Source organism: Bradyrhizobium semiaridum, from assembly GCF_020329505.1.
Classification (GTDB): Bacteria; Pseudomonadota; Alphaproteobacteria; order Rhizobiales; family Xanthobacteraceae; genus Bradyrhizobium; species Bradyrhizobium semiaridum.
In genome coordinates, this window is record NZ_JAGKJJ010000008.1 from 1 (window position 1) to 56,510 (window position 56,510).

Annotated in this window: 54 protein-coding genes (1 of these 54 running past the window's edge); 39 read left to right on the top strand and 15 right to left on the bottom strand. The window is 65.4% G+C overall.

Annotated features, from left to right (window positions below; all coding sequences use genetic code 11):
* The 11 genes from J6500_RS12195 to J6500_RS12245 form a co-directional block, all read left to right on the top strand.
* Positions 1 to 609, top strand: a 609-nt coding sequence (locus tag J6500_RS12195) for a PfkB family carbohydrate kinase (protein ID WP_225712947.1), incomplete at its 5' end; no start/stop codon positions are given.
* Between the two features lie 9 nt (positions 610 to 618).
* Positions 619 to 1,269 carry a bifunctional 4-hydroxy-2-oxoglutarate aldolase/2-dehydro-3-deoxy-phosphogluconate aldolase gene (gene eda / locus J6500_RS12200; RefSeq protein WP_225712948.1) on the top strand — a complete coding sequence of 217 codons (651 nt, stop codon included), beginning with the start codon at positions 619 to 621 and terminating at the stop codon, positions 1,267 to 1,269.
* Positions 1,270 to 1,314: 45 nt separating this feature from the next.
* Positions 1,315 to 2,484 carry an acetyl-CoA acetyltransferase gene (locus J6500_RS12205; RefSeq protein WP_225712949.1) on the top strand — a complete coding sequence of 390 codons (1,170 nt, stop codon included), beginning with the start codon at positions 1,315 to 1,317 and terminating at the stop codon, positions 2,482 to 2,484.
* A gap of 1 nt (position 2,485) precedes the next feature.
* Positions 2,486 to 4,018, top strand: a complete 1,533-nt coding sequence (locus J6500_RS12210; protein ID WP_225712950.1) for a class I adenylate-forming enzyme family protein — start codon at positions 2,486 to 2,488, stop codon at positions 4,016 to 4,018.
* A 57-nt stretch (positions 4,019 to 4,075) separates the two neighbouring features.
* Positions 4,076 to 4,279, top strand: coding sequence for a hypothetical protein (locus J6500_RS12215; RefSeq protein WP_225712951.1), 204 nt, complete (start codon positions 4,076 to 4,078; stop codon positions 4,277 to 4,279).
* Between the two features lie 243 nt (positions 4,280 to 4,522).
* Positions 4,523 to 5,725, top strand: coding sequence for a CaiB/BaiF CoA transferase family protein (locus J6500_RS12220; RefSeq protein ID WP_225712952.1), 1,203 nt, complete (start codon positions 4,523 to 4,525; stop codon positions 5,723 to 5,725).
* Positions 5,726 to 5,736: 11 nt separating this feature from the next.
* The gene (locus tag J6500_RS12225; RefSeq protein WP_225712953.1) at positions 5,737 to 6,903 is read left to right on the top strand and encodes an acyl-CoA dehydrogenase family protein; all 1,167 of its coding nucleotides are present in this window, start codon (positions 5,737 to 5,739) and stop codon (positions 6,901 to 6,903) included.
* Positions 6,904 to 7,045: 142 nt separating this feature from the next.
* Entirely contained in the window at positions 7,046 to 8,182 is a 1,137-nt protein-coding gene (locus J6500_RS12230) for a thiolase family protein (RefSeq protein ID WP_225712954.1), read from the top strand.
* Complete coding sequence (locus tag J6500_RS12235; RefSeq protein WP_225712955.1) at positions 8,179 to 8,538, top strand: Zn-ribbon domain-containing OB-fold protein; 360 nt, start codon at positions 8,179 to 8,181, stop codon at positions 8,536 to 8,538. Before J6500_RS12230 ends, J6500_RS12235 begins: the two co-directional genes overlap by 4 nt.
* Before the next feature lie 488 nt (positions 8,539 to 9,026).
* A complete protein-coding gene (locus J6500_RS12240; protein WP_225712956.1) occupies positions 9,027 to 9,554 on the top strand; it encodes a carboxymuconolactone decarboxylase family protein in 528 nt (175 codons plus the stop codon).
* Positions 9,555 to 9,585: 31 nt separating this feature from the next.
* On the top strand, positions 9,586 to 10,299 hold the full coding sequence (locus J6500_RS12245; protein WP_225712957.1) for a class I SAM-dependent methyltransferase: 714 nt from the start codon (positions 9,586 to 9,588) through the stop codon (positions 10,297 to 10,299).
* A gap of 151 nt (positions 10,300 to 10,450) precedes the next feature.
* Here J6500_RS12245 and glsA read toward each other — a convergent pair whose 3' ends face one another.
* The 3 genes from glsA to J6500_RS12260 all read right to left on the bottom strand — a co-directional run bounded on the left by glsA (position 10,451) and on the right by J6500_RS12260 (position 14,511).
* On the bottom strand, positions 10,451 to 12,310 hold the full coding sequence (gene glsA / locus J6500_RS12250) for a glutaminase A (protein WP_225712958.1): 1,860 nt from the start codon (positions 12,308 to 12,310) through the stop codon (positions 10,451 to 10,453).
* A gap of 73 nt (positions 12,311 to 12,383) precedes the next feature.
* On the bottom strand, positions 12,384 to 13,253 hold the full coding sequence (locus J6500_RS12255) for a right-handed parallel beta-helix repeat-containing protein (protein ID WP_225712959.1): 870 nt from the start codon (positions 13,251 to 13,253) through the stop codon (positions 12,384 to 12,386).
* Positions 13,254 to 13,305: 52 nt separating this feature from the next.
* Complete coding sequence (locus tag J6500_RS12260) at positions 13,306 to 14,511, bottom strand: right-handed parallel beta-helix repeat-containing protein (protein ID WP_225712960.1); 1,206 nt, start codon at positions 14,509 to 14,511, stop codon at positions 13,306 to 13,308.
* 354 nt (positions 14,512 to 14,865) lie between these two features.
* Between J6500_RS12260 and J6500_RS12265 the strand changes: the two genes are divergently transcribed.
* Positions 14,866 to 15,114, top strand: coding sequence for a hypothetical protein (locus tag J6500_RS12265; protein WP_225712961.1), 249 nt, complete (start codon positions 14,866 to 14,868; stop codon positions 15,112 to 15,114).
* Here J6500_RS12265 and J6500_RS12270 read toward each other — a convergent pair.
* The 6 genes from J6500_RS12270 to J6500_RS12295 form a co-directional block, all read right to left on the bottom strand.
* On the bottom strand, positions 15,101 to 16,012 hold the full coding sequence (locus J6500_RS12270; RefSeq protein ID WP_225712962.1) for a right-handed parallel beta-helix repeat-containing protein: 912 nt from the start codon (positions 16,010 to 16,012) through the stop codon (positions 15,101 to 15,103). The two genes, J6500_RS12265 and J6500_RS12270, sit on opposite strands and share 14 nt — an antisense overlap.
* A gap of 8 nt (positions 16,013 to 16,020) precedes the next feature.
* Entirely contained in the window at positions 16,021 to 16,902 is an 882-nt protein-coding gene (locus J6500_RS12275; protein ID WP_225712963.1) for a right-handed parallel beta-helix repeat-containing protein, read from the bottom strand.
* A 75-nt stretch (positions 16,903 to 16,977) separates the two neighbouring features.
* A complete protein-coding gene (locus tag J6500_RS12280) occupies positions 16,978 to 17,550 on the bottom strand; it encodes a general secretion pathway protein GspN (protein WP_225712964.1) in 573 nt (190 codons plus the stop codon).
* 139 nt (positions 17,551 to 17,689) lie between these two features.
* Positions 17,690 to 19,747, bottom strand: a complete 2,058-nt coding sequence (locus J6500_RS12285; RefSeq protein ID WP_225712965.1) for a TRAP transporter permease — start codon at positions 19,745 to 19,747, stop codon at positions 17,690 to 17,692.
* Between the two features lie 47 nt (positions 19,748 to 19,794).
* Complete coding sequence (locus tag J6500_RS12290; protein ID WP_225712966.1) at positions 19,795 to 20,958, bottom strand: TAXI family TRAP transporter solute-binding subunit; 1,164 nt, start codon at positions 20,956 to 20,958, stop codon at positions 19,795 to 19,797.
* A gap of 154 nt (positions 20,959 to 21,112) precedes the next feature.
* A complete protein-coding gene (locus J6500_RS12295; protein WP_225712967.1) occupies positions 21,113 to 21,334 on the bottom strand; it encodes an acyl-CoA carboxylase biotin carboxyl carrier protein subunit in 222 nt (73 codons plus the stop codon).
* A gap of 130 nt (positions 21,335 to 21,464) precedes the next feature.
* On the opposite strand from J6500_RS12295, the gene J6500_RS12300 reads away from it, so the two are divergent.
* Complete coding sequence (locus J6500_RS12300) at positions 21,465 to 22,439, top strand: IclR family transcriptional regulator (RefSeq protein WP_225712968.1); 975 nt, start codon at positions 21,465 to 21,467, stop codon at positions 22,437 to 22,439.
* The gene (locus tag J6500_RS12305; protein WP_225712969.1) at positions 22,369 to 23,928 is read left to right on the top strand and encodes an acyl-CoA carboxylase subunit beta; all 1,560 of its coding nucleotides are present in this window, start codon (positions 22,369 to 22,371) and stop codon (positions 23,926 to 23,928) included. The genes J6500_RS12300 and J6500_RS12305 overlap by 71 nt, the downstream gene beginning before the upstream one ends.
* 126 nt (positions 23,929 to 24,054) lie before the next feature.
* On the opposite strand, the gene J6500_RS12310 is transcribed toward J6500_RS12305, so the two are convergent.
* Entirely contained in the window at positions 24,055 to 25,218 is a 1,164-nt protein-coding gene (locus J6500_RS12310; RefSeq protein ID WP_225712970.1) for a patatin-like phospholipase family protein, read from the bottom strand.
* A 220-nt stretch (positions 25,219 to 25,438) separates the two neighbouring features.
* On the opposite strand from J6500_RS12310, the gene J6500_RS12315 reads away from it, so the two are divergent.
* The 3 genes from J6500_RS12315 (at position 25,439) to J6500_RS12325 (ending at position 28,715) form a co-directional block, all read left to right on the top strand.
* Positions 25,439 to 26,221, top strand: coding sequence for an acetoacetate decarboxylase (locus J6500_RS12315; protein ID WP_225712971.1), 783 nt, complete (start codon positions 25,439 to 25,441; stop codon positions 26,219 to 26,221).
* 166 nt (positions 26,222 to 26,387) lie between these two features.
* The gene (locus J6500_RS12320; RefSeq protein ID WP_225712972.1) at positions 26,388 to 27,410 is read left to right on the top strand and encodes a transporter; all 1,023 of its coding nucleotides are present in this window, start codon (positions 26,388 to 26,390) and stop codon (positions 27,408 to 27,410) included.
* 84 nt (positions 27,411 to 27,494) lie between these two features.
* On the top strand, positions 27,495 to 28,715 hold the full coding sequence (locus tag J6500_RS12325) for a carbohydrate porin (RefSeq protein ID WP_225712973.1): 1,221 nt from the start codon (positions 27,495 to 27,497) through the stop codon (positions 28,713 to 28,715).
* On the opposite strand, the gene J6500_RS12330 is transcribed toward J6500_RS12325, so the two are convergent.
* Together J6500_RS12330 and J6500_RS12335 are read right to left on the bottom strand one after the other, a co-directional pair.
* On the bottom strand, positions 28,673 to 29,902 hold the full coding sequence (locus J6500_RS12330) for an MFS transporter (RefSeq protein WP_225712974.1): 1,230 nt from the start codon (positions 29,900 to 29,902) through the stop codon (positions 28,673 to 28,675). The two genes, J6500_RS12325 and J6500_RS12330, sit on opposite strands and share 43 nt — an antisense overlap.
* Positions 29,903 to 30,229: 327 nt before the next feature.
* Positions 30,230 to 31,426: an acetyl-CoA C-acyltransferase gene (locus tag J6500_RS12335; protein ID WP_225712975.1), complete on the bottom strand. Its 1,197-nt coding sequence runs from the start codon at positions 31,424 to 31,426 to the stop codon at positions 30,230 to 30,232.
* A 159-nt stretch (positions 31,427 to 31,585) separates the two neighbouring features.
* Between J6500_RS12335 and J6500_RS12340 the strand changes: the two genes are divergently transcribed.
* From J6500_RS12340 to J6500_RS12395, 12 genes are all read left to right on the top strand, one after another.
* Positions 31,586 to 32,098 (top strand): MFS transporter, encoded by a 513-nt coding sequence (locus J6500_RS12340; RefSeq protein WP_225712976.1) that lies wholly within the window; start codon positions 31,586 to 31,588, stop codon positions 32,096 to 32,098.
* A gap of 282 nt (positions 32,099 to 32,380) precedes the next feature.
* Entirely contained in the window at positions 32,381 to 33,685 is a 1,305-nt protein-coding gene (locus J6500_RS12345; protein WP_225712977.1) for an MFS transporter, read from the top strand.
* A 54-nt stretch (positions 33,686 to 33,739) separates the two neighbouring features.
* Positions 33,740 to 34,522 carry a maleate cis-trans isomerase family protein gene (locus tag J6500_RS12350; protein ID WP_225712978.1) on the top strand — a complete coding sequence of 261 codons (783 nt, stop codon included), beginning with the start codon at positions 33,740 to 33,742 and terminating at the stop codon, positions 34,520 to 34,522.
* Entirely contained in the window at positions 34,515 to 35,306 is a 792-nt protein-coding gene (locus J6500_RS12355) for a GntR family transcriptional regulator (RefSeq protein ID WP_225712979.1), read from the top strand. Before J6500_RS12350 ends, J6500_RS12355 begins: the two co-directional genes overlap by 8 nt.
* Before the next feature lie 2 nt (positions 35,307 to 35,308).
* Positions 35,309 to 36,073 (top strand): aspartate/glutamate racemase family protein, encoded by a 765-nt coding sequence (locus J6500_RS12360; protein WP_225712980.1) that lies wholly within the window; start codon positions 35,309 to 35,311, stop codon positions 36,071 to 36,073.
* Complete coding sequence (gene hydA, locus J6500_RS12365; RefSeq protein ID WP_225712981.1) at positions 36,073 to 37,485, top strand: dihydropyrimidinase; 1,413 nt, start codon at positions 36,073 to 36,075, stop codon at positions 37,483 to 37,485. The genes J6500_RS12360 and hydA overlap by 1 nt, the downstream gene beginning before the upstream one ends.
* Before the next feature lie 29 nt (positions 37,486 to 37,514).
* Positions 37,515 to 38,399, top strand: a complete 885-nt coding sequence (locus J6500_RS12370; RefSeq protein WP_225712982.1) for an alpha/beta fold hydrolase — start codon at positions 37,515 to 37,517, stop codon at positions 38,397 to 38,399.
* Positions 38,400 to 38,727: 328 nt separating this feature from the next.
* The gene (locus J6500_RS12375; protein ID WP_225712983.1) at positions 38,728 to 40,452 is read left to right on the top strand and encodes a phospholipase C; all 1,725 of its coding nucleotides are present in this window, start codon (positions 38,728 to 38,730) and stop codon (positions 40,450 to 40,452) included.
* Positions 40,453 to 40,470: 18 nt separating this feature from the next.
* The gene (locus tag J6500_RS12380) at positions 40,471 to 41,814 is read left to right on the top strand and encodes a cytochrome-c peroxidase (RefSeq protein WP_225712984.1); all 1,344 of its coding nucleotides are present in this window, start codon (positions 40,471 to 40,473) and stop codon (positions 41,812 to 41,814) included.
* Positions 41,815 to 41,876: 62 nt separating this feature from the next.
* Complete coding sequence (locus J6500_RS12385) at positions 41,877 to 42,662, top strand: aldo/keto reductase (protein ID WP_225712985.1); 786 nt, start codon at positions 41,877 to 41,879, stop codon at positions 42,660 to 42,662.
* Between the two features lie 160 nt (positions 42,663 to 42,822).
* On the top strand, positions 42,823 to 43,710 hold the full coding sequence (gene tolA / locus J6500_RS12390; protein WP_512699708.1) for a cell envelope integrity protein TolA: 888 nt from the start codon (positions 42,823 to 42,825) through the stop codon (positions 43,708 to 43,710).
* A 313-nt stretch (positions 43,711 to 44,023) separates the two neighbouring features.
* The gene (locus tag J6500_RS12395; RefSeq protein WP_225712987.1) at positions 44,024 to 44,203 is read left to right on the top strand and encodes a hypothetical protein; all 180 of its coding nucleotides are present in this window, start codon (positions 44,024 to 44,026) and stop codon (positions 44,201 to 44,203) included.
* A 251-nt stretch (positions 44,204 to 44,454) separates the two neighbouring features.
* Here the strand turns inward: J6500_RS12395 and J6500_RS12400 are convergent, their stop codons facing one another.
* Positions 44,455 to 45,132 (bottom strand): DUF599 domain-containing protein, encoded by a 678-nt coding sequence (locus J6500_RS12400; RefSeq protein WP_225712988.1) that lies wholly within the window; start codon positions 45,130 to 45,132, stop codon positions 44,455 to 44,457.
* A 116-nt stretch (positions 45,133 to 45,248) separates the two neighbouring features.
* Here J6500_RS12400 and J6500_RS12405 point away from each other — a divergent pair, with 116 nt between their 5' ends.
* The 5 genes from J6500_RS12405 to J6500_RS12425 all read left to right on the top strand — a co-directional run bounded on the left by J6500_RS12405 (position 45,249) and on the right by J6500_RS12425 (position 48,462).
* A complete protein-coding gene (locus tag J6500_RS12405) occupies positions 45,249 to 45,905 on the top strand; it encodes a glutathione S-transferase family protein (protein ID WP_225712989.1) in 657 nt (218 codons plus the stop codon).
* 112 nt (positions 45,906 to 46,017) lie between these two features.
* Positions 46,018 to 46,386 (top strand): YidB family protein, encoded by a 369-nt coding sequence (locus J6500_RS12410; protein ID WP_225713098.1) that lies wholly within the window; start codon positions 46,018 to 46,020, stop codon positions 46,384 to 46,386.
* Positions 46,387 to 46,602: 216 nt separating this feature from the next.
* On the top strand, positions 46,603 to 46,806 hold the full coding sequence (locus tag J6500_RS12415; protein ID WP_225713099.1) for a hypothetical protein: 204 nt from the start codon (positions 46,603 to 46,605) through the stop codon (positions 46,804 to 46,806).
* A gap of 148 nt (positions 46,807 to 46,954) precedes the next feature.
* A complete protein-coding gene (locus tag J6500_RS12420; RefSeq protein WP_225712990.1) occupies positions 46,955 to 47,917 on the top strand; it encodes a hypothetical protein in 963 nt (320 codons plus the stop codon).
* 104 nt (positions 47,918 to 48,021) lie between these two features.
* Positions 48,022 to 48,462 (top strand): DUF1489 family protein, encoded by a 441-nt coding sequence (locus tag J6500_RS12425; RefSeq protein ID WP_225712991.1) that lies wholly within the window; start codon positions 48,022 to 48,024, stop codon positions 48,460 to 48,462.
* A gap of 189 nt (positions 48,463 to 48,651) precedes the next feature.
* Here the strand turns inward: J6500_RS12425 and panC are convergent, their stop codons facing one another.
* Positions 48,652 to 49,503, bottom strand: a complete 852-nt coding sequence (gene panC / locus J6500_RS12430; RefSeq protein ID WP_225712992.1) for a pantoate--beta-alanine ligase — start codon at positions 49,501 to 49,503, stop codon at positions 48,652 to 48,654.
* Positions 49,504 to 49,786: 283 nt separating this feature from the next.
* Here panC and J6500_RS12435 point away from each other — a divergent pair, with 283 nt between their 5' ends.
* The 4 genes from J6500_RS12435 (at position 49,787) to J6500_RS12450 (ending at position 53,678) form a co-directional block, all read left to right on the top strand.
* Entirely contained in the window at positions 49,787 to 50,710 is a 924-nt protein-coding gene (locus J6500_RS12435; protein WP_225712993.1) for a division plane positioning ATPase MipZ, read from the top strand.
* Positions 50,711 to 51,074: 364 nt separating this feature from the next.
* A complete protein-coding gene (locus tag J6500_RS12440; RefSeq protein ID WP_225712994.1) occupies positions 51,075 to 52,025 on the top strand; it encodes an alpha/beta fold hydrolase in 951 nt (316 codons plus the stop codon).
* A gap of 107 nt (positions 52,026 to 52,132) precedes the next feature.
* Positions 52,133 to 52,885 carry a VWA domain-containing protein gene (locus J6500_RS12445; RefSeq protein ID WP_225712995.1) on the top strand — a complete coding sequence of 251 codons (753 nt, stop codon included), beginning with the start codon at positions 52,133 to 52,135 and terminating at the stop codon, positions 52,883 to 52,885.
* Positions 52,886 to 52,955: 70 nt separating this feature from the next.
* The gene (locus tag J6500_RS12450) at positions 52,956 to 53,678 is read left to right on the top strand and encodes a DnaJ domain-containing protein (protein ID WP_225712996.1); all 723 of its coding nucleotides are present in this window, start codon (positions 52,956 to 52,958) and stop codon (positions 53,676 to 53,678) included.
* A gap of 432 nt (positions 53,679 to 54,110) precedes the next feature.
* Here J6500_RS12450 and J6500_RS12455 read toward each other — a convergent pair whose 3' ends face one another.
* Complete coding sequence (locus tag J6500_RS12455) at positions 54,111 to 55,880, bottom strand: D-alanyl-D-alanine carboxypeptidase (protein WP_225712997.1); 1,770 nt, start codon at positions 55,878 to 55,880, stop codon at positions 54,111 to 54,113.
* A gap of 419 nt (positions 55,881 to 56,299) precedes the next feature.
* On the opposite strand from J6500_RS12455, the gene J6500_RS12460 reads away from it, so the two are divergent.
* On the top strand, positions 56,300 to 56,510 hold the 5' portion of the coding sequence (locus tag J6500_RS12460; protein WP_225712998.1) for a phasin family protein. It continues 134 nt past the right edge of the window; 211 of the gene's 345 nt are visible here — the first part of the coding sequence; its start codon is at positions 56,300 to 56,302; its stop codon lies beyond the right edge, outside the window.

Below are 56,510 nucleotides of genomic sequence, written 5' to 3' on the forward strand. Positions count from 1 at the left end.
GAGACGGACGTGATCCTGAATTCGCTCGCCACCTACGACCTCGTCTACCTCTCGGCGATCACGCTCTCGATCCTGCACGAGGAGGGACGGGAGCGGCTGATAGCGGCGCTGAAGCGTGCGCGGCTGCTCGGGACCCGGTTTGCCTTCGACACCAACTTCCGCGCCCGCGGCTGGCCCGATCTCGGTGTGGCACGAAAGGTCTTCTCCGCCGCGTTCGAGACCGCAGACATCGTGCTCGCCTCGACCGATGATCTGGCGCCGCTCTACCCCGGCGAGAGCAACACTGCGCTGCTCGCCGGCATCTCCAGCCCCGAAGTGGTGCTGAAACTCGGCGAGCCCGCCTGCATCCTGCGCCATGCCGGCGGCTCAAGCGAGGTGAGGGCGGAGCCGCTGACGAAACCGGTGGTCGATACCACGGCCGCCGGCGACAGCTTTGCCGCGGCCTATCTCGCCGCGCGCGTCGGCGGCGCCGGGCCGGAGGAGGCGGCGCGCGCGGGCCATCGGCTTGCCGGCGTCGTCGTGTGCTATCCCGGCGCGATCATTCCGCGCTATGCCATGCCGCCGAAGAAGGCGCTGCGGCCGGCAAATTCCCGCAAGGCTTCCCAATAAGGCTTCCCAATGACCGAGACTGCGAAACAGCACCAGATTGCCGAACTGATCCGACAGGCCATCGTGATCCCGGTGCTCACCATCGAGCGGCTGGAGGACGCCGTGCCGCTCGCGAAGGCGCTGGTGGCTGGCGGCGTGCGGACGCTGGAGGTGACATTGCGCACCGCGGTCGCGGTCGATGCGGCCAAGGCCATGATCGCCGAGGTGCCGGAGGCCATCGTTGGCATCGGCACCATCCTCAACGGCGACGATCTGGCGCGCGCCGAGGCGCTCGGCGCCAGGTTCGGCATCAGCCCCGGCGCGACGCCCGAGCTCCTGAAGGCCGCCGCAGCGAGCCGGCTGCCGTTCGCGCCGGGGATCGCCACGGCCTCCGAGCTGATGCAGGCGCTCGCGCACGGCTTCGATGTGGTCAAATTCTTCCCGGCCGAGCAGGCCGGCGGTATCAAGGCACTGCGGGCGCTGGCCGGCCCGTTCCGGAACGTCAGGGTGTGCCCGACCGGCGGCATTGGCGAGGCCAATGCCGCGACCTGGCTGGCCGAGCCGAATGTGCTGGCGGTCGGCGGCTCCTGGCTGTGCCCGGCTGCCGATATCCGCGCCGGCAATTGGGCGGGCATAACCGCCATGTGCGCGCGGGCGATGAAATCGCTGAAATCGGGCTGAAGGTGGGTTACATAACCTCCCGAACAGGAACAGGGAGATACGGCCATGACAGCCAGCATCGTGGGTTGGGCGCACACGCCTTTCGGTAAGTTCGACGCGGAAACCGTCGAGGGTCTCGTCGTCAAGGTCGCTAATGAGGCGCTGGCCGACGCCGGGATCGCGGCGTCCGACGTCGACGAGATCATGCTCGGCCATTTCAACGCCGGCTTCTCGCCGCAGGATTTCACCGCCTCGCTGGTGCTGCAGGCCAATCCGGCGCTGCGCTTCAAGCCGACGACGCGCGTCGAGAACGCCTGCGCCACCGGTTCGGCTGCCGTGCACCAGGGTATCCGCGCCATCGAGGCCGGTGCCGCCAAGATCGTGCTGGTGGTCGGCGTCGAGCAGATGACGCGGACGCCGGGCCCGGAGATCGGCAAGAACCTGCTGAAGGCGTCCTATCTGCCTGAAGACGGCGACACTGTCGGCGGCTTCGCCGGCGTGTTTGGCAAGATCGCGCAGGCCTATTTCCAGAAGTACGGCGACCAGTCGGACGCGCTGGCGATGATCGCCGCCAAGAACCACAAGAACGGCGTCGCCAATCCCTATGCGCAGATGCGCAAGGATTTCGGCTTCGAGTTTTGCCGCGCGGAGAGCGAGAAGAACCCGTTCGTCGCCGGGCCCCTGAAGCGCACCGACTGCTCGCTGGTGTCCGACGGCGCCGCCGCACTGGTGCTGACCGATGCCGAGACCGCGAAGACCATGGGCAAGGCGGTGAACATCCGCGCCACCGCGCATGCGCAGGATTTCCTGCCGATGTCCAAGCGCGACATCCTGCAGTTCGAAGGCTGCACCACCGCCTGGCAGCGCGCGCTGCAGAAGGCCGGGCTGCAGCTCTCCGACCTTTCCTTCGTCGAGACCCACGACTGCTTCACCGTCGCCGAGCTGATCGAATATGAAGCGATGGGCCTGACGCCGAAGGGGCAGGGCGCCCGCGCGATCATGGAGGGCTGGACGCAGAAGGACGGCAAGCTGCCGGTCAATCCGTCCGGCGGCCTCAAGGCCAAGGGCCATCCGATCGGCGCCACCGGCGTCTCGATGCACGTCATGAGCGCGATGCAGCTCACCGGGCAGGCGCCCGAAGGCATGCAGCTCAAGGACGCGCAGATCGGCGGTATCTTCAACATGGGCGGTGCGGCAGTCGCCAATTACGTCTCGATCCTCGAGCCGGCGAAGTAGCTTGAATATCGCCGAATGGCTGGCGGCGACGGCGCGGGCGCGTCCCGACGCGCCGGCGCTGCTCACCGGCTTCGACCTCGATGCCGACTACGCGACCTTCGCCCGCCGCGCCGCCTCGATCGGGGCGGCGCTGGCGCGCGATCACGGCATTGCCGCCGGGGATCGCGTCGCGCTGTTCGCGTCGAATTGCACGCAATATCTCGAATGCCTCTACGGCATCTGGTGGATCGGCGCCGCCGCGATCCCGATCAATGCCAAGCTGCACGGCCGCGAGGCGGCGTGGATCTGCGGCAATGGCGGCGCCAAGCTCGCCTTCGTGTCCGATGACACGATCGCGGCGCTGACGGAGGCGAAGGCTGACTGCCCGGCCGACATGACCATGCTGTCGATCGACAGCGACGCCTACAATGCGATGCGAAGCGGCGAGGGTGCGCCGGCGCCGCTGCCGCGCGAGACCGATGATCTCGCCTGGCTGTTCTACACATCGGGCACCACGGGCCGGCCCAAGGGCGTGATGCTCAGCCACGGCAATCTGCTTGCGATGTCGCTGTGTTATCTCGCCGACGTCGATCCGGCGACGCCGAACGACGCCTCGCTCTATGCCGCGCCGATCTCGCACGGCGCCGGGCTCTACAATTTCCCGCATGTCCGGATGGGCGGCCGCCACGTGGTGCCGGAATCCGGCGGATTCGATCCGGACGAGGTGCTCAATCTCGGCCGCCAGCTCGACAATGTCGTGATGTTCGCCGCGCCCACCATGGTGCGCCGGCTGGTCGATGCCGCCAGGAAGCGCGGCGAGAACGGCGAGGGGCTGCGCACCATCATCTATGGCGGCGGGCCGATGTACACGGCCGACATCAAGGACGCGATCGCTACCATGGGCCAGCGCTTCGTGCAGATCTACGGCCAGGGCGAGTCGCCGATGACCATCACCGCCCTATCGCGCGAGTGGCACCGCCGCAGCGATCACCCGCGCTATCTCGAGCGGCTGGCCTCCGTCGGCACGGCGCAGAGCGTCATCACCGTGCGGATCACGGACAAGGACGGCAAGGTCTTGCCCGCCGGCTCGACCGGCGAGATCGAGGTCAAGGGCGCCACCGTGATGCTCGGCTACTGGAATAATCCGAAGGCCAATGCCGAGACGCTGAAGGACGGCTGGCTGCGCACCGGCGATGTCGGCCGGCTCGATGCGGACGGTTTCCTGACGCTGTCGGACCGCTCCAAGGACGTGATCATCTCCGGCGGCACCAACATCTATCCGCGCGAGGTCGAGGAAGCCCTGTTGACCCATCCCGACGTCCGCGAGGTCTCGGCCATCGGCGTGCCGGATCCGGAATGGGGCGAGATCGTCGTCGCCTGCGTCGTTTTGGAGCAGGGCGCCGGCGCCGATGACGGCAAGCTCGACGCGCACTGCCTGGCCTCGATCGCGCGGTTCAAGCGGCCGAAGCGGTACGTCTATCTCGATGCGCTGCCGAAGAACAATTACGGCAAGGTGTTGAAGACCGCGCTGCGCGAGATGATGGCGAAGGGATAGGCGGCGGCCCGCGGCCGCGCTAATCTGGGCAGTGCCTGCCACGCGGAGAACGGGACCATGGGTATCGAGACCTCGCTGTCGCTGTCCGAGCTGAACGATCGCATCGCGATCCTGCGGGACAATATCAGGCAGTTGATCGAGCAGGCCGCGGGGGCCTCCGGTGCCGAGGTCGAGGAACGTATCTCCGAGCGCCTCGAGCAGCAGAACGCGGAACTGGAAAAGCTCGTGGCGGCGCGCGAGGCGATGACCGGCGGCGGATAGCGGCGCCTTTGCCCAGCCTGCGATCCCGCCGGCATGCCATCGCCGCCGCGGCGCATACGGCCATACGCCCTGCGCAGGTTGATCTTGCCAGAAACCTCCCGTTACTAAAGCATCATCCGGAAAAGTGCGAAGCGGTTTTCCGAAAGATCATGCTCGAACAAAGAGCTAAAGCGCGATGACGATTCAACCAAATCTCATCGCACTTTAGGTCGGTAAACATACCAGCCGGGAGCGAACAGCGCGATGGGACCACTGCAGGGCATCAAGGTCGTGGACATGACGACCGTGCTGATGGGACCCTATGCGACCCAGATGCTCGGCGACTACGGCGCCGACGTCATCAAGGTGGAATCGCCCGACGGCGACGTGACGCGGCAGATCGGGCCGACGCGCCATCCCGGCATGGGGCCGGTGTTCCTCAATACCAACCGCAGCAAGCGCTCGGTCTGTCTCGACCTGAAGAAGCCCGCGGGCCGCGAGGCCGTGCTGCGGCTGATCGCGAAGGCCGACGTGCTGGTCTACAATGTGCGTCCGCAGGCGATGGCGCGGCTGCAGCTCGGCTATGACGTGGTCGCCAAGGTCAATCCGCGGCTGATCTATGCCGGCGTGTTCGGCTTCGGTCAGGAGGGACCGTATGCCGCCAAGCCGGCCTATGACGATCTGATCCAGGGCGCAACTGCGCTGCCGGCCCTGATGGCGCAGACCGCGGACGGCGTGCCGCGCTACGTGCCGAACGCGCTGGTCGATCGCATCGTCGGCCTCACCGCGGTCGGCGCGATCTGCGCCAGCCTCGTGCATCGCGACCGCACCGGGCAGGGCCAGCGCGTCGACATTCCGATGTTCGAGACCATGGCCGGCTTCGTCATGGGCGACCACATGGGCGGGCTGACCTACGATCCGCCGCTCGACAGGGGCGGCTACGCGCGGCATCTGTCGCCGGACCGGCGGCCGTACAAGACGCTCGACGGCTATATCTGCGTGATCGTCTACAACGACAAGCAATGGGAGAATTTCTTCACGGCCACCGGTCGCGACGATCTGCGCAGCGATCCGAAATTCGCGACGTTTGCCGGCCGCGCCGGCAATATCGATGTCGTCTACGCCGAACTCGCGCGCATCCTGCAGACCAAGACCACGGCCGAGTGGAACGCGATCCTCGAGCAGGCCGACGTGCCTGTGATGCCGATGCATGATCTCGGAAGCCTGCTGCAGGACCCGCACATGGTCGCGACCGGCATGTTTCCCGTCGTCGAGCATCCCACCGAGGGCCGCATCCGCAGCATGAAGGCATCGGCGCGGTGGTCGGAGACCAGGGCGGAGCCGAGCCGGCTGGCGCCGCGGCTCGGCGAGCACAGCGCGGAGGTCCTGCGGGAGGCAGGTTTCTCCGACGAGGAGATCGCGGCGATGGTCCGCGACGGCGTCGCCAAGTCCGTTGCAGAATCATAGGAGCACGACGGATGGATTTTGCACTCTCGGCCAACCAGGAATCGATCCGCGATGCGATCGCCAAAATCTGCACGCGCTTCGACGATGCGTACTGGCTGAAGAAGGACAAGGAGGGCGGCTACCCCGCCGACTTCCACCGTGCGCTGGCTGATGCCGGCTGGCTTGGCATCTGCATCCCCGAGGAATATGGCGGCTCCGGGCTCGGCATCACCGATGCCGCGATCATGATGCGGACGATCGCCGAATCGGGTGCCGGGATGTCGGGCGCCTCCGCCGTGCACATGAACGTGTTCGGGCTCAATCCGGTCGTCGTGTTCGGCACCAAAGAACAGTGCCAGCGCATGCTGCCGCCGATCATCGACGGCCGCGACAAGTCCTGCTTCGCGGTGACCGAACCGAACACCGGCCTCAACACCACCCAGCTCAAGACCCGCGCGGTGCGCCAGGGTGACAAATACATCGTCAACGGCCAGAAGGTGTGGATCTCGACCGCGCAGGTCGCGAACAAGATCCTGCTGCTGGCACGCACCACGCCGCTGGAGGAGGTGAGGAGCCCGACGCACGGCCTCAGCCTGTTCTACACCGATTTCGACCGCAAGCGCGTCACCGTGCACGAGATCGAGAAGATGGGTCGCAAGCCCGTCGACTCCAACGAGCTGTTCTTCGAGAACTTTGAAATCCCCATCGAGGACCGCATCGGCGAGGAGGGCCGCGGCTTCGAATACATCCTGCATGGCATGAATCCCGAGCGCATCCTGATCGCCGCCGAAGCGGTCGGCCTCGGCCAGGTCGCGCTGAAGAAGGCATCGGACTACGCCAAGGGCCGCATCGTGTTCAACCGGCCGATCGGCATGAACCAGGGAATCCAGCATCCGCTGGCGAAGTGCTGGATGGAGCTCGAGGCCGCTTGGCTGATGGTGCTGCGCGCGGGCTGGCAATACGACCAGAACCTGCCGTGCGGCCCGGCCGCCAACGCGGCAAAATATCTCGCCGCGGAGGCGGGCTTCCACGCCTGCGAGCAGGCGGTGATGACCCATGGCGGCTTCGGCTACGCCAAGGAGTACCATGTCGAGCGCTACTTGCGGGAATCCCTGATCCCGCGCATCGCGCCGATCAGCCCGCAATTGATCCTCAGCTTCATCGGCGAGAAGGTGCTCGGCCTTCCGAAGTCGTATTGATGATGGGTCGCAGGATATCTCAGCTCGTCATTCCGGGATGCGCCGCCAGGCGCAGGCCCGGAATCCATCGGGCCACATGTTGTGCAGGTGAATGGATTCCGGGCTCGTGCTGCGCGGGCCCCGGAACGACGGAGATAGCGCCATGAGCTTCGTCACCGGCGTCGGCCTCACCTCCTACGGAAAGCATGAGGGTCTTTCCTCGCTCGACCTGATGAGCAAGGCGGCCGAGCTTGCGATCGCCGATGCCGGACTGAAGCGCGCCGACATCGACGGCGTCCTCTGCGGCTATTCCACGGTCTCGCCGCACATCATGCTGGCGACCGTGTTCGCCGAGCACTTTGGTATTCGCCCGGCCTATGCCCACGCCGTGCAGGTCGGTGGCGCCACTGGGCTCGCGATGACCATGCTGGCGCATCACCTGGTCGATGCCGGAGTCGCAAAGCACGTGCTGGTGGTCGGCGGCGAGAACCGGCTCACCGGGCAGAGCCGCGATGCCTCGATCCAGGCGCTGGCCCAGGTCGGCCATCCCGATTACGAGGTGACGCTAGGGCCGACCATCCCGGCCTATTACGGCCTGGTCGCGACGCGCTACATGCATGAGTACGGCCTCACGCAGCAAGACCTTGCCGAGTTCGCCGTGCTGATGCGCAAGCACGCGCTGACGCATCCCGGTGCGCAATTTCACGATCCGATCACGGTGGCCGACGTGATGGCCTCCAAGCCGGTGGCGATGCCGCTCAAGCTGCTCGATTGCTGTCCGGTGTCCGACGGCGGCGCGGCCTGCGTGATCAGCCGCGAGCCGACCGGCGAGAGGCAAGTCCGCGTGCGCGGCTGCGCCCAGGCGCACACGCATCAGCACATCACGGCGGCGCCGGCGTTGAGCAAGCTTGGCGCCGAGATCTCGATCGCCAAGGCGAAGCAGGCGTCAGGCATCGCGATCTCGGACGTGCGTTATGCCGCGGTCTATGACAGCTTTACGATCACGCTCGCAATGCTGCTGGAGGATCTCGGCCTCGCCGGGCGCGGCGAGGCCGCCGCGCGGGTGCGCGCCGGCTATTTCAATCAGGACGGTGAGATGCCGCTCAACACCCATGGCGGGCTGCTCAGCTACGGCCATTGCGGCGTCGGCGGCGCGATGGCGCATCTGGTCGAGGCTCATCTGCAGATGACCGGCCGCGCGGAGAACCGTCAGGTCCGCGATGCCTCGGTCGCTCTGCTGCACGGCGACGGCGGCGTGCTGTCGTCGCATGTCAGCATGTTCCTGGAGCGCGTGCGATGAGCGGAGTGATCGCGGACTGGACCAACGGTGCAGAAGCCATCGTCTACCAGACTTGCAGTGCCTGCGGCGCGCAGCAATATTTCCGCCGCAGCTTCTGCGCCGCCTGCGGCTCGTCCGAGCTCGCCGAGCACCGAGCCAGCGGGGCAGGGACGGTCTATGCGACCTCGCTGGTGTGTCGCGCCGCGACGCCGCAGACGCGGGCGCATGTGCCCTACAACATCGTGCTGGTCGATGCCGATGAAGGCTTTCGCATGATGGCCCACGGCGACAATGACCTCGTCATCGGCGACAAGGTGGCAGCGCGCTTTACGCAATTTGCCGGTCGCCTGATTCCGTATTTCGCAAAGACGACATAGCAACAGCCTGCCATGCGGTCGGCGCCAGGCGCCGCCGGATGGCAGGCTGCGCGAAACAATCCATGCCGGAACGGGGATGCATGGATTGCTTTGTCGCGGCACCTCGCCAATGACGGAACTTACGCGTGACCGGATGGCCGTCACCGCCAATAGAGCACGACGCTGGCGATGACGAGCATTGCCGTTACCGCCAGCACTTGCGCAAGCGCCTCCGAGGCCGCCCTCTTGGTGGCTTCCTTCATGCGTTTCCCCTAGACTCGGGCGTCGCTCATCGTTGCGCGTGACGACGCGCAAGACGGCCAGATTTTTGTACTCGGAACACCCCGCGACGAGTATCCGCTTTGATGAGTCCCCACTCAGCGAATATCGACGGTAGCAGGGTCGTCCGCGATTGCGGCGGCAATTTGACTCGGGCGTGTTGCTCCCGCGACAGCCGGCCGATACTGTCCTGGACCGAACAGAAACGGCAGCAAGATCAAGGTTAGGAAATGGCCCGCATCGACTACTCCGATCCCGCAAAAGCAAGCCCGCGCACCCGCGAGATCCTCGACAAGAACCGCAACGCCAACATCTTCCGCATGATGGCGCATTCGCCGAGCTATTTTGAGCAGTACTGCCGGCTCGGCGGCGCGATCCGCCACAAGGGCGAGCTCGATCCGATCGTGCGCGAGCTTGCGATCACGCGCACCGGCATCCTCTGCGAAGCGCCGTACGAGATCGTCGCGCACAAGCGGATCGGCAAGAATGTCGGCGTCACCGACGAGCAGAACGAAGCGCTGGAGAACTGGCAGCAGGCAAGCTGCTTCGACGAGGTGCAGCGCGCCGCGCTCGCCTTCACCGACGAGATCGTCAAGCTGAAGAAGCCGACGGACGCGACATTCAGGGCGATCGCTGCAAGACTGACGCCGGCGGCGCTGATCGAGCTGCAGCTCTCGGTCGGTTTCTACATCATGACCTCGAAGTTCCTGGAGACCTTCGAGATCGATCTGCAGCCGGTGACGGAAGTGGTGAGCTAGTCCGTTTCATTCACAAACCAGGATCGTCCCGATGGACAATGGGTGGGACGCTTCGGCGCAGGCCTGGATCGAGTCGCAGGGCGAGCGCGGCGATTGGGGCCGTGAGCATGTACTCGATCCGGTCATGCTCGATCGGATCGGACGCGGCCGGTTCGGCAACGCGCTCGACGTCGGCTGCGGCGAGGGGCGCTTCTGCCGGGTTCTGAAGGCAGCCGGCGTCAATCCGATCGGCATCGAACCGACGACCGCCTTGCTCGAAGCGGCAAGGCTGCGCGATCCGTCCGGCGACTATCGGTGCGGCCGGGCCGAGCAGCTCGAGTTTGCCGATGCGAGTTTCGATCTCGTGGTCAGCTACATCACGCTGGTCGACATTCCCGACTTCAGGGCGGCGATCCGCGAGATGGCGCGGGTGCTGCGGCCGGGCGGCTCGCTGTTGATCGCAAATCTCACCGGCTTCACGTCGGCCGGCGCCGAACAGGGCTGGGTCAAGGACGAGGCGGGGCGCCGTCTGCATTTCCCCGTCGACCGCTACCTTGACGAATTCCCGATGTCGTTCGCGTGGGCCGGCATCCGCATCGAGAACTGGCATCGGCCGCTGTCGGCCTACATGACGGCGCTGCTGGAGCAGGGCCTGCGACTGACGTTCTTTGCCGAGCCGGCGCCGGTGTCCGGCGAAGCAACCCGGCAGGCCGACTTTCGCCGCGTGCCGTGGTTCGTCGTCATGGAATGGCAGCGCCCGGGATAAGGTTCTGGGTGGCTTTCCTTCGCATCGCCCCGCTTGCGGGGAGAGGCCGGAGCGCATGCAGCGAAGCGGAACGCGGTCCGGATGAGGGGGTCTCCGCGGGTCCAACAACGACCCTCTACGCGCGAAGAGCGGGGAGAGGGAGAGGGAACAGCTAACCGGACGTCAGCAGGTCGACCTTGGCGTTCGCCACGATCAGGCGCTCGGCGAGAAGCTGCGCGAGGTTGCGCATGATCCGCTCGCAGGCAGGCGCGTGCCGGGTGCGGAAACGGTCGAAATCCGCAATCGTCACCTCATACGCGGTTGCCGACATGTCGGCGATCACGTCCGCAGTGCGCGTCGGCTCCAGCAGCGCCATCTCGCCGAACGCCATGCCGGCGGTCAGCGTCGCAAGACGGATGCCGTCGGGCAGGGTGACGTGGACCACGCCGCTGCGCAGGAAGAACAGCGAGGTCGCCGCACTGCCGGTGGCGATGATCGTCTCGTGCGGCTGGTAGGTCCTGACCGTGCAGAGCGCGGCAAGAGCGGCGAGCTCCGTCTCACTCAGGCCGGCGAGCAGCGGCTGCTCGCGGAGCTCGGTGGTCTCGAGGAAGTCGATCGAACCGCCATAGCGGTAGACGATCTGGTCCTCGGCCCATTCGATCGCGGTGTCGAGCAGGTAGAAATCCCTGATATTGCCGAGCTGGCTGGTCCACTCGCTGATCGTGGTCCACTCCCGCGATGCCCGCTTGATGCCCGACAGGATCACGGTGACGCCGAGCTCGGCGAGCTCCTTGAATGCTTCCGCGACCAGCCGCGCGCCGGCCCGCGTCGTCGCGGTGACGCGGCGCAGATCGAAGATCACGAATTCCGGCCGCGGTCCGCCGCCGAGGCGGCGCGAGACGTAGTCGACGTTGGAGAGCGACAGCGTGCCGACCAGCTCGATCACGCGCACCTCCTGGAAGTGCCTCGCCAGGATTTCCTGCTCCTGCGGCCGCCGCACCCGGCGCGACGGGTTCTTGCCGATATTGTAGTCGGCGATGATGCTGTGGCGGGCGTCGTCGCTGCGGTTCAGCATGTGCAGGTCGTAATGCGCCGACAGCGCCTCGCACACCTTGATGCCGCGCACGCTGTTGCCGTGCTTGTCGAGCTTCGGCGAGTAGCTTCCGAGCCCGAGCCGCGCCGGCAGCGCCGCCAGGATGCCACCTCCGACACCGCTCTTGGCAGGGATGCCGACGCGGTAGATCCATTCGCCGGCGTAATCATACATCCCCGACGAGGTCATCACCGAGAGCGTGCGCGCGATCGCGTAGGGCGTCATCACCTGCTCGCCGGTCAAGGGATTGATACCGCGGTTGGCGAGCGTCGCCGCCATCACCGCGATGTCGCGCGCGGTGACGAGGATGGCGCATTGCCGGAAATAGACGTCGAGCACGTCAGGCACGTTCTCGGCGATCACGCCATTGGTGCGCAAGAGATAACCGATCGCCCGGTTGCGGTCGCCGGTGGCGCTTTCGGACGCATGGACCGCCTCGTCGACGCCGAGCTCGCGGCCGGCGAAGCGGCTGAGCGCCTGGCGGATGAAGTCGAACGCATCGTCGCCCTTGGCGGCATGGATCAGGCCGGTGCAGGCGATCGCGCCGGCATTGACCATCGGGTTGAAGGGGTGGTTCTCGGCGTTGAGCCGGATCGAGTTGAAGGGATCGCCGGAGGGTTCGACGCCGATCACGCTCTCGACCCGATCCGCGCCCAGCGTGTCCAGTGCCAGCGCGAACGTGAACGGCTTCGACATCGACTGGATTGTAAAGGGCACCCTGGTGTCGCCGACCTCATAGACGTGACCGTCGAGGGTCGCGAGGCTGATGCCAAAATGGGCAGGGTCGGCCTTGCCCAGCTCGGGGATATAGTCGGCGACGGCGCCGCCGACCTCAGGCAGGAAATCTGCGTAACAGCTGTGCAGAAACCGCAGCAGCGGCGGCTGCGAGCTGGTCCAGTTGACGGTGCTGGCGGTGACGGGCGGAGGCGATTGCTTCATCGTCTCCTGTTGTGCAACGCAATCCGGCCGCGCGCAACCGGTTCTGGGCCGACGCCCCGTGCGGGCCAGGCGGTCACCGGGCGCTGACGATCGTCGGGGTGGTGCCTTCGGCCGGATTGGCGAAGATGAGATTGTTGCCCAGACTTCGCGTCGGACCGCTGATCGCCGTGCTGTTGGAGTTGATGCTGGAGTTCGACAGCGTCACCGTCCCGGACGCAACGATGCCGATCCCGTTGAATGAGAGCTCTGTCGCCGTGACACCGACAATTGCCGTTGCATCCGTGGTGATACCAGCCGCGCTGTTGCCGGTGAATGTCGAGTTCTTGATCATCACGCGTCCGCCATTACCGACGGCAAGCCCGTATTTGTTGTAGGCAGAGTTGACGTTGTCGAGCTCGACGCCGATGATCCCGCTGGATGGTGCAATGACGATGCCGGCGCCCGAATTGCGCACGATGCTGCTGTTGCGAACCACGAGCTTGGCCGGCCCGGCTCGATGATCGTCGATTCCGGCATTGTAGCTTTCGGCAATGATTGCATTCTCGATGTACACTTCGGCGGCGGCTTGAATAATGATCGGGATGTAGAAGCTGCCGGCGTTTATCCCGATATTCCGAAGGATGATCTTCTTCGCGGGCGCATTGATGAGGATCCGACCGGTCTCCTGCCCTCGGCCCATGCAATCGATCGTGATCGAGCGGTCGATGGTAAATGGGTAAAAATAGGCAGCATCAATACATGTAACAACCCCGCCGTCGGCCGTGGCCGCCACCGCTCGCTGAAATGACCGGCAGGTCAGGCTGGCGTTTTCGCAGCTGTTTGCATCATTTCCTTGGGCAGAGACGTAGGAGTTGAAGTTTTGTGCTTTCGCTTCCGGGATCCCCCGGACCGTCAACACTGCTGCCGTCAGCAGGATCGCAATCGACGTTGGTAGACATTTCATGGCTATTGCTCCGTGGCCAAGCATACAAAGGGATGATGTGGCTGACAGGCGGTCATCGGGCGCTGACGATCGTCGGGGCGGTGCCTTCGACCGGATTGGCGAAGATGACATTGTTGCCCAGGCTTCGCGTCGGACCGCTGATCGCCGTGCTGTTGGAGTTGATGCTCGAGTTCGACAGCGTCACCGTCCCCGACGCGACGACGCCGGTGCCGTTGAAAGAGATCTCTGTCGCCGTGACGCCGACGATTGCTCCCGGATCCGCCGTGATCCCGGCGCCGCTGTTGCCGGTGAATGTCGAGTTCTTGATCATCACCCGTCCGCCACTGCCGACGGCAAGCCCGAATTTGTTGTAGGCGGCGTTGACGTTGTCGAGCTCGACGCCGACGACCCCGCCCGACGGCGCGATCTGGAGGCCGACGCCGGTATTGCTGACGACGCTGCTGTTGCGGATCACCAGCATGCCCGGCCCGCCCCTGCGATCGGAGAGCCCTGTGGCGGCTCCGCCGATCAGGGCGTTCTCGATGAACACGTTGGCTGCGGACTGGATGGCGATCGACGTGCCGCCGGTATGCAACCCGTCGACGGCGATGTTTCGCAGCACCACGGTCTTGCCGGGTGCGCCGATGTAGATGTAGCCGGAATTGGGCGATCCGCCGCCTGCGAGACAGTCGATCGTGACCGAAATGGCAATGTTGACGAATCCAAAATCGCCCGGGGAAGCGCATCGAATGCTGCCGCCGTCTTTCGTCTTGCTGATGGCCGCGGAGAACGACTGGCACGCGCTGGTGGGATACAGGCAGTTGTTTGAGTCGCTTCCGCCGTTCCCTCCGCCAGCGACGAAGGTTTCGTAGACCTGCGCTCTTGCTTCCGAGGTCCATTGGGCGATCAACATCGCTGTCATAAGGGCCGTAACCGACGTCAGTAGGCGTTTCATGGCAATTGCTCCGTGATCGGGAGGTGGGATGAAAGGACGATGATTGCAGTTGGTCAGGTCTCGCTCAGTTGTCGAACCATTCGCGGCGGCGCGGGGCGTCGGCGGCCGGGGCGTGACCCTGTCTTGCGGCATTGCATATGCCGGAGGGCGCAGCGGCAGCACCACCATCCGCTCGGCCATCTCGAAGCGGGCTCCGCTTCGGCTGATGGATCGCAATGTCCATCCCTCGCGATCGCCACCGGCGGAGAGTTTCAATATCTTGTCGGAGCTCTCGTCGCGAAACACGCCGGTCTGCAAGGATGGACCGATGATCGTGCCGATCATTACGAGCGAGGGGCGCTCCGACAGCGACACGACTGGCGCGGTAGGCGGAGGTGGCGCAGGTGCGGCGGCAAGCGCGAGCGGAGCCGGCGGGCGGCGGGATGCGGAGAACATTGGCCGCTCCCGCGTCATCGAGAGATTACCGAACGCAATAGCCCACAAGGGGTTGCCCGACTTGACGGAATCGATCGGCGCAGGATCGGGCGAAGGCGCGGACGATCTGTGCGGAGTGCCGGCAGCTCGGCAGCGGCCGCGTGCAACGGAGCGATGGCGGCTGCCACCATCAGCAAACCAAACCCGATCCGCGAACCGCGCTGATGCATCGGAAATCTGGATAAGAACGGATATGAGAAACTGTTGAAGTCGGTGGTGATCCTCCCGCATTACCGGGTGGATGTCGCCGGGACCAAAGGTCTCAGGCGCGGTCGGGGAATTATGCTGGAGGCGCGGGGTTGCGCCGATACGGCGTGCAACCGTGCGCACGGCGGCGGCACGTCTCAGCGAGAACAGCGTCGTGAAGCTAATGCCAAAATGGACAGGGTCAACCTTGCCGCGCACAACCCGTTCGGCACCGACACCTACGGTCAGGCGGTCACCGGGCGCTGACGATCGTCGGGGTGGTGCCTTCAACCGGATTGGCGAAGATGAGATTGTTGCCCAGGCTTCGCGTTGGACCGCTGATCGCCGTGCTGTTGGAGTTGATGCTCGAGTTCGACAGCGTCACCGTCCCCGACGCGACGACGCCGGTGCCGTTGAAAGAGATCTCTGTCGCCGTGACGCCGACGATTGCTCCCGGATCCGCTGTGATCCCGGCGCCGCTGTTGCCGGTGAATGTCGAGTTCTTGATCATCACCCGTCCGCCACTGCCGACGGCAAGCCCGAATTTGTTGTAGGCGGCGTTGACGTTGTCGAGTTCGACGCCGAGGACCCCGCCCGACGGCGCGATCTGGAGGCCGACGCCGGTATTGCCGACGACGCTGCTGTTGCGGATCACCAGCATGCCCGGCCCGCCCCTGCGATCGGAGAGCCCTGTGGCGGCTCCGCCGATCAGGGCGTTCTCGATGAACACGTTGGCTGCGGACTGGATGGCGATCGACGTGCCGCCGGTATGCAACCCGTCGACCGCGATGTTTCGCAGCACCACGGTCTTGCCGGGTGCGCCGATGTAGATGTAGCCGGAATTGGGCGATCCGCCGCCTGCGAGACAGTCGATCGTGACCGAAATGGTGATGTTGATGAATCCAAAATCGCCCGGGGAAGCGCATCGAATGCTGCCGCCGTCTTTCGTCTTGCTGATGGCCGCGGAGAACGACTGGCATGCGCTGGTGGGAAACAGGCAGTTGTTTGTGTCGCTTCCGCCGTTCCCTCCGCCGGCGACGAAGGTTTCGTAGACCTGCGCTCTTGCTTCCGAGGTCCACGGGACAGTCAGCGCCACCGCTGTCAGAAGGGCCGCAAGCAACATCAGTATGGGTCTCATGGCTATTGCTCCAGCGTTGAGATTCATCGACGCAATCATTGCGTCGGTGGTTGTCCGTTGGAGGAGTTGGCAAAGATGCGGTTGCCGCCCGCACTCTGGGTCGGCCCCTGGATCGCGACGCTGTTGGAGTCGATGGTCGAATTGTGCAGCGAAACCGTCGCTCCGGTTGACGAACTGACGCCGATCGAATTGAACGAGCTTTGCGTGGAGGTGATGCCGATGATCGTGCCCGGATCGGCGTGGATGCCTGCCACGCCGTTGCTGGTGAACACCGAGTTCTTGATCATGACGCGCCCGCCGCTGGCAACGGCGAGGCCATAGCGATTGTAGTCGGCGTGGACGGTATCGAGCTCGACCCCGATCACTCCGCTCGTCGGTGCGACAAGGATGCCGACGCCTGCATTGCTCACGATGCTGCTGTTGCGGATCACCAGCACCGCCGGCCCGGCACGATGGTCTTTGATACCGGGGGTGCCGCTACCGCGTGCTCCGGCAACAAGGACGTTCTCAATGTACACGCTGCCGGCCGCCTGGATGTCGATCGGAATGAAATTGGGGAGGAGCAGCGGGTTCACCGCGATATTTCGCAGTATGACCGTTTTCCCCGGGGCATTGACAATGATCTGCTGAGTACTGACGGCTCCGCCTCCCGCAGCGCAATCGATCGTGACTGACTTGGTGATCGTTAAACCACCAAAGACTGCCAGATCGACACATTGAACGTTTCCGCCGTCGTCTGTCTTGGCTAGCGCACCGGCCAGTGTCCTGCACGCGCTGGCGGCAGCGAAACAGTCGTTTGCGTCGTTTCCTGAAGTCGAGACGTAGGTCGAAACTGCTGCGCTTGCTTCCGAGGTCCATTGGACGTTCAACGAAATCGTTGTCAGAAGGACTGCAATCAACGTCAGTAAACGATGCATGACTATTGCTCCGTGGTTAAAAGCTGGAATGAACGGGATCGGTACGGCCCGATGGCTTTGGCCGGCTCTTCCTCCTCAGTTGTCGAACCATTCGCGGCGCCGCGGTCCGGTGGCTTGCGAAGCAGCCTTGCCTGCCAGGATCGGCTGCGTTGAAGGATGCAGTGGCAACACCACGGTCCGGTCCGCCATCTCGAAGAGCGCGTCGTTCCGGCTGACCGAACGCAAGGTCCATCCCCTGCGGTTTCCACCGGCGGCGAGCTTGATGATCGCGTCGGAATTCTCCTCGCGAAAGAGTCCTGCTTGCAACGATGGCCCGATGATCGTGCCGATCAGAACGAGCGGCGGACGCTCGGGTGCCGATACGACAGGTGCTGGGGGTGGCGAGGGCGCTGCGGGTACGATGGCAACGACGGGCGGGGTGGGACGTCGACGGGACATGGAGAACAGCGGCCGCTCTCGCGTCATGGAGAGGCGGTCAAAGGGGACTCCCCACAAGGGGTTGCCCTGCGGTGCAACGTCGATCTGCGCCGGATTGCGCAAACGCACGCGTGGGGTCACTGCGTCCGACGACTCAACGACCGCGGCCTGCGCCGCAGCGGTGGCCGCCAGCAGAAAAACAAGACCAGACCGCAGACCGCGCTGACCCATTGAAAGTCCGCACTAGAAACGTTCAGCAATATGGTCAGTAATCGAGCTTGATCTGCTCAACTTGTCAACATGGATCGAGCTTATGCAGCTAAAGCGTGCGCGGAGAAACTTTCGCTCGGCAGTTGCGTGATCAGAGACGTCACACTTCACGGATTCGCGGAACACCTGCCCGCCTGATCAGCACGAGCGCGATCAGCACCGTCGGCGCGAGGATCGCAAGTCCCAGCAGCGTCATTTGCAGCTGCGACAGCGGGTTGATGCCGCCGCCGGGCGTCGCGATCACGAAGCCGCCGATCACCAGCAGCACCCGGAGCGGCCATTCCAGCGGCCCGGCGCGGCTGAGGTCGCCGACGAAGGCCTGATAGCCCTGGATGCCGCCGCAGATGAACAGCGTGCCGAACGCCGCGAGCCCCATCAGGCCGAGGCCGGCGAGATAGGGGCTCGGTCCCTGCATAACCAGCGCCGGGTTCAGCACGAAGAAGAACGGGATGAAGTAGATGATGCTGCCGACCCACATCGATTCCCATCCGGTCTTCATGGCCGGCGAACCGGCGATGCCGGCCGCGGCGAAGGAGGCGATCGCGACCGGCGGGGTGATCGACGACAGCATGCCCCAGTAGAAGATGAACATGTGTACCGCCATCCGGTTCAGCCCGAGCTTCTCCAGCGCGGGCGCCACCAGGATGGCGAGGAAGATGTAGCAGGCCGTCGTCGTCAGCCCGAGGCCGAGGATCAGGCTGGTCAGGGCGCACATCACGAGCAGCAGGAATGCGTTGTCGCCGGCGAGCGTCAGCAGATCGTTGGCGAGGCTCGAGACCACGCCGGTCATCGAGAAGGCGCCGATCAGGAGACCGCATCCGGCGAGGATACCGACCAGCTCGACGAAGGTGCGGCCGTTGACCTCGAGGAATTTTGCGATCGTCGCCGGCGTCCAGCGCGTGTCCTTCGAGAAGATCTGGTTCAGCACCAGCAGCAGCGCCGTGGCGTAGAACGGGGCGTGGCTCTCGCGCTTGAAGTAGAGCAGCATCACGACCAGCAGCGCGATGACGAAGACGTAGTACCAGCCGTCCTTGATCGTATCCATCACCCGCGGCAGCTCGGCGCGCGGAATGCCCTTCAGGCCGTGGCGTGCGGCGTAGGAATCGACCTGCATGAACAGGCCGATATAGTAGAGCGTGGCCGGGATGATCGCGGCGACCGCGACCTCGGCGTAGCTGACATTGAGGAATTGCGCGATCACGAAGGCGGTGGCGCCCATCACCGGCGGCGCCAGCACCGCGCCGGTGGAGGCGCAAGCCTCGATCGCGCCGGCATAGGACGCACGAAAGCCGCTCTTCTTCATCACCGGGATCGTCATGGTGCCGGCGGTCAGCACGTTGGAGATGATCGAGCCCGACATCATGCCGAGCAGGCCGGAGGCGAAGATGCAGACCTTGGCCGCGCCGCCGCGGAAGGTGCCGCACAGCGCGAAGGCGATGTTGATGAAGAATTTTCCGGCCCCGGTCATCATCAGCGCGGTGCCGAACACGAGGAAGCCGATCACGGTGTCGGCGAAGGCCTGGATCGGAATGCCGAGCAGGCTCTCGCCCGACAGCACGTGATAGGCGGTGGCCTGGTCGAGCGTGAGCTGCGAGCCGCGGAAGGGGCCGAGCCAGCTCGCCTCGGCGAACAGCGGGTAGACCGTGAAGGGCAACACGCTGAGCAGCAGGCTCCAGCCGCCGGTCCGCCGCAGCGCCTCCATCAGCATCGCCCACATCACGAGGCCGGCGATGATGACGTTGCGCGGCGCGCCGTCGGATTCCCAGCCATATTGCGCCGCCTTGCGCACGTTCAGCATCAGCCAGATCGACGCGGCGAAGGTCGCCGCCGCGAGCACGAGGTCGTACCAGGGAATGCGGTTCAGCGGCGCGCCCTCCGTTCCCGGGAAGATCAGGAAGGTGAAGGGCAGCATCAGCGCGATCAGCAAGTAGAAATATTCGGTGTTGAGCTGGGTGTAGTCGACGAAGAAGCGCAGCGAGAATTGCTGGTTGATGCAGAGCAGGATGGTCGCCGCGGTCGCGACCACCAGCGCCCAGCGCCAGGCGCCGCGCAGGGTGCGCACGCGCGTGACTTCGGCCTCCTGCAAATTGCCGAGGCCGGCATGGGGATCCTCGAACTCGATCTTCTTCGCAGGCGCAGCCGTGGCGCTATCGGGCATTACGCATTCCCCAATGTTGTTCGTTTTGGCTGCAGTCTAGCAGGGTCTTATTCGAACCCGTCAGGCATGTTGGCCTTGGCCAGCGCCGCGGCGCGCGCCTTCATCCAGCCGTCGAGGAAGGCCTTGTCGTCCGAGGGCGGGTTCGACTTGCCGTAGTCCGCCCAGGCTGCCGCCAGCACCTCCTGGCGCTTGTACAGTCCGTTGTTGTGGGCGTCCTGCTCGGCGGTCCATTGCCCGGCCTCCTTGAGCGCCTTCACCGCGCCGGGATGTACCGGGACGACCCAGTTCTTGGTCTGGCGATCGGCGGCGAGGCCGGCGGCGCCCGGCGCGCCGTCCTTGTAGGCGTCGTAATTGACGATCATCGCCTTGGTGATCGAATAGATCTGATCGGCCGGCTGCGAGGCGTAGGCGACGAAGATCGGGTAGGGATAGTTGCCGAGCTCGATCGGCTTGTCCGGAGAAATGCCGGCACCGCAGGTCGCGGTCTGCGGGAAGAAGAACGAACCGACCTTTTGCACCCGCGCCCAGCCTTCCTTGTCCTTGGCGGGCAGCGGCGGCCACATCAGGCCGCGCGGCGAGGTCTCGGCCTCCTTGGCCGGACCGGTGATGGTGGTGCCGAAGGCGGCGTCGGTGTCGTTGTTGATCAGGCCCTTCCACATCGCGCCGTAGCTGGCGAACTCGACGACCTTGACGTCTTTCTGGGTGAGACCGCCGAAGGCCAGCATCGCCAGCGTATTCTGGTTCAGCGCCGGCGAGCCGACCACGAAGCCGACGCGCTTGCCCCTGAGGTCCTTCATCTCCTTGACGCCGGCGTCGGCGGCGACGCCGAGCGCGCCGCAATTGCAGTCGACCGACGACAGCAGCAGTTGCAGCGGCTGCGGGCCCCATTCCCTGGCGCCGAACTCGAACACGCCTTCCTGCGCGAAGTAGGTGCCCGATCCCATCGCCGAGGAGACCGCGCGCTTGGCGCGCAGCGGCGCGAGGCGCGCGACGTCGTTGCCGGCCGGCAGCACGCGGAGGTCGGTGCCGTATTTGTCCTTCATCATCTTGCCGACGGCGACCGCGATGTTGAAGCCGGCGGTGCCGGTGTCATAGGCGGTGACCGCCATGGTCGGCGGCAGCTTGATGTCGTCGGCCGACGCGGGCGCGGCTGCAAGCGTGGAAAGGCCGGCGAGAAGGGCAGGCGCGAGCGCCAGCAGCCGATGCATCATAATTCCTCCCTTTGTTTCGCTGTGCGAAACTTTTGTCGCCGGGATGATTGCATTGCGAACTGGCGATGGCAACGCTACCTCCGACGCATGCCGACGGTTTTCGCCCCGGACGTTGCGGGACAGATTGTCGCGGCGCAGCGGCGGACGGCGCGGCTCAGGTCTCGACGATCGCGACCGCCTGGCCTTCGGCGATCACGTCGTCGATCTTGACCAGAATCGACTTGATTTTGCCTGCTGCCGTCGATGTGACCGGTATCTCCATCTTCATCGCTTCGACGAAAGCGATCTCATCGCCGTCGCCGATGCGGCTGCCGGCTTCGACAGGAAGCGCGCAAATGCGGCCGGCAACTTCGGTCACAACCTTGATCTCTGGCATTCCACTCTCCGATACCGTCTTGCGGAAATTTCATCCGGCGAACGGCTTTTTGTTGTGGCGGCAGATTGCCTGAGGTAGCTTCTTCTGCAAGTGGAATTTTATTCCGCATGACGGAATGGAGCCAAAACAAATGGGACGGCGCTCGGAACGGCTTAGCAGGCAGGGAATGCTCGCCAGCGAGACAGGCGATGGCGATGTGATCCAGGTGGTGTCGCGCGCCTTCGATGTGTTGCGGTGCTTCGAGGGGCACGAGGCGCGGCTCGGCAATCTCGAAATCTCCAACCGCTGCGGCTTGCCGCGCTCGACGGTGTCGCGGCTGACGCACACGCTGACGCGGATGGGACAGCTCGTCTATCTGCCGCGCGACCAGAAATATCGCATCGGCCCGAGCGCGGTGGCGATGAGCACCTCGATGATGAAGGGGCTGCAGCTGCGCAACCTGATCCGGCTGCGCCTGCAGGATGTCGCGGACCAATTGCCCGGCACGGTGGGCTTCGTCATCCCCGACCGCTTTCATCTCGTCTATCTCGAATTTGCCCGCGCTGCGAACGCGCTCGGCTTGCATGAGGCGACCGGCAGCCGCATCTCGATGGCGACCACCGCCGCGGGTCATGCCTACACCGCCGCGCTCGATCCGGTGATCGGCGATGCGCTGATCGCCGAGATGGAAGGCGAGTTGCCCGACAGCGCAAAGCTGCTGACGCCGCGCATCGAGGCCAACCGCCGTCATCTGCAGGAGCACGGCTATGTCGTCGCCTGCGGCCTGTGGAGCCCGCACATCAATGGCGTCGCGGTGCCGGTGTGGTCGCCGCAATATCAGACCTATGTGGTCACCACCATCGGCCTGCTGTCGGCGATGTATGACGAAGCGCGGCTGCATCGCGACGTCGCGCCGCAAATGGTCGAGCTCGGCGCCGCGATCGGCAGCCTGCTCGAAGGCGCCGACGGCGACATCTTCGCCAATCGGATTGAGCGCAAACCGCTTCCGGTGACGGTCCATAACAACAACAAGATCATCAAGACGGAGGCAAGGAATGAACTGGAAGCCGGAACTCGACGACCTCGCCCGGCGCGAAGCGTTCGCGCGGGAGATGGGAGGCGTTGACAAGGTCAAGCGGCAGCGTGACCAGGGCCGGCTCACGGTTCGCGAGCGCATCGACGGGCTCGTCGACCAGAACAGCTTTCACGAGATCGGCGCCATCTCCGGCATCGCCGAATACGACGAGAACAACGAACTCAAGCATCTGACGCCGGCGAACTGCGTGTTCGGCCGCGCCAGGATCGACGGCCGCACCGTGGTTGTCGTCGGCGACGACTTTACGGTGCGCGGCGGCTCCGCCGATGCGTCGATCTCCGCCAAGCCGCTGATGGCGGAGGAGATGGCGCATGACTTCCGCCTGCCGATCATCCGCGTCATCGAAGGCTCCGGCGGCGGCGGCTCGGTGAAGACGATCGAGACCAGGGGCGCGGCCAATCTGCCCGGCGGCGTCGGTGGCACGCGCTGGTACTGGTACACGACCGCCAATCTCGCGCGTGTGCCTGTCGTTGGCCTCGGCCTGGGCTCGGTCGCCGGCTTAGGTGCCGCGAGGCTGGCAGCGACGCATTATTCCGTGATGACCAAGAGCTCGGCGATGTTCGTCGCCGGCCCGCCGGTGGTGAAGCGCCTTGGGCAGGACCTGACCAAGCAGGAGCTCGGCGGCGCCGACATCCAGACCCGCGCCGGCGCGATCGACCAGGCTGTCGAGACGGAGGAGGAGGCGTTCGCCTACGCAAAGCGCTTCCTGTCCTATCTGCCGTCGTCGGTCTACGAGCTGCCGCCGACCATTGCCTGCACCGACGACCCCGAGCGCGCCGACGAATCGTTGCTGAAGGCGGTGCCGCGCAATCGCCGGCAGGTCTACAAGATGCGCCCCATCATCGAGGCCGTCGTCGACAAGGGCTCGTTCTTCGAAGTGGCGACGAATTTCGGCCGTCCGATCATCACTGGCCTCGCGCGGATCGAGGGCAGGGCGGTGCTGCTGCTCGCCAGCGATCCATTCCACTACGGCGGCTCGTGGACCGCGGATGCCTGCGCCAAAGTGGTGCGCTGGGTCGACTTCGCCGAGACCTTCCATCTTCCGGTGGTCTATCTGATGGACTGCCCCGGCTTCATGATCGGGCTCGAGGCCGAGAAGTCCGCCACCATCCGTCACGGCGTGCGGGCGATGGCGGCGGTGAACCAGAGCACGGTGCCGTGGTGCACCATCATCATCCGCAACGCGTTCGGCGTCGCCGGCGTGGTGCACCAGCCGGCCAACCGCTTCTCGATGCGCTACGCCTGGCCGTCGGCCTATTGGGGCTCGCTGCCGCTCGAAGGCGGCATCGAGGCGGCCTACCGCGCCGAGATCGAGGCAGCCGCCGATCCCGCGGCGAAGCTGCAGGAGATCGAGGATCGCCTCAACAAGCTGCGCTCGCCGTTCCGCTCGGCCGAGAAGTTCTGGGTCGAGGAGGTGATCGATCCGCGCAAGACGCGCTCGCTGCTCTGCGAGTTCGCGCGGCTGGCCGAGCCGATCCGCACACCGGGCCCGCCGCGCAACATGTCGACGCGGCCGTAACGATCGCGACAAACACCGCTTGTCATGCGCGGGCTTGACCCGCGCATCCATCGTCCGCGTCGCGGACAAATGATTCAAGCGAAGCGGATGGATTGCCAGGTCAAGCCCGGCAATGACGACCGCCTTCTACTCGCTCTCCCGATGCACGTCGTGGATCACGATGCCCATGCCGTTCTCCGGCATCTTGATCCAGTCGCGCCGCTTCAGCGAGCGCTTGGTGTCCTCGTGTCCGCTGGCCCAATGTTCGCGCATCGAGGTGCCGGAGAATTCGTGGTCCTTGGCGTCGCCCTCATAGGCCTTCTGCTGATAGATCAGCTGCAGCAGCGTGATCCCGGGCAGCCGGCTGTTCGCCTTCTTGAGCTGGCGCTCCTCGTCCGACAGCTGATCGTCGGGGATCTTCCCCAGCGCGTTGTGCAGGGCGGTGCGCAGCGCATAGGTCTTGCGGTAGACGTCGGTGTTGTAGCGGGTGCGCGAGGAATACATGATGTCCTTGTGGCGGGCCATCACGTCCTGGATGTCGCGCGGCAGCGCGCCGCGCGCCGAGAACAGGTCGACCTGGAACACCAGCGAGTTGGCGTTGTCCTCCTGGTCGAGCAGATGCTGCAGCGGCGTGTTGGACACGATGCCGCCATCCCAGAAATGATCGGTGCCGACCTTCACCATCGGCAGCGCCGGCGGCAGCGCGCCGCTCGCCATGATGTGCTCGGGGATGATCTCGTCATGCGCGTTGTCGAAATAGATGAAGTTGCCCGACAGCACGTTCACCGCGCCGACCGCGAAGCGGATCTTCTTGGAATTGATGCGGTCGAAATCGACCAGCTCGAGCAGCGACTCGCGCAGCGGCGTGGTGTCGTAATAGCTGGTCGCGGTGCGCGCGCCGGCCGGGCTGAACCACGGGTTGGTCGCATGCGGGGTGAAGAAGCCGGGCTGGCCCAGCGTCGTCGTCATCCATGAGCTGGTGAGATTGCGCGCCTTGCGGAAGATGTCGCCGTCGGGCGTGTAGTGCCAGATCTTGCGGCTGGTGATGCGGTCCCAGAAGATGTGCAGCCGCTCCAGCCGCTTTTCCGGCGGATTGCCGGCGATGATCGCCGAGTTGATCGCGCCGATCGAGACGCCGCACACCCAGTCCGGCTCGATGTTGGATTCGTGCAGTGCCTGGTAGACGCCGGCCTGATAGGCGCCGAGCGCGCCGCCCCCTTGCAGCACGAGCGCCACGCGATCGCAGCCCTCGGGACGCCAGCCGGGCGTTGCGTGATCGATGTCCTGGAAATGAGGGGATCGCGCGTCCATCATCGGCACTCCAAAATTTTCGGCGAGAATTCAGCCCGCCGATGACGCCGTGATGACAATTCCGGCGTCTGCGCGCGCCGCGTTCGGCATGCCTGCCTGCATGGTTGGCATTGACCTCGACCTCACCCCGCCGGTCATCCGGCTGACGGAAATCCCTCATATCGCTGTCAATCTCGGCCGTTAGCCTTTCCGCAATACTTTTAAACAGGGGGTTATTGCGATGCGCAGGGAAGATCTGCTCAAGCTTCCGTCGATGCCGGCCGCCGGCCCGAGCTATCCCGCCGGCCCCTATCGCTTCATCGATCGCGAATTCCTCGTCATCACCTACGAGACCGACCCCGAGCTGATCCGCGCCGGACTGCCCGAGCCGCTGGAGCCAATCGAGCAGCCGATCGTGCACTATGAATGGATCAAGATGCCCGACTCGTCCGGCTTCGGCAGCTACACCGAGTCCGGCCTCGTGATCCCGGCGCGTCTGCATGGCGAGGAGGTCAACTTCGTCTGCCAGATGTATCTCGACGATGATCCGCCGATCGCGGCCGGCCGCGAGATCTGGGGCTTTCCGAAGAAATACGCCCATCCCAAGCTCGAGATCGTCAAGGACACGCTGACCGGGACGCTGGAATATGCCGGCCAGCTCGTCGCCATGGGCACCATGGGCTACAAGCACGAGAGCATGGCGGGCAATGGCGACGTCACCCGCGCCACGCTGTCGAAGACGCAAATCAATCTGAAGATGATCCCGGGCGTCGACGGCCATCTCGAGATCTGTCAGCTCGTCGCGATCAACCTGACCGACATCGTCGTCAAGGGCTCGTGGATCGGACCGGGCCGGCTGCATCTGGTGCCGCATGTCAACGCGCCGGTTGCCGATTTCCAGGTCAAGCGCGTCGTCGGCGCGCATCATTTCCTCGCCGACCTGACGCTGCCGTTCGGCCGCGTCGTGCATGACTACAACAAGGAAGCCGCGGAGGCGACGCCGACCGGGCTCGCGGCGGAGTAGGGCTGTCGCTGACATAAAACTGTAACAGGCGCGTCTTCCTATGCTGCGACAGAGGGACGCGCCTGACTGGTTTTGCGCGTGGGCGGGGTATTGAGCATGTCATTTCGCGCGACTGCCTGTGTGATCTTGTTCACGACTTCCTTGGCCCATTCTTTGGAGACCGGTCATGCTGGCTGATCGGCCTCCCGCCAATGTCGTTACGTCGCTGCTGACGCCAGGGGCTGTCCCCGGCTTGGTCTGGGCGTTTCGCCTGCATCACGACGGCCGCGCCGAGGCGCTGCCGATCGATGCGCCGATCGAGCCCAGCCACGATGGACGGCTCTGGCTGCACTTCAATTTGACCGACGTCCGCACCCGGGCGTGGCTTGCCAATCTTCACATCCCGCAGCTGGCACGCGACCTGCTGCTCTCCAATGACAATTTCCAGCAGATCCACATCGTCGACCATTGCGTCTACGGCGTGTTCTCAGATCTGGTGCGCGACATCAACGAGGCGACGCGGGAGACCGGCTATCTCCGCTTCGCCATGACCGAGCGCCTGCTGATCAGCGGCCGCCATCAGGCGCTCTGCGCGGTCGATGCGACGCGCCGCGTGCTCGAGAGCGGCCACCGCGTCGACAGCGTCGCTTCGCTGCTGGAGAAGATCGTCGACGAGATCGCCGATACCATGGACCGCATGGCGGACAAGATCGGCACCGATCTCGATGCGATCGAGGAGCGGGTGCTCACCAACGACACCGGATCCGAGCTGCGCAGCGGTCTCAGCAAGATGCGGCGCACCTGCGTGCGGCTGCATCGCCAGCTCGCCGGCCTGCGCGTGCTGTTCCACCGGCTCGAGCAGAAGAACACCGACAATCTCTCGCCGGCGCTGCGCTTGCAGGCCGGCAAGCTGGCGCAGCGGCTCGACGGCCTCGACCACGACATCGTCGAGCTGCACGAGCGCAGCCGCCTGCTGGAGGAGGAGCTGCGCTTCAAGCTGGAAGAGGAAAGCAACCGGCATCTGCACGCGCTCTCGGTGGTCACCATGATGCTACTGCCGCCGACGCTGGTCACCGGCATCTTCGGCATGAACACCAAGGGACTGCCGCTGACCGACACGGACAGCGGCTTCCTGGTCGCGGCCGGATTGCTGATTGGCTCGTCGCTGCTCGCCTATCTGGTCATGCGGCGGCTCGGGATCGTCAGATAGGGCGATTGCAGCGCGGTAGCCGCCATGTGCAGAGTTCTCTTCCGCGCAGCCCTGGTGTCCGCGGCGCTCGTGCTCTGCGCGTCCATGACGCCCACGCGCGCCGAGGACAAGCCGGTCGCCGACCGGATCGCGGACGCGCGCGCCGCGCTGGAGGAGGCCGGCTACCAGTTCAGCATGACCTATATCGGGGAGGGGTTTGGCAACGCCGCGGGCGGCGTCAGCACCGGGAAGGCCTATACCGGCCGTCTCGACCTCGGCACCACGATCGACCTCGAGAAGGTGATGGGCTGGACCGGCGCGACCTTCCACGCCAACATGTTTCAGATCCACGGCGATGGGCTGTCGCGCGGCTATGTCGGCAATCTGTTTCTGGTGTCCGGGGTCGAGTCGCTGCCGGCAACGCGGCTTTACGAGCTCTGGATCGAGCAGAAGCTGCTGGAGGGCAGGCTGTCGATACGCTTCGGTCAGCAGGGCTCCGACGTCGAGTTCATCGACAGCCAATACGATGACATCTTCATCAATTCGGCGCTGGGCTGGCCCGGCATCACCGGCGTCAATCTCCCGGCCGGTGGACCCTCGCCGGCGCTCGCCGTGCCCGGCATCCGCATCAAGGCAGGCCTGACCGACCGTCTGACGGCCTATCTGGGGCTGTTCAACGGTTCGTCCGCGCCGCCGCAGGCAACCGAGGACCCGCAACTCGCCAACCCGCACGGGATTTTGTTTCGCGTCAATGATCCGCCCTGGTGGATCGGCCAGCTCAAGTACAAGTTCGATATCGGCGAGAGCAGGCTGCCGGCGACGATCACCGGCGGTGCCTGGTATCACATGATGTCGTTCGCCGATCAGCGCTTCGGCGCCGATGGGCTCTCGCTCGCCGATCCGAACAGCTCCGGCGAGACGCGGTGGCTGCGGCGGGACAACGGCATCTTCATGGTCTACGAACAGCTGCTGGCGCGCGCCAGGCCGGACGTGGACAAGGGCGTCGCTTTTTTCATGCGCGCGTCGATCAGCCCCTCCGACCGCAATCTGATCAGCGCCTATGTCGACGGCGGCTTCCTGTTCGCCGGCTTCAGCGAAAGTTTCCCGGACGACCGGTTCGGCATCGCCGGGATATTCGGCAAGATTTCCAGCGCTGCCCGCGCGCTCGACCGCGAAACACAGATCTTCACCGGCACGGCGTACCCGATCCGCGACTATGAAGCGGTCCTCGAGATCACCTACCAGCACGTCGTGAATGCCAATTTCACGATGCAGCCGATGTTTCAGTACATCGCCCATCCCGGCGGCGGCAATGCCGGAAGGTAGCTCTGATAGACCGTGCGCGACAGGCCGGCGCCGAATGCGGCCGCGCCGGCGCCGAGCTGGTGGCCGGCGAAGATCCAGCCGAACACCAGATTGGCGCGCTCGGCGCCGAAGCGCTGCGCGGTCAGGCGCACCGTCGGCGGCACGGTGGCGATCCAGTCGAGCCCGTAGAACATCGCGAACAGCGACAAGCCGTAGAACGAGAAGTCGGAGAACGGAAGGAACAGCAGCGACAGCCCGCGCAGGCCGTAATACCAGAACAGCAGCCAGCGATTGTCATAACGGTCCGACAGCCAGCCTGAGATGATGGTGCCGAAGAAGTCGAAGATGCCCATCGCGGCGAGCAGGCTCGCGGCCTGCACCTGGGGGATGCCGAAGTCGAGACACATCGGAATCAAATGGACCTGGACCAGGCCGTTGGTCGAGGCGCCGCAGACGAAGAAGGTCGCGAACAGGATCCAGAACACCGAGGACTTCGAGGAGTCGCGCAGCGTGCCGAGCGCCGCCGCCATGATCGGCGCATTGGCCGGCGGCGGGGCAGGCAGCGGCGCAGTGCCCTCGTCGCCGAACGGGCGGAGGCCGACATCGCTGGGCCGGTCGCACATCACCATCAGCACGGCAAAGGCGGCGACGCAAAGCAAGACGCAGACCAGTCCCAGCGCGATGCGCCAGCCGTAGCGTTCGGTGAGGGTGGCGAGCAGCGGCAGGAAGGCAAGCTGGCCGGTGGCGACGCTCGCGGTCAGGATGCCGACCACCAGGCCGCGGCGCGCCACGAACCAGCGCGCGGCGATGGTCGCGCCGAGCACCAGCGCGGTCATGCCGGTGCCGATCCCGATCACCACGCCCCACAGCAGGATCAATTGCCAGACCTGCGTCATCGCCAGCGAGGCGAGCAAGCCCGTGACCACGACCAGCTGCGCGGCGAGCGTCACGTTGCGCAGGCCGTAGCGGTTGAGCAGCGCGGCAGCGAACGGCGCCATCAGCCCGAACAGGATGAAGCGGATCGACAGCGCCGAGGAGATCTCGGCGGTGGACCAGCCGAACTCCTTTTGCAACGGCACGATGAAGACGCCGGGCGCGCCGACGGTGCCGGCCGAGATCAGCGCGGCGAAGAAGGTGACGCCGACCATCACCCAGCCATAATGGATGTTGCGGCGGGCGAGGGAGGAAGCAAGCCAGTTCGAGATCATTGGGCCCCGGATGAATGATGCAGAGGGATTGGTTCGTGATGCCTAATATGCCACGGGGAAGCTATGTCTAAAATGACATAGTTCCCTCATTTTCGGACTCAGTGACCCCTGAGCCTTATCTGCGGGTGGACTCGGTTGCGCGGTCTCGCCAACACCCGTCGTCCTGGCGAAAGCCAGGACCCATAACCACCGAATTTGGTTGAATACAGGATAGTTGCCCCGGCGTCGCGCAACGGCGAGCGACTGTGGTAATAGGTCCTGGCTTTCGCCAGGACGACGCTGAATGCATTCACACTCTGTCACCATGGTCGTCCCGTAGCCGCAAGGCTAATTCGTCACCCGCTCCACCGCGATCGCGGTGGCTTCGCCGCCGCCGATGCACAGGGCGGCGACGCCGCGCTTCAAATTCTGCGCCTCCAGCGCGTGCAGCAGGGTCACGATCAGCCGCGCGCCGGTGGCGCCGATCGGGTGGCCGAGCGCGCATGCGCCGCCGTTGATGTTGAGCTTGTCGCGGGGAATGCCGAGGTCGCGCTGCGCCGCCATCGCGACGACGGCAAAAGCTTCGTTGATCTCGAACAGGTCGACATCGCCGACGCTCCAGCCGACCTTGTCGAGCAGCTTCCGGATCGCCGGGATCGGCGCCGTGGTGAACCATTGCGGCTCCTGGCTGTGGGTGGCGTGGCCCTTGATCTCGGCGAACACCGGCAGCCCGTCGCGATCGGCGAGCGAGCGTCGCGCCAGCACCAGCGCCGCCGCGCCGTCGGCATTGGCCGAGGAGGCAGCCGGCGTGATGGTGCCGTTGGCGCGGAACGCCGGCTTCAGGCCGGGGATCTTGGCCGGATCGACTTTCAGCGGATGCTCATCATTGCCGATGATGCGCGGCCCGGCTTTTTCCTGCAGCGTGATCGGTGCGATCTCAGCCTTGAAGGCACCGCCCTCGACCGCCTTGCGGGCGCGGCTCAGCGTCTCCATCGCATAGGTGTCCTGGTCGGCGCGGGTGAACTGATAGGCCTCCGCGGTCGCCTCGCCGAAATCGCCCATCGAGCGGCCGGTCTCATAGGCGTCCTCCAGCCCGTCCATCATCATGTGATCGATGATGCGGTCGTGGCCGGCGCGGTAGCCACCGCGTGCCTTCTGCAACAGATACGGCGCGTTGCTCATGCTCTCCATGCCGCCTGACACCACGATCTCCGCCGAGCCGGCCCTGATGATGTCGTGGCCGAGCATGGTGGCCTTCATGCCGGAGCCGCAGACCTTGTTGACGGTGGTGGCGCCGGTGGCATCGGGCAGTTTGGCGCCGCGCGCGGCCTGGCGGGCAGGGGCCTGGCCCTGGCCGGCCGGCAGCACGTTGCCCATGAACACCTCATCGACCCGCTCCGGCGCAAGCCTGGCCCGCTCGAGCGCCGCGCCGATCACATGGGCGCCGAGCTTGTGCGCGGCGAACGGCGTGAGTTCCCCCATGAAGCGGCCGAGCGGGGTGCGCGCGGCGGACAGGATGACGACGGGATCGGTGCTGGTTGCCATGGCAGGACTCCCTTCAGTGCCGGGTATTTTATTGAATTATACGCATCATATGATGCGCCGCAAAAAATGCAATCGCGGCAGACATGAGAAATTGTCGTGATCGCATGAGACGAATCGGGAGGGGCTGGCGGTTCGTAGCCGGATGGAGCGTTCTCTACGATGCCGTCGCCACAGATTCGCTGTCGTCCCTGCGCGCTGGTTGCGGCGTGGGCGCTCGGCGCCGTCAGCGTGATCGCCATTCCCGGCCAGATCCTGCTCGGCGGATTGTCCGACCGCATCGGCCGCGAATGGATCTGGACCGCGGGCTGCCTCGGCTTTGCAGTCTCATACGCGGCGCCGTTGGCGCTGGAGGTTTGGCCGTCGAACGCACTGCTCTACGCCATGGTGTTCGCGCAGGGCTTCTTCGGTTACACGCTGACCTCGGTGATGGGACCGATCGTCGCCGAAATCTTCGAGGGAGCGCATTACGGCGCGATATTCGGCACCATCACCATCGCGCTGATCGGCGGCGGCGCCGCGGGTCCGTGGATCGCCGGTGTCATTCATGACGTGACCGGAAGCTATCGGCTCGCGTTCCTGCTGATCATCGCCGGCTGCCTGGTGTCATCAGTACTGATCTGGATCGCGGGGCCGCGCAACGTGCGTCGCGTCCCGGGGCGCGAGCGGCGATGACGATGCGCATGGCGAACGGCGCGCGCCGCCGCACGGGCGCTTCTCATGGCTACGCCGGCCGGCTTGTGCCCAAACCCTCGCCACCGGCTGATCAATAATCCATCGACTGTAATGATAAATCTAACAATATCAATATTATAATGGAAATTGTATGCAGAATACAAAATGTGCTTGTCGCGTCGCTGTCATTCGCGCAGACTTCGCGCGGGCAGGACCGGCGGCCGACCTTCGCTGGCGAAGGTCACGGGGCAGGCGAGAACAGCTGCCGGAGAGGAGCGAACCATGAGCGAACAGGTGTCCACCATCGCGATGACGGACGCGGCAAAACCGAGCGGCGTGCGCTGGAAGATCTTTCTGCTGATGCTGTTCCTGATCTCGATCAACTATATCGACCGCGCCTCGCTGTCGGTCGCGATGCCGCTGATCGCCAAGGAGTTCGATATCGATCCGGCGATGCAGGGCCTGATCCTCAGCTCGTTCTTCTGGACCTACGCCTTCATGCAAGTGCCGGGCGGCATGCTCGCCGATCGCTACAAGCCGCGGATCGTGATCGCGGCGGCGACGTTCTTCTGGGGTGCATTCCAGGCGCTCGCCGCGCTCTCGACGAGCTGGTTCCTGCTGCTCTTGACCCGGCTCGGCCTCGGCGCATCGGAGGCGCCGATCTATCCCGCCGGCGGCAAGCTCAACGCGATCTGGATGACGCAGACCGAGCGCGGCCGCGGCGCCACCTTGCTGGACGGCGGCGCGCCGCTCGGCGCCGCGCTCGGTGCGATCGTGATCGCCTGGCTGATCGCCGCCTTCGATTCCTGGCGCACGGCCTTTGTCATCGCCGGCGTCGGCACCATGCTGTGCGGCATCTGGGCCTGGCAGTACATCCGCAACGCGCCGCGCGAGCACCCTGGCGTCAACGAGGCGGAAGCGCGCTATCTCGAGGAAGCGCATGCGATCGAGGACGCGGCGACGCCTGCGGCTTCGGGCGCGGGCTGGATGGCCTATTTCCGCTTCCGCTCGGTGTGGTGCATGTGCCTCGGCTGGATGTTCTTCAACACCACCTTCTACGGGCTCCTGACCTGGATGCCGAACTATCTGTTCAAGGTGCACGGCTTCGACATCAAGGCGCTCGGCGGCGCGTCCTTCATCATCTTCTTCGCCGGCTTCGTTGGCGAACTGGTCGGCGGCTGGATCGGCGATCGCTGGCGCGAGAAGGGCGGCTCGCCGAACATGGTGTTCCGCACGCTGTTCGGCATCGCGGCCATCATGGCGACGGTGTCGATCTTCCTGGTCGCCTACGTCACCAATCCGGTCGCGGTCGTGGTGCTGCTGTCGACCACGCTGTTCTTCCTGCGCTGGTGCGGGATGTACTGGGCGATTCCCTCGGCGCTGGCGGGCCGCGGCAAGTCCGGCTTCCTCGGCGGCTGCATGAATCTCGGCGGCAACATCGCCGGCATCACGACGCCCTTGATCGTCGGCTTCATCGTGCAGGCCACCGGATCGTACTTCCTGGCGCTGATGTATTTCGCCGCCGCCGGCATCGCGCTGTTGATCTGCTCGACCCTGATCGACTACAGCCGCAAGCTGCCGGTGTAGAACTATAACGGCCGAGCCTCGACGGAGGCTCGGCCGATTTGATGAGGCTCCAAGATGACACGTCCCGTCCGCCTCGGCATGCTGACGCCGTCCTCGAACACCGCGCTCGAGCCGATCACCTGTGCGATGCTGGCCGGCGTCGGCGACATGTCGGTGCATTTCTCGCGCTTCAAGGTGACCGAGATCGCGCTGTCGGACGCGGCGCTGCGCCAGTTCGACGCCAGCGAGATCCTGCGCGCCGCAGAGTTGCTTGGTCATGCCAAGGTCGACGTCATCGCCTGGAACGGCACCTCCGCGAGCTGGCTCGGCTTCGACCGCGACGAAAGACTCTGCGAGCAGATCACGGCATCGACCGGGATCAAGGCCCGCACCACGGTGCTGGCCTATCGCGACCTGCTGCGGCGGATCGGGGCTCGGCGTATTGGACTGGTGACGCCGTATCGCGACGACGTCCAGCAGAAGATCATCGCCAACTGGAATTCGGAAGGGCTCCATTGCTTCGCCGAACGGCATCTGGCGCTACAGGACAATTTCTCCTTTGCCGAGGTGCCGGAAGCTGAGGTCGCCGCTCTGATCGAGGGGGTCATCCGCGAAGGCTGCGATGCCGCCGTGGTGCTCTGCACCAACATGCGTGGCGCCGGCGCCGCGGAGCGGCTGGAGCGGGAGTACCGCGTCCCGGTGCTGGATTCGATTGCCGTGACGTTGTGGGCGTGTCTGCTCGCCACCGGCTGCGATCCGTCGCGCATTCGGGGGTGGGGCAGCCTGTTCACGAATCCCGATCTGCGCGCCAATGTCGCCGTCGGGGCGAACACTGAGATGAAGGCGAACCGTGACTGACATCAAAACGATCAGGCGCAATAAGGATCCCAAGCGCCCGCGCCCGGTGACGGCGCAGCAGCGGCGGCGCCTGCGCGTGCCGCGGACCGGCCTGCACGAGCAGGCGGCGGCGCGGCTGCGCACCATGATCGTGCGCGGCGAGCTGGAGCCCGGCCAGCAACTGGGCGAGGCGGACCTGTCCGGCGCGCTCGGCATTTCGCGCACCCCGCTGCGCGAGGCGCTGAAGCAGCTCGCGAGCGAGGGCCTGGTCGAGCTGCGACTCAACCATAGCGCCGTCGTCGCGCCGTTCCGCCGCGCCGAGCTGACCGAACTGTTCGAGGCCGTCAGCGGCATCGAGCGCTGCGCCGCCGAGCTCGCCGCCGTCCGCATGGAGGCGGGCGACTTCGAACGGCTCGAAGCCTTGCAGGACAAGATCGAATGGCATCATGGCCGCGGCGAGCTGCGCGAATATTTCCAGACTAACCAGCTGATCCACTCGGCCATCGTCGGCTTCGCCCGCAACGCGGTGCTGAAGGCAACGCACGAGGCGCTGCTGGCGCGGGCGGAGCGCGCGCGCTTCTTCGCGCTGTCGGTGCTCGGGCGCTGGGATGAATCAGTGCGCGAGCACCAGGAGATCCTGGCCGCGCTGAAGGCGCGCGATGCCGCGCGGGCCGGGCAGGTGCTGGCGCATCACGTGCGCCGCACCGGCGAGATCGTGGTCGAAACGCTCGATGAGACGGCGGACACCGCCGCTGTGCCCGAGGTGCCCACAAGGCCGCGCGGCCGCAAGACAGGGAAGGCCTGACGATGAAGATCCTGCTGCTCAATCCGAATACGACGGCGGCGGTGACCGACCTGCTGCACGCCGCCGGCAGCAAGGTTGTCTCGGCCGGCACCGAACTGGTGCCGCTGACGGCGTCGCGCGGCGTGCCCTATATCGCGACGCGCGCGGAAGCGCAGGTCGGCGGCGCCATCGCCCTGGAAATGCTCGCCGAGGCCGGCGACGATTGTGATGCCGCCGTGATCGCCGCGTTCGGCGACCCCGGCCTGTTCGGCGCGCGCGAGCTGTTTTCATTTCCCGTCGTCGGCCTTGCCGAGGCCGCGATGCTCACCGCCTGCATGGTCGGGCGGCGCTTTTCCATCGTGACCTTCGCCGGCGCGCTGGCGCCGTGGTACGAAGAATGCGTCGCGATGCACGGCATGGGCGCGCGCTGCGCCGGCATCCGCGCGCTCGGCGGTGCGTTTCAGTCGATCTCGGAGGTGCAGGCCGAGAAGGAAGAGCTGCTGGTTGCGCTCGCCAACCGCGCGGTCGAGGAGGACAACGCCGATGTCGTCATTCTCTCGGGTGCGCCGCTTGCCGGGCTCGCCGCCAGGGTCGGTGATCGCATCCCGGTGCCGGTGATCGATCCGGTCGGCGCCGCGGTGCGCCAGGCGGAGACGCTCGCGGTGCTCAAGCCGCGCAAGGCGATAGCGGGCACGTTCCGCCGGCCGGACGCCAAGCCGACGCGCGGGCTGGCCGAGCCGCTGGCCGCCGTCATCGAACACCGCTCACCGAAACAAGGAGGCCGCTGATGGCCCTCGACACCATCATTTGCGGCGGCACGGTGGTCACCGCTTCCGACACTTTTGCCTGCGACGTCGGCATCAGCGACGGCAGGATCGCGGTGCTCGGACAGAATCTCGGTTCGGCAGCGCGGATTATCGATGCGACCGGGCGGCTGGTGCTGCCGGGCGGCATCGACAGCCATGTCCACTTCGCCCAGCCGTCGGGCGAGGGGATCGTGATGGCCGACGGCTTTGCCACCGGCACGCGCTCGGCGGCATTCGGCGGCACCACCACGGTGCTGCCGTTCTGCCTGCAGGAGAAGGGCCAGACGCTGCGCGAGGCGCTCAAGAGCTATCATGCGTTGGCGGAAGGCGAGTGCCATGTCGACGTTGCCTTCCATCTCATCGTCACCGATCCGACCGAGCACGTGCTGGGCCAGGAGCTGCCGGCGCTGGTCGAGGATGGCTACACCTCGCTGAAGGTGTTCATGACCTATGAGGGCCTCGCGCTCTCCGACCGCGAGCTGCTGGAGACCATGTCGGTGGCGCGCGAGACCGGCGCGATGCTGATGGTGCATGCGGAAAACTTCGACGCCATCCGCTTCCTCACCGACCGGCTGGAGCGCGCCGGCAACACCGCGCCGCGCTTCCACGCAACATCGCGGCCGATCCCGGTCGAGCGCGAGGCGACCCATCGCGCGATCTCGCTGTCCGAGCTCGTCGATGTGCCCATCATGATCGTGCACGTCTCGAACCGCGAGGCGATGGAGGAGATCCGCCGTGCCCAGCAGCGCGGGCTGCGCGTGATGGGCGAGACCTGCCCGCAATACCTTGTTCTGACTGAGAAGGATCTCGACCAGCTCAACATGGAGGGCGCGAAATACGTCTGCTCGCCGCCGCCGCGTGATTTTGCCAGCCAGACGGCCTGCTGGGAAGGTTTGCAGCAGAAGGTGTTTTCGGTGTTCTCGTCGGATCATTGCCCGTTCCGTTACGACGACCCTCAGGGCAAGCTGGCGCCGAAGGGCCGCACAAGTTTCCGCTGGGTGCCGAACGGCATCCCCGGCGTCGCGACGCGGTTGCCGATCCTGTTCTCCGAAGGCGTGGTGAAGGGCCGCATCGATCTCAACAGTTTCGTCGCCTTCAGCGCCACCAACCATGCCAAGATCTATGGACTCTATCCGCGCAAGGGCACCATCGCGGTCGGCTCGGACGCCGACATCGCGCTGTGGGACCCGAAGCGCAAGGTGACGATCCGCCACGAGCTGATCCACGACGGTTCGGACTACACGCCCTATGAGGGCCTTAAGGTCACCGGCTGGCCGGTCCTGACCATGGTGCGGGGCAAGGTCGTCGTCGATGACGGCAAGCTCGTCGGTGCCAAGGGGCACGGCACCTATCTGCCGCGCAGCAAGCCGCCGGGAGCAGCAACCATCCCGTAACATCCGAACCAAGAAGGCAGGAGATCAACATGCCCTTTGCGACGACAGACGATGGCGTCCGGCTGTATTTCGAGGAGACCGGATCGGGTCATCCTGTGATCCTTGTCCATGAATTCGCCGGCGACCTGCGCAGCTACGAGCCGCAGATGCGGCACTTCGGCAAGCGCTACCGCACCATCGCCTATAACGCGCGCGGCTTTCCGCCGTCGGATGTGCCGGAGCAAGTCGCGTCCTACTCGCAGGCGCGGGCGGCCGACGACATCCTGGCTGTGCTCGATCACATCGGCGCGGAGAAGGCGCACATCGTTGGCCTGTCGATGGGCGGCTTTGCCACGCTGCATTTCGGGATCCGTCACCATGCGCGCGCGCTGTCGCTGTGCATCGGCGGCTGCGGCTACGGTGCCGAGCTCGACAAGCGCGAGACGTTCCGCGCCGAGGCCGACGTGATCGCGGCCACGATCCGCAAGGAGGGCATGGCGGCGTTTGCCGAGCGCTACGCCCACGGGCCGACCCGCGTGCAGTACCAGAACAAGGATCCGCGCGGCCACGCCGAGTTCAAGGCGATGCTGGCCGAGCATTCGGCGGTGGGATCGGCCAATACCCAGCAAGGCGTGCAGAAGGAGCGGCCCTCGCTCTACACGCTCACCGATGAGATGCAGCGCATCACGGTGCCGACGCTGATCATCACCGGCGACGAGGACTGGCCGTGCCTGCTGCCTGGCATCCTGATGAAGCAGAACATCCCGTCGGCGGCGCTCGCGGTGATGCCGAACTGCGGCCACGCCATCAACATCGAGGAGCCCGACGAGTACAACCGCATCGTCGGCGACTTCCTCGCGCAGGTCGAGAGCGGCCGCTGGCCGATGCGCGACCCGAGGACCGTCAGCACCTCCATCACCGGAATGAAGGACTAACTGCTCTCGGTCTCGTCACCCTGAGGGGGCGCGAAGCTTTGTCCTCATCCACCGCTGTCATCGCCCGGCCTGTGCGCAATTGCGCACATGGACCGGACGATCCAGTACGCCGCGGCCTATCGGCTCAATGACGACTGTCTCTGGGAATACTGGATCGCTCGGTCAAGCCGGGCATCTTCGAGGCTCGCAAGAGCTTGCACCTCGACGCGTCTGAACGCCATCGCGCAATCCCTTGCCGATTGCACACAACTGACACGGCGCTGTCATTCGAGGTGGCTAATGTGTCGCAGGTCGACGTCATAAATCTGTAAAAAACAAGGGGCTCTACGTGAAAGACAAACTTCTTTCGACAGTCGGAATCTGCCTGGTCGCTGCCGCGGTTGCGTGCGGCACCTGGGTCTATGCCGCGCAGGATAGCCAGGGCAACCAGGATGATCACGGCAATCGCGGCAACGGTCATCATCCGCACGACATCCACACGGCGACGCCGATCAAGCATCTCGTCGTGATCTTCAATGAGAACCGCTCGTTCGATCATTATTTCGCGACGTATCCGAATGCGGCCAATCCGTCCGGGTCGATTCCGTTCGTTGCGAAGCCGCATACGCCGAAGGTGAACAACCTCGCCAACGCCGACCTCTTGACCAACAATCCAAACACCAACCCGGCCAATGGCACCGGCGCGGCCAATCCGTTCCGGCTCGATCGCACCCAGGCCAACACCAAATCGCAGAACCATGCCTACACGCCGGAGCAGCAGGCCTATGACAACGGCAAGGCCGACCTGTTTCCAAAATACACCGGCCGCGGCACCGCCGGCGGCGTCGGCGCCTTCGGCACCAACGGGCAGGTGATGGGCTATTTCGACGGCAACACCGTCACGGCGTTCTGGAATTACGCGCAGAACTTCGCCATGAGCGACAACGCCTATACCGACACCTACGGGCCGTCGACGCAGGGCGCGCTCGCGGTGATCGCGGGCCAGACCAATGGCGCGCAGAACATCGTCGGCAGCTCGTCCTCGATCTCGGACGGGCAGGGCGGCTTGACGCTGATCGGCGACACCGACCCCGCCTACGACCAGTGCTCGAGCACGACGAGCACGGTGCTGATGACCGGCAAGAACATCGGCGACCTGCTGAACGCCGAGCGCGTCAGCTGGGGCAGCTTCATGGGCGGCTTCGACCTCACGCTGAAGAACGCCAACAACACGACGGGCTGTGCGCGCAGCACGTTCTCCAGCAACGTCAACGGGACCATCACGGACTATATCCCGCACCACGCCTGGTTCCAGTACTACAAGTCGACCGCGAACCCGACCCACGCGCGGCCGAGCTCGGTGCAGGCGGTCGGCCACACCTACGCCGCCGACGGCAAGACGGTCGATCCGGCCAATCATAGCTACGATCTCGAGGACTTCTACGCCGCGGTGAAGGCCGGCAACTTCCCGGCGGTCTCCTACATCAAGATGCCGGCCTATCAGGACGGTCACCCCGGCAATTCCGATCCGCTCGACGAGCAGGTGGGCAATGTCGAGCTGATCAACTTCCTGCAAAAGCAGCCGGAGTGGCGCGAGACGGCCGTGATCATCACCTATGACGACTCCGACGGCTGGTACGACCACGCCTATGCGGTGCCGACCAGTGCCTCCTATGATCCGACCGCCGACCAGGTCAACGGTCCCGGCCAGTGCGGTCGCGGCGTCGACAAGCAGAAACAGCCGAAGGGTCTCAACGGCGAGCCGGTGAACGGCCGCTGCGGACCGGGCACCCGCATTCCCTTCATCGTGGTCTCGCCCTTCGCCAAACGCAACTACGTCAGCCATACGCGGATCTCGCAAGCGTCCGTGGTGCGCTTCATCGAGGACAACTGGCTGAACGGCAAGCGCATCGGCGGCGGCTCGTTCGACGCCGACGTCGAATCGATCACCGACCTGTTCGACTTCGATCGCGGCCATGGCCAGGACCACGAGTACAAGCAGGACACGCTGTTCCTCGATCCGACCGCCGGCACGGTCATCGTCAGCCCGCCGGATGATCACCATCACCACTAAGCGGTATCGGCTTCTGACATGAACGGCCGCATTTCGTGGCTCCTCGGCGCCGGCCTGCTTTGCATGGCCGGCGCCGTCGCGGCAGTCGAGACGCAAGGGCTGCTGCCGGGCACGAACCCGAACCCGGTGCAGCTCAGGCGGCCGCCGGTCGCGCCGCTGTCTGCAATGGCCCAGCTCGGCCAGAAGATCTTCTACGACGCCTCGTTGTCGTCGTCGGGCGCGCTGTCCTGCGCGTCCTGCCACAGCCCAGACCACGCCTATGGCCCGCCCAATGACGGGCCGGTGATGCTCGGCGGTCCCTCGTTGTCCCGGCAGGGTACGCGCGCCGTTCCCGGACTGACCTATCTCGAGCGCGAGCCGAGCTTCAGCATCGGGCCCGAGAAGGACGATGATGACAATGTCGTGCCGCTCGCCCAGATGGCCGCGATCGGCCAGCAGGCCGCGCGCGCCAAGAAGACGGCGACCGCGACTGCCGCGTCGGCCGCCAACATCGTGCCGCAGGGCGGCCTGTTCTGGGACGGCCGCGCCGATACGCTGCAGGACCAGGCGATCTTCCCGCTGCTCGATCCCAACGAGATGGATGGCGGCAGCGTCGAGCTGGTGGCCGAGAAGCTGCGCCACGTCCCCTATGCCCAGCGCTTCGCCGAACTGTTCGGCGCGCAGATCTTCGGCAACCCGAGCCTGCTTGTCTCGGAGGCGATGTTCGCCGTCGCGCGCTATCAGGTCGAGGAGCCGAGCTTCCATCCCTACACCAGCAAGTTCGACTATTGGCTCGAGGGCAAGGCGCGGCTCAGCGAGGCCGAGCTGCGCGGGCTGCAATTGTTCAACGATCCCGAGAAGGCCAATTGCGGCGGCTGTCATACCTCGGCGCCGAGCCATGATGGCCTGCCGCCGCTGTTCACCGATCATCAGTACGAAGCGCTCGGCGCGCCGCGCAACCCCGCACTGGAGCGCAACCGCGATCCCGCCTATTTCGATCTCGGCGTCTGCGGCCCGCATCGCAGCGACGTTTCCGAGCAGACGCAATATTGCGGCATGTTCCTGACGCCGACGCTGCGCAACACGGCGACCCGCAGGGCGTTCTTCCACAACGGCGTCTTCCGCAGCCTCGAACAGGTGCTCGACTTCTACAATTTCCGCGACACCAATCCGGAGAAAGTCTTTCCGCGCGACGCCGACGGCAAGCTGAAGAAGTACGACGACCTGCCGGAGAAGTATCACGCCAATATCGACGTGGCCGATCCGCCGTTCGAGCGCCACCTCGGCGACACGCCGGCGATGACGGCACAGGACGAGGCCGACATCATCGCCTTCCTGAAGACGCTGACCGACGGCTACAAGGTGGAACCTGCCGGCGATTAGCGCCGCCGAGCCCCGCGCATGCGTGAGTTGGCAGCGGGCCGCCATGCGCGCATAATGGATGCATGAACGTCGTCGCAGGCAACGGCACCGAGATCCCGGCGATCGGGCTCGGCACATGGGAATTGCGCGGGCGCACCTGCGCGCGGATCGTCGAGCAGGCGCTGCGGCTCGGCTATCGCCACATCGACACGGCGCAGATCTACGACAATGAGCGTGAGGTCGGCGAGGGGATGCGCGCCTCCGGCGTCAGGCGCGACGACATCTTCGTCACCACCAAGGTCTGGACCACGCATTTCCGGCCTGGTGATCTCGAGCGCTCGGCCAAGGAGAGCCTGGTGCGGCTGCGCATGACCGAGATCGACCTGCTGTTGCTGCACTGGCCCAACCCGCAAGTGCCGCTGGCGGAGACGCTCGGCGCACTGGCCAAGGTCAAGCGGGCGGGCCTGGCGCGCTCCATCGGCGTCTCGAACTTTGGCGTGGCGCTGATCGAGGAGGCGGTGGCGGCCTGTCCTGAGCCGCTCGCCTGCGACCAGATCGAGTACCATCCCTATCTCGACCAGGCCGACGTGATTGAGGCCTGCGCGCGCCACGGCCTCGCCTTCGTCGCCTACAGCCCGATCGCCAAGGGGCGGGTCAAGGGCGACCGCGTGCTGGCGCGGATCGGCGACCGCTACCGCAAGACGGCCGCCCAGGTCTGCTTGCGCTGGCTGGTGCAGCAGAATGTGTCCGCCATCCCGCGCACCGCGAAGCTGGAGCGGTTGCAGGAGAACATCGACATTTTCGATTTCGAGCTTTCTGGCGAGGACATGCAGGAGATCTCCGCCATCGCCGGCGCCAAGCCGCGATGATGCGGCGCTTTTGTCCCGTTCGGAAGGCCGCGACACGGATTTGTGGATCGTGCTAAGGCCGCCGGGCCGATCCGCATCTCGCGCCGAAACGGGATTGAGGCGGACTGGCCCCGACCGCTATTGTGGGAGACGGGGAGACATCACGACGTGATCGAGTGGGATGAAATTCCGGCCAAACGCGGATCTGATGGCGTCGGTGCTCGTGCACCTGCTGCTGCTCGCGCTGATTTTGCTGTTCTCCGAGGTGCATCAGTTCGATCCTGTCGCCGCTGACACGGTGCCGGTCGAGGTCGTGACGCCGCAGGAGGTCGCCGAGGTCCAGCAGGATCCTGCGCCCGCGCCGAGCCCATCGCCTAGTCCCGAGCTGCAACTGCCTTCGCTCGACAAGCCGGCCGAGACGGCCAAGCCGGAGGTGGCTGCGCCAGCACCTGCGCCCCCGCCGCAGCCTGAACAGAAGCAGGCGACCCCACCGCCGCCGAAACCAAGTCCGCCGCCGCAGCGCGCGGCCGCCGAGCCGCCGCCAGCAGTTCAAACGCCGCAGACGCCGCCGGCACCGCAGCCGACGGTGCAGCAACCGCCGCCCGCGCCATCGGCCTACAGGCCGCCGGAGCCTGACCTCACGGTCAAGTACAACGTCCTGCTCGGCTTGCCGCCCGATATCGCGGCGCCGACGTCGGCCGCCGCGCCGTCGAGCAATGAGGGCGGCAAGGACAGTTTCGACGCGCCGGCCACCGAGAAGGCCGATGTCGGCTCCGGCGTGGCCGCCGAATTCCGCCGCCATTTGCGCAGCTGCATGAAGCGTCCGGCGCAGCTGAGCACCAGCGACGAAGTCAGGGTCAAGCTGCGCGTGTTCATGACGCCGGACGGCAGGCTCGCAGCGGCCCCGCAGCTGATCGAGGCCTCCGCGTCGGCGAAGGGCCCGCTGCTGCTGCAAAGCGCCACCAGCGCGCTGCAGGCCTGTCAGCCCTATGCGATGCTGCCGCGGGATCGCTACGGCGAATGGAAAGTGCTCGACCTCGATTTCACCCCGCGCGATTTCGCGTCGTAGGGCAGGGCCGTCGCCTTGGGCAGTCGGCCACGCCCCATAGCTCGCCATGCCCGGGCTTTGGGCGAGGGTCTCGGCGCGATTTCGGAATAATGGAATAGTGCAGCTGAGTTGCCCGACATGTCAAACCGTCTTGTTGCAGTGCCAACAGCCGCCGGGCTCCTTTGCATGGGGTTGTTCTTCGATATTTGGGAACCTTACGCCCGGGACTTAGGCAACTTAGCCAAATGAGCGTTTCCGGGTACGTTCCTGCGCCCAAACAAAAGATTGTCCTCGCTTTCGGTGAAACGGGAGTGCACTTTCCATCGAGCGGCACATGGCGATCATCGGTGACAGAGAGACCAATCGCGCTCCTGCCCAATGCGACAGGGAGGACGTCATGATTCACCGGCCCGACCTCGATTCATACTCTCTCCCGGCGCGCATCTGTCTTGGCGTGGCGATCTTCAGTGCGGCGCTGCTCGTCGCTGCGGTGAGCGCCTTCGTGCTGGCGTAGGCCGCGTGCGGGGCCCGGTCGTCGGAGAGCTGCTTTATCGAGCCAGCATCGTCTGTCTGTCGCCCCTCGCCATCGCGGTGATTGTTCTGTTCATGTAGTTTGTGGCACGGAGTGCGTAGCCCGGATGGAGCACAGCGCAATCCGGGGTGCCGCCGCCGAGAGATTGTCCCCCGATTGCGCTGCGCTCCATCCGGGCTACGGAACTGCGCGAGAGGATGGCTCTCGTAAGAACGGGACGAGCGAGACGAGATTCAGCTCCCCATCGCCTGCCAGGCATTCGAGGCGAACTGGCGGCGCCAGATCACGATCACCACCGCGGCGGTGGTGACAAACAGCACCCATGGGCTGATGAACCAGCCGAGATAGGCGAGTGCGAAGAAGAACGCGCGCTGGCCGCGGTTGAAGTGCTGGCCGGCATTCTCGAACACCCGCGTGGTGCGGATCACATGCGCCTCCGCGGCCGGTGTGTCGCGCTCGTTCGCCGGCGGCATCGCGCCGAACAGGATCGCGACATAGTTGAACAGACGGTACGCCCAGGCGAACTTGAAGAAGGTGTAGATGAAGATCAGAATCAGCCCGACGCATTTCACCTCCCACAGTGCGGGCGAAGGACTGAGATTGAACGGCAGCGCGCCGAGCACGGCGATCGCATCGCTGGTAGCGCGCAGCAAGGTCAGCCCGCCGCCAATCGCGATCAGACTGGTGGAGGCGAAGAACGCGGTGCCGTTCTGCAGTGAGGCCATGATCTGCATGTCGACCATCCGCGCGTCGCGGTTGAGCAGGTTGCGGACCCAGATCTCGCGATAGAGATGCATGCGGGCCGACAGGCTGTCGCGGCCATAGGCGGTGCGTTCCAGCGTGAGGGCGTAGACCAGCCATTCCAGCGCGAAGAAGCCGACCGCTGCGGCATCGACCCAATAGCCCGTCATGTTGCCTTCCTTCGAATGCGCCGTGGCCAAACACCCGCGTCAGTCCCGCGTGATGTACAGGTTGAACGCGTGCAATGCACTATGGCAAGGTACGGCTCCCAACAGGATTCTCCGGCATGCTGCAGCTCGTGATCGGCAACAAGAACTATTCGTCCTGGTCGATGCGGCCGTGGCTCGCGCTGCGGGCCAACAACATCCCGTTCGAGGAAGTCTTCATTCCGCTCTACACGGATGACAAGGCGGACAAGGAGCGCATCCTCAGCTTGAGCAAGGCCGGCAAGGTGCCGACGCTGGTGGATGGCGATGTCACGGTCTGGGACTCGCTGGCGATCATCGAATATCTCGCCGAGAAGTTTCCGGACAAGAAGCTGTGGCCCGCCGACCGCGCCGCACGTGCCCATGCCCGCGCGATCTCGGCGGAGATGCATTCCGGCTTCGGGCCGCTGCGCAGCGAATGCGGCATGAACCTGCACCGGCCGATCCGCGCCGTGGCGCTGTCCGACGACGCCAAAGCCAATATCGCGCGCATCCAGGACATCTGGGCCGATTGCCATGCGCGCTACGGCCGGCAGGGGGCGTTCCTGTTCGGCGACTTCTCCGCGGCAGACGCCATGTACGCGCCGGTAGTGCATCGCTTCCGCACCTATGCCATTCCGGTGAAGCCGGAAGCGCAGCCCTATGTCGACGCCATGATGGCGCTGCCGGCGTTCCAGGAATGGACCCGTGACGGCCTGGCCGAGACGCTGCGGATCGGCCGCTTTGAGGACGCCTGACGCCACGGCGCTGATTGTGACCGCGGCTGTCCGGATCGCGCCTTGACGGCGGCCGGCAATGGCGTCTCAATCCGGCGGCGATCTGGTGCAATGCGCTGCGAAAGGGCTCGCGATGGGCATTCTTGATTCCTTTGAAAACTCGCCGGAGCTGAAGGGCATCCTTGGTCAGCTCGGCACTGCGGTGCTCCCGGCGGTGCTCGGCGAAGTGTTGGGCAATGGTGGCCAGGGCGGGCTGTCGGCAATCGTCGCCAGGCTCGAGCGGGCCGGCCTCGGCGAGCAGGTCAAATCGTGGATCGGCACCGGCCAGAACCTGCCGATCACGGCCGAGCAGCTCCAGCAGGTGCTCGGCAGCGATACGGTCAAGCAGCTGGCCGCCAAGTTCGGCATTCCGATCGACCAGCTCTCCCAGGTGCTGGCCCAGCAGCTCCCGGCCGCGGTCGACCATGCGAGCCCCGACGGTAGGCTGCCGCACACCGCCTGAGCCGATGGAACCCGAGGGTTGCAGGGCGGGCGCGGCCAATTTCAGTCTGGCACGCAATTTGCTCCGTATCGCTCTGAAAAACCTGCAAAAACTGCAACTTCGCCATGTCCCGATCCTGCTGGATTTCGGGCGCTCGGCTGTGCTAGGTTGTCACAGGGTTCTGAAATGCCGGTGCAAGCTGAGGGACAGCACGCTCACGCCGGTAATCTCGAAAAAATGGAGAGGGCGTTGAAGCATAAGTACTCCGTTGGAGAGACGGTCTATTTCACCGCCAGCAATGTGGCGCGTCCTGCCGCGAGCGGCACCTACCAGGTGATCCGGCTGCTGCCGATCGACGGCGACGATTGCCTGTACCGGATCAAGAGCTCGACCGAAGCTTTCGAACGCGTGGCCAAGGAGAGCCAGCTCGTGCTGTCCTGATGGACCCGGAGCGCAAGCCGGCGGGTGGGGCGGTTCCGCCCCGGCCGCCGTCAAAAGGCCCCGTTCGCGGACCCATTCTGCTGAAGGTTGAATGCCGGATGACGGTGTTCGCCGCCGCCGTTTGTGCTTACGCTAAGGGACATTGCGCATGAATTGGTCGAATTGGGCTTCCTCACTGGATCAAATCTGGCGCTCGCCGACCTTCCCGACCTGGCTGACACTCGCCGCGGCAGCTTTCTTCGGAATTGTCGTGCTGGTCACGCTGTTGCGTGCGGAGAAATCCGTCGCCAACGGCGCGCTGACCGTCATCACGCTGCTGTCGATCGCGGTGGCGGTCGCAGCGACCATTCGCGGCTTCACGCCGGGCGGGCAGGGCGCGTCCGCCGAGCTGCGCACAGCGCAGGCGACCGGGCAGACGGTGGCGGCGCTCGCCTGCGTCGACGATCTCGCCGGGGATGCCGTCCTCAATGCCTGCGAGAAGGTGCTGTTCGGCTCGGCCGACACCGCCGCGGCCGCGGTCAGCTATGCCGCGTCCCAGATCTCGCGCCTGACCGCGTTCGGCGACCTCGCGACCGCCGAACGCAATTCGACCACCGAGCTGCAGGCGCTGCGCCGCGCCATCGAGCATGATCGTTACGGTCTGATGGCCTACGTGCTGATGGCGCGCGACCGTTGCACGCCGACCGCGTGCCCCGCCTTCCGCTCGCTCGGCGACAACCACCAGGTGATCGCCAACATGAACGAGCGCACCTACGAGAACCTGATCACCCGCTACACGGCGTCATGGAATGCGCCGGCAACGCAGCCGTCGGCCGCCGGTCTCGTCGCAGCGCTGCCGCCGTCGATGCCGACGGGCAAGCCGACCAATGCCGAGTTTCCGAGCGCGTCGTCGACGCCGCCGGTCAGCATCATGACGCCCGAACCGGCGAGGCCGTCGGCAGCCGCCGCGCCGGCTCCGGCCGCGCGCGCGCCGGGCCCGCCGCCGGCCGTTGCGGCGGCCAAGCGGCCGCCGGCGCCGAAGCGCCCGGTCCAGATCGCGCCGCCGCCGCCGGCTGCACCCGCCGCCGCGGTTCCCGCGGCGAGCGCACCGGCTGCCGCCAGCGAGGAATAGGCGCGCCGGCGTCAACGCCACCGCGCGTTTCCGACGTCACCGATATCCACCGCTGCGTGGTGCGCTCCCTTTTCAAAGGGCGCGCCGGCCGTTACATCCGGCCCATGCCGCTTCATCTCATCAAGCTTGCCGTCGGTTGCGACTCGGTCAAGGAACTCAAGGGCTGGGTCGCCGAACGGATGGCGACCGCGAAGAAAAAAGGCCTGCCGCTCCGTCACGTCCACATCACGCGGATGACGCCGAAGCGCGAGGAGGAGATTCTCGCCGGCGGCTCGCTCTACTGGGTGATCCGCGGCGAGATCGCCGCGCGCGAGAAGATCATCGCGATCGAGCCGTTCCGCGACAAGGACGGCATCGGACGCTGCCGCATCGTGATGCAGCCCAAGGTGATCGCGGTCTCGCCGCGGCCGATGCGCCCGTTCCAGGGCTGGCGCTACCTGACGGCGGACTCCGCGCCGTCAGACCTCACCAAATCCAGCGTCGCCAGCGTGGCCTCGATGCCGGAACCGATGCGCCGCGAGCTGCGCGATCTCGGGCTGCTCTAGATTGTAGTCTCGCGCAGGATCCGGCTGGTAGCGTCGTTGAGGTTGGACTGGCCCTTGACGTTGATCGCGATCGGAAGTTGCTCGTCTGCCGATCAAGGATCGCAAGCAGGCGCCTGTAGATGTCCCACTGCAGTCCGAGCAGCCGGCGCCGCAGGTGGTGGGCGCGCTGCAGAATGCGATATCGCAGTCCTACACCGCGATATTGTCGATCAGGCGGGTGGTGCCGAGCTTCGCCGCCACCAGCATCCGCATCGGCCCATCCTTGAGCGAGTTGATCGGCGCCAGCGTGGCGGCATGGCGAACCTCGAGATAGTCGAGCACGAAACCGGCCTGCGTGATCGCCGCGGCGCCGGCGGCCATCGCGCTTGTCGTGTTTTCACCGGCGCGCAGGCGGGCGGCGGTGTCCTTCATCACCCGGTGCAGCGTGGGAGCGGTGCGCCGCTCCTCGGCTGACAGGTAGACGTTGCGCGAGGACATCGCGAGGCCATCGCGCTCGCGCACCGTCTTCGAGCCGATCACCTTGACGCCGAGGTCGAGGTCAGCCGCCATCTGGGTGACGACGCGGAGCTGCTGAAAGTCCTTTTCGCCGAAGATCGCGACGTCGGGCCGGACTTGCGTGAACAGCTTGCCGACCACGGTGGCGACGCCGCCGAAGAAATGCGGCCGGAAGCGATCCTCGAGCCCGGCGGTGGCCGGCCCTTCCGGCACGATCCGCGTCGCAAAGCCTTCCGGATACATCGCCGTCACATCGGGGTGCCAGATCAGCTCGACATTCTCGGCGGCGAGCTTGGCGACGTCTTCCTTCCACGTGCGCGGATACGAACCGAAATCCTCGGTCGGAGCGAACTGCGTCGGATTGACGAAGATCGAGACCACGACGCGCTGTGCACGGCGCCTGGCTTGGCGCACCAGCGAGACATGGCCGTCATGCAGGGCGCCCATGGTTGGGACCAGCGCGACGGTTGCCTTTCTGGCGCGCAGCGCGTCGACGGCGCGGCGAAGGGCAGGGACGGTGCGGACGACGGCAGGATTTCTCGGCATCGGATCTCGGCTCGTGAGGCAAGTCAGGGGTGGGCGGGTTTGGCGTTCGGCGGGGAGCCGAGCTTACCAAGAGCGAACCGCAATCCGCAAACCGCGGTGTCGCGATCAGCTCTACCTGATGTCGCTCGCGCGCGGATCGGCCTCGCGCTGCCGCCGATCGACGCAGCCCTCGCGAGCGAGCGATTCATGATTAAGGAAGGCAGCGATTGAATTCCCGTCGCCGTGATGCATTTCACTTGACCATGTCCGCATGCGCTTTGAAGATACTGCCAAAGGTTGAGTCATGTTAGTGCAGGCCAGTCAGGGACAGTCCGGCTCCGCACACGTCGTCGTGCTGGGGAACGAGAAGGGCGGTTCGGGAAAGTCGACCACCGCCCTGCATATCGCCGTCGCGCTCCTGAAGGCCGGACAGCGCGTCGCCAGCATCGATCTCGACTGCCGGCAGCAAAGCTTCACCCGCTACATCGGCAATCGCCGGGCCTGGGCGCAGCGCACCGGGCTCGATCTCGAACTGCCGGTGCACACCTGCATCAAATACGGCGAGACGATGCAGATCGCGGACAATGAGCAGGCCGAGTTCCAGCAATTCATGGAGGCGATCAGCGCGGTCGAGCGCGCCTGTGACTTCATCGTCATCGATACGCCCGGCTCGGACAGCTACCTGATGCGCCTTGCCCATTCGATGGCCGACACGCTGGTGACGCCGATCAACGACAGCTTCCTCGATTTCGACGTGCTGGGCACGCTCGATCCCGCGACCTACGCGGTGACCGGCGAGAGCCATTACGCGGAGATGGTCCGCGACACCAGGCGCAAGCGCCGCCAGCTCGACGGCGCCACCACCGACTGGATCGTGGTCCGCAACCGGTTGTCGATGCTCGGCTCGCGCAACAAGCAGCTGGTTGCCGACGGCCTCAAGCAGCTGTCGCTGCGGCTCGGCTTCCGCTCGGTCGACGGTTTTGCCGAGCGCGTGGTGTATCGCGAGTTCTTTCCGCGCGGCCTGACCGCGCTCGACGACATCGACGAGGCGACGCTCGGCACCCGCCCGAGCATGGGCCATGTCACCGCGCGGGAGGAGGTCATGGGCCTGTTGCGCCAACTCAAGCTGCCGCTCGACGAGCGCGGTCGGCGGCGGGCCGCCAACCGGGCCGAATGGTTCAGCCAGGTCGACAAGCCGCTCGAGGTTCACGATATCTTCGGCAGCTAGCGGCCTGCCCGGCGTCCTGCCTCAAGGGATGACGATCGTCACTTCCGGGGGCTGGAGGCGCGCAGCTATGATCGAGCGGAACTTCCGGCTATCTGCACGCGATGGGGCGGAACAAGGCGGCGTCCTTCCCGGTTCTTAGGCTACTGATCGAGCTGTTCCGGCTGAGTTCCAATTGAGGTGCCTTGATACCGCGGTCTCGCAGCATTGGCGGCAAATGCATAAAGGTTGTGTGCGACGCACAACGAACGTGCTGAAAAGTCCCAACTTTTAGACTTCCTGTCACGCCACCGTGACATATATTCTAAACAAGGAGCCCGCAGCGACTCCGGAGAATAAGCCGTTAAGGCGGGCGCTTGAGGACGTCATGAAACGTGGAATTACAGTTCTGCTTTCGCTCTCCGTGGTTCTCACGGCGGCCTACTTCACCGCGAGCAAGTGGGCGATCCGTCACGAAACCATCATGTTCAAGGATCCGACGCGTGATGAGCGGCCGGTCGCGGTCGATGTCGCGGTGCGTTTCGACAAGGAGATGCAGGCGGATGCCGGCCTGATCAAGCTGCCGGTGGCGATCCTCAACCACGGCAACACTGTCAAGTTCACCGAGTACTCCTTCCTCGCGAACGTGTTTGCGGCGCGCGGCTATCTGGCGATCAGCATTCAGAACGACCTGCCGTCGGACGGGCCGATGGTGACCAAGGTCGGCGAGCTCTATGTCGGCCGGTTGCCGCAGTATCAGCGCGGCATCACCAACATCAAATTCGCCATCGAGGAGATGAAGAAGCGCCATCCGAATGCCGACTACACCAAACTCACGATGGTCGGTCACTCCAATGGCGGCGACATCGCGATGTATTTCGCCAAGCAGTATCCCGACGAGATCAAGAAGGTCGTGACGCTCGACAATCTGCGCGTGCCGTTCCTGACCGACGGCAAATTCAAGATCCTGTCGTTCCGTTCGCGTGACGCGCAGTTCAAGCCCGATCCCGGCGTCGTGCCTGACGCCGACGAGTGCGAGAAGGCCGGTATCACCGTGGTGAACACCAACTTCCAGCACAACGACATGCGCGACACCGGGCCGGCCGCCGCCAAGAACTCGATCGAGGCCATGCTCGATAAATTCCTTGCCGACACCGACAGCGATGTCGCTCCGGTCGACACCAGGAACGCGCCGCCGAAGATCCTGGAGCCGGGACCGGTATCGCTCTACGTGCCGGTCGACAAGCAGCAGAGCCTGACCGACAAGTTCAAGAAGGCGCTGAGCGTGAAGAAAACCGAGAAGGAACCGTCCCAGCCCTCCACCTCGGCCACCAACTGAGTTTTCATCAGCTGACTTGTTTTGGCCCGGGCCGCGTGGCAGCCCGGCTGCATTGACCAATCCGCGATCACGGCCCACATACCGTTTGCTGTACGAGGCAGGCGCTGATGGCCCGCGAACCGACCAACCCGACAAGTGGACATGATCCGCGTCCGGCGGAGACGCGGACCACGGTGCCGGACGCAAGGACGTCCACCTCGGACGACATCGCCGCGTTCGTCGCCAGGGCGCGCGCGATGTCGCCGCACCGCGCCGGCGCCCGCGGCCGGCTGGTGTTCGCGCTCGACGCCACGATGAGCCGGCAGCCGACCTGGGACATGGCCTGCACGCTGCAGGCGGACATGTTCCGCGAGGCCGCAGCGCTCGGCAGCCTCGATATCCGTCTCGTCTACTATCGCGGCCTCAACGAGTGCCGCGCCACCGGCTGGATCTCCGATAGTGCGCAGCTCGCCAGGCTGATGGGCAAGATCGACTGCCGCGGCGGCAACACCCAGATCGGCAGGGTGCTGACGGAGACGCGGCGCGAAGCGATCGCTTCCGGCGTGCGGGCGCTGGTATTCGTCGGCGATGCGATGGAGGAGCCGATCGACGAGCTGTGCGTCAAGGCCGGCGAGCTCGGCCTGCTCAAGGTACCCGTCTTCATGTTCCAGGAAGGCAGCGACGCGGTCGCCGAGCAGGCGTTTCGCGAGATCGCGCGCCTCACCGGCGGCGCCTGGTGCAGGTTCGATCCCGGCGCCGCCGCCCAGCTCCGCGAATTGCTGCGCGCCGCCGCTGCCTATGCCGCCGGCGGCCGCGAGGCGCTGCTGCAACTGGCGAAGACCGCTGACGGTGCGGCTCGGCTGATCGGCCAGATGAAGTAGGTAACGTTTCGCGCGCGGATGAGACGAAGCCGCGCATGCTTTTTGCTGCGCGGACGCCTATATTCCGGGCATGCCAACCCTGATCGCCGGCATCGTTGCCGTTGTCGTGATTTATTCAGCCCTGCAGATGTTCCGTGCAGCCAATCCGGCTGTGCTGGCGCGCGGCATAAGGCTTGCGGGCGGTGTCCTCGCGCTCGCCGTCGCGGCCTTCACCGGCGTCCGGGGTGAGCTGGCGGTCGCCATCCCGCTCGGCATCTTCGGCGCCGGCCTGCTCGGCTGGTCGCCGTTTGGCGCGACCGGCTTTCCCAATTTCGGCGGCATGTTCGGCGGCGCGCGCGGTGCGGCCGGACAAAGCTCTCGGGTGCGGTCGCAATATCTCGACATGAGCCTCGATCACGACAGCGGCGTCCTCAGGGGCCGGATCGTGGCCGGGCCGTATGAGGGCCGCATGCTCGACGAGTTCGACTTGTCGCAACTGCTGGCTATGGTGCCGAGCTTCGATGCCGAGAGCGTCGCGTTACTTGAAAGCTATCTGGACCGCCGGTTTCCCGCCTGGCGTCAGAACGCGCAGGGCGACCGGGCAGGGGGGCAGGGCCGCGCGGCGCCGCGGGGCAAAATGACGGACGAGGAGGCCTATCAGATCCTTGGCCTGCAGCCGGGCGCGTCGCGTGACGACATCAGCCGGGCCCACCGAGCTCTGATGAAGAAACTGCATCCCGACCAAGGGGGGTCGACGTATCTCGCGGCCCGTGTCAACGAGGCCAAGGACACTCTGCTTCGCACGCATCACTAACTCCGGCAACGCTACCAACGCCACAAGCCGAGAGCCGTTTCTGCCGATCTCTGATTGATGCCCCGTGCCGCCGCCCATCGTCTGGCGCGGCCGATCGTTCTTTCGGGAAAACTTAACCGTAAATTCTTGACGAGAAGTTTTCGCGCGGGCAGTTGCGGATCAATCTCCGCTGACGCTGCCGTCCTCCGCGAAAGCGGGGAATCCAGGACGCCGCACATTCAGTGTCGTCCTCCGGCTTGACCGGGGACCCAGTACGCCGCGGCTTATCGATTGATCAACTGTCTCTGCGACACCGGATCGCCCGGTCCATGTGCGCGATTGCGCACAGGCCGGGCGATGACAGCTTGGGTGGTGCAGCAGCACGGCGCGCCGAAAAGCAACAGGGCCGGCGCTTGCGGCGCCGGCCCTGCAAAAATCAGATCTTGCCGTCGATCAGTTGCGAACGGTGATGCAGGAGATGTCGGCGCGCTTCAGCGTGCGGCAGACCTGCTCGGCCTGGTCGCGCTCGAGGCCGGCGAAGCGGGCCCGGTAGAGCTTGCGGTTGTCCTTGGCGACCACCTCGGTGAACGGATCGGCCTTGCTGAGCAGGCCGCGGGCCGAGCTGCGCGCGAGGTCGATGCGCTGCTTGGCTTCGCCCTCGGTTTCCAGCGCGCCGACCTGAACGATCCAGCCGCTGTGCGCAATTGGCGCGGCCGGCTTGATGGCGGCACTGGGCTGGCTGCGGGCGGGCTCGACCGAGGCCATTGCCTGCGGCGCCGGAGGCGGCGGCGACTGCACGGCGGAGGCGGGAAGCACGCCGAGGATGCCGTTGCCGGTGCCGAAATTGGCCGGCTGCGGCGGCATCTCGGGCCGTGAGGTTTCGGCAGCGCGCGCCATCATCGCATGGGAGGTCTCGGCGGCGACGTCCGAGCGCTGCGGGATCGTGCTGGTGATCGGGGGTGCCGACTGCGCCGGACCGGCGGCGAGCTTGATCTGGCCGGCCCTGACCTGCACGGTCTTCACCTTGACGGGCTTCATCGGTTCGGCCGAGCCGGGGATCGCGGCGATCGGCTGGGTCTGGATCACGCCTGAGGTCAGCGGCGCCGGCTCGGGCTTGGCCTGCGGCTCCGACTTGGCGGGGAGCGGCGGCAGCGCGGCGGCAGCAGCGGCCATCAGCGAGGGCTTGGCCGGACGGGCCGGCTGCATCGCGGCGGAAGCGGGCTCGGAGGCGGCCGCCGGCGAAGTATCGGCGCGCGAGGCGCTGTCGGCATCGGCGACCTCGACCCTGGCGTCGGCCGGATTGCGCTCGGTGATCGCTGCGGCGGTGCGGATGGTCGCGGCCTTGCTCAGGTTCTCAGCGAGCAGGTTGCGCATGATGGCGTCGCGGGAGCCGCCGCTGCGGCCGCCGAGCACGACGCCGACCAGGAAGCGGTTGCCGCGATGCATCGAGGTGACGAGATTGAAGCCGGAGGCGCGGGTGTAGCCGGTCTTGATGCCGTCCACGCCCTCGACCTTGCCAAGCAGACGATTGTGACCGGTGATGGTGCGGCCGCGGAAATTGAACGCCGTGGTCGAGAAGTAGCGGTAGTAGCGCGGGAAGCGATCCTGGATCGCCCGGCCGAGGATCGACTGATCGCGCGCCGTGGTGATCTGCTCGTCGTTCGGCAGGCCCGAGGCGTTGCGGTAGACGGTCCGGCTCATGCCGAGCGCGCGCGCCTTGCGCGTCATCATCCGCGCGAAGTCGTCCTCGCTGCCGCCGATCGCCTCGGCGATCACGACCGCGGCGTCGTTGGCCGAGCGGGTGACGAGGCCCTTGATGGCGTCCTCGACCCTGATGGTCGAGCCGGGCCGCAGCCCGAGCTTGGTCGGATCCTGGTCGGCCGCGTGCTCGGAGACCGGCATCTCGGTATCGAGTTTCATCTTGCCGGCGTCGAGGCGCTCGAACAGCAGATAGAGCGTCATGATCTTGGTGAGCGAGGCGGGATGCCGCAAGCCGTCGGGACTCGTTGCGGTCAGCACCGCCCCGGAATTGCCGTCGACGATGATCGAGGCGAAGCGTGAGCTGTTGCTTTCGCTCGATTCCTGGCTGTGGCGGACGTGATGCCGGTGCCGGTAGCGACGTGCCTCGGCACTGTCGCTGATCAGGATCGCCGTCGTGACGGTGACGAGCCCGAGAACGCCAACTCGCAACGCCCGCGAGGAAGCCAAGGTTTTACGAAGCATCTACTTCCCCGTCCCAATTTCTATCTAGATCACCGGTCCGTGGGGCGAAATTGTGCCCGGGCGGCCGCCGATCCTTGCCTGCGCAACAGTTCAGTTTCGCCCTGAACCTTGGCCCCGTGGCCGCGCTGGTTGCTCTTCTAGCTAAGGTGTTGTTCACAAACAGCTTTCGAGACTGTCTGCCGGAAGGCGAACAAAGTCCGGGAATCAGGTTAGGCGGGCCGAGTTTCCAAAAGATTAAACAACCGTTGCGTAGTCCCCCGGGGTTTATTGCAAATGCTGCAGATTCGAACCAGCATTGTGCAACGCACAAATCTTGTTGACACTTAATTGTGCATCGCACTATGTTGACAATGTCAGGGGGCCGGGAGCTTCCGGGCAATGGGAATGCGCTTTCAAGTCTGGGCAAGGAACCTGAGTCAATGATCAAGATTGAAGACATTCAGAACTACGGCAAAGAGCATCTGGAATCGGTTGCGGCCTCCGCGACCAATGTGCAGAGCGGCGTTCAGGCGATCGCCACCGCCTATGGCGACTACGCCAAGAAGTCCTTCGAGGACACCAAGTCGTTCGTGGAAAAGCTCTCGGGCGTGAAGTCGCTCGACAAGGCGCTTGAGGCGCAGAGCGAATTCC

Bases quoted from the DNA above. Each gene is read 5' to 3' on its own strand.
- eda (WP_225712948.1), top strand. From the start codon at position 619: ATGACCGAGACTGCGAAACAGCACCAGATTGCCGAACTGATCCGACAG.
- J6500_RS12350 (WP_225712978.1), top strand. From the start codon at position 33,740: ATGACACGTCCCGTCCGCCTCGGCATGCTGACGCCGTCCTCGAACACC.
- J6500_RS12340 (WP_225712976.1), top strand. From the start codon at position 31,586: ATGCCGTCGCCACAGATTCGCTGTCGTCCCTGCGCGCTGGTTGCGGCG.
- J6500_RS12410 (WP_225713098.1), top strand. From the start codon at position 46,018: ATGGGCATTCTTGATTCCTTTGAAAACTCGCCGGAGCTGAAGGGCATC.
- J6500_RS12290 (WP_225712966.1), bottom strand. From the start codon at position 20,958: ATGATGCATCGGCTGCTGGCGCTCGCGCCTGCCCTTCTCGCCGGCCTT.
- J6500_RS12220 (WP_225712952.1), top strand. From the start codon at position 4,523: ATGGGACCACTGCAGGGCATCAAGGTCGTGGACATGACGACCGTGCTG.
- J6500_RS12275 (WP_225712963.1), bottom strand. From the start codon at position 16,902: ATGCATCGTTTACTGACGTTGATTGCAGTCCTTCTGACAACGATTTCG.
- J6500_RS12335 (WP_225712975.1), bottom strand. From the start codon at position 31,426: ATGGCAACCAGCACCGATCCCGTCGTCATCCTGTCCGCCGCGCGCACC.
- J6500_RS12405 (WP_225712989.1), top strand. From the start codon at position 45,249: ATGCTGCAGCTCGTGATCGGCAACAAGAACTATTCGTCCTGGTCGATG.
- J6500_RS12435 (WP_225712993.1), top strand. From the start codon at position 49,787: ATGTTAGTGCAGGCCAGTCAGGGACAGTCCGGCTCCGCACACGTCGTC.
- J6500_RS12445 (WP_225712995.1), top strand. From the start codon at position 52,133: ATGGCCCGCGAACCGACCAACCCGACAAGTGGACATGATCCGCGTCCG.
- J6500_RS12395 (WP_225712987.1), top strand. From the start codon at position 44,024: ATGGCGATCATCGGTGACAGAGAGACCAATCGCGCTCCTGCCCAATGC.
- J6500_RS12440 (WP_225712994.1), top strand. From the start codon at position 51,075: ATGAAACGTGGAATTACAGTTCTGCTTTCGCTCTCCGTGGTTCTCACG.
- J6500_RS12295 (WP_225712967.1), bottom strand. From the start codon at position 21,334: ATGCCAGAGATCAAGGTTGTGACCGAAGTTGCCGGCCGCATTTGCGCG.
- J6500_RS12320 (WP_225712972.1), top strand. From the start codon at position 26,388: ATGCTGGCTGATCGGCCTCCCGCCAATGTCGTTACGTCGCTGCTGACG.
- J6500_RS12345 (WP_225712977.1), top strand. From the start codon at position 32,381: ATGAGCGAACAGGTGTCCACCATCGCGATGACGGACGCGGCAAAACCG.
- J6500_RS12385 (WP_225712985.1), top strand. From the start codon at position 41,877: ATGAACGTCGTCGCAGGCAACGGCACCGAGATCCCGGCGATCGGGCTC.
- J6500_RS12225 (WP_225712953.1), top strand. From the start codon at position 5,737: ATGGATTTTGCACTCTCGGCCAACCAGGAATCGATCCGCGATGCGATC.
- panC (WP_225712992.1), bottom strand. From the start codon at position 49,503: ATGCCGAGAAATCCTGCCGTCGTCCGCACCGTCCCTGCCCTTCGCCGC.
- tolA (WP_512699708.1), top strand. From the start codon at position 42,823: ATGAAATTCCGGCCAAACGCGGATCTGATGGCGTCGGTGCTCGTGCAC.
- J6500_RS12310 (WP_225712970.1), bottom strand. From the start codon at position 25,218: ATGGACGCGCGATCCCCTCATTTCCAGGACATCGATCACGCAACGCCC.
- J6500_RS12370 (WP_225712982.1), top strand. From the start codon at position 37,515: ATGCCCTTTGCGACGACAGACGATGGCGTCCGGCTGTATTTCGAGGAG.
- J6500_RS12455 (WP_225712997.1), bottom strand. From the start codon at position 55,880: ATGCTTCGTAAAACCTTGGCTTCCTCGCGGGCGTTGCGAGTTGGCGTT.
- J6500_RS12270 (WP_225712962.1), bottom strand. From the start codon at position 16,012: ATGAATCTCAACGCTGGAGCAATAGCCATGAGACCCATACTGATGTTG.
- J6500_RS12420 (WP_225712990.1), top strand. From the start codon at position 46,955: ATGAATTGGTCGAATTGGGCTTCCTCACTGGATCAAATCTGGCGCTCG.
- J6500_RS12400 (WP_225712988.1), bottom strand. From the start codon at position 45,132: ATGACGGGCTATTGGGTCGATGCCGCAGCGGTCGGCTTCTTCGCGCTG.
- J6500_RS12285 (WP_225712965.1), bottom strand. From the start codon at position 19,747: ATGCCCGATAGCGCCACGGCTGCGCCTGCGAAGAAGATCGAGTTCGAG.
- J6500_RS12260 (WP_225712960.1), bottom strand. From the start codon at position 14,511: ATGATCGGCACGATCATCGGTCCATCCTTGCAGACCGGCGTGTTTCGC.
- J6500_RS12330 (WP_225712974.1), bottom strand. From the start codon at position 29,902: ATGATCTCGAACTGGCTTGCTTCCTCCCTCGCCCGCCGCAACATCCAT.
- J6500_RS12415 (WP_225713099.1), top strand. From the start codon at position 46,603: ATGGAGAGGGCGTTGAAGCATAAGTACTCCGTTGGAGAGACGGTCTAT.
- glsA (WP_225712958.1), bottom strand. From the start codon at position 12,310: ATGAAGCAATCGCCTCCGCCCGTCACCGCCAGCACCGTCAACTGGACC.
- J6500_RS12215 (WP_225712951.1), top strand. From the start codon at position 4,076: ATGGGTATCGAGACCTCGCTGTCGCTGTCCGAGCTGAACGATCGCATC.
- J6500_RS12240 (WP_225712956.1), top strand. From the start codon at position 9,027: ATGGCCCGCATCGACTACTCCGATCCCGCAAAAGCAAGCCCGCGCACC.
- J6500_RS12280 (WP_225712964.1), bottom strand. From the start codon at position 17,550: ATGGGTCAGCGCGGTCTGCGGTCTGGTCTTGTTTTTCTGCTGGCGGCC.
- J6500_RS12255 (WP_225712959.1), bottom strand. From the start codon at position 13,253: ATGAAATGTCTACCAACGTCGATTGCGATCCTGCTGACGGCAGCAGTG.
- J6500_RS12315 (WP_225712971.1), top strand. From the start codon at position 25,439: ATGCGCAGGGAAGATCTGCTCAAGCTTCCGTCGATGCCGGCCGCCGGC.
- J6500_RS12380 (WP_225712984.1), top strand. From the start codon at position 40,471: ATGAACGGCCGCATTTCGTGGCTCCTCGGCGCCGGCCTGCTTTGCATG.
- J6500_RS12425 (WP_225712991.1), top strand. From the start codon at position 48,022: ATGCCGCTTCATCTCATCAAGCTTGCCGTCGGTTGCGACTCGGTCAAG.
- hydA (WP_225712981.1), top strand. From the start codon at position 36,073: ATGGCCCTCGACACCATCATTTGCGGCGGCACGGTGGTCACCGCTTCC.
- J6500_RS12245 (WP_225712957.1), top strand. From the start codon at position 9,586: ATGGACAATGGGTGGGACGCTTCGGCGCAGGCCTGGATCGAGTCGCAG.
- J6500_RS12305 (WP_225712969.1), top strand. From the start codon at position 22,369: ATGAACTGGAAGCCGGAACTCGACGACCTCGCCCGGCGCGAAGCGTTC.
- J6500_RS12230 (WP_225712954.1), top strand. From the start codon at position 7,046: ATGAGCTTCGTCACCGGCGTCGGCCTCACCTCCTACGGAAAGCATGAG.
- J6500_RS12360 (WP_225712980.1), top strand. From the start codon at position 35,309: ATGAAGATCCTGCTGCTCAATCCGAATACGACGGCGGCGGTGACCGAC.
- J6500_RS12325 (WP_225712973.1), top strand. From the start codon at position 27,495: ATGACGCCCACGCGCGCCGAGGACAAGCCGGTCGCCGACCGGATCGCG.
- J6500_RS12450 (WP_225712996.1), top strand. From the start codon at position 52,956: ATGCCAACCCTGATCGCCGGCATCGTTGCCGTTGTCGTGATTTATTCA.
- J6500_RS12300 (WP_225712968.1), top strand. From the start codon at position 21,465: ATGGGACGGCGCTCGGAACGGCTTAGCAGGCAGGGAATGCTCGCCAGC.
- J6500_RS12235 (WP_225712955.1), top strand. From the start codon at position 8,179: ATGAGCGGAGTGATCGCGGACTGGACCAACGGTGCAGAAGCCATCGTC.
- J6500_RS12205 (WP_225712949.1), top strand. From the start codon at position 1,315: ATGACAGCCAGCATCGTGGGTTGGGCGCACACGCCTTTCGGTAAGTTC.